This window comes from Oceanicella sp. SM1341 (assembly GCF_003448965.1).
Classification (GTDB): domain Bacteria; phylum Pseudomonadota; class Alphaproteobacteria; order Rhodobacterales; family Rhodobacteraceae; genus Paroceanicella.
Map to the genome: position 1 here is coordinate 55,859 of NZ_QRGC01000012.1, position 56,084 is coordinate 111,942.

The window sequence follows — 56,084 nt, forward strand, 5'->3', positions numbered from 1 at the left end:
CACGGCAGCGGGCGCGGCGGCGCCGAAGCGCACCGTGAGGTCGCGGACGGAAAGCAGCGTCATTTCAGGGTCTTCCGCGGGTCGAACGCGTCACGCACGCCCTCGAAGACGAACACGAGCAGCGAGAGCATGATGGCGAAGGTGAAGAAGGCGGTGAAGCCCAGCCAGGGCGCCTGCAGGTTGTTCTTGCCCTGCAGGGTCAGCTCGCCCAGCGAGGGATAGGCCGCCGAGAGGCCGAGCCCGAGGTAATCGAGCGTGGCGAGGCCCGAGATCGCGCCGGTGATGATGAAGGGCAGCATGGTGAGCGTCGCCACCATGGCGTTGGGCAGCAGGTGGCGGAACATGATCGTCCAGTCCCGCACGCCGAGCGCGCGGGCGGCGCGCACGTATTCGAAGTTGCGCGCGCGCAGGAACTCGGCGCGCACCACGCCCACCAGCGCGGTCCAGCTGAACACGGCGATGAGGATGGTGAGCAGCCAGAATGTCATGGTGAACATCGCCGAGAGGATGATCAGGATGTAGAGGCTCGGCGTGTTGCCCCAGATCTCGACGATGCGCTGGAACACGAGGTCGACCCAGCCGCCGAAATAGCCCTGCGCCGCCCCGGCGATGATGCCGATCACCGAGGAGACGATGCCCACCACGAGGGCGAAGAGGATGGAGATGCGGAAGCCGTAGATCACCCGGGCCACCACGTCGCGCGCCTGGTCGTCGGTGCCGAGCCAGTGGTTCGCGTCGGGCGCCGAGGGCGCGCGGGCGACATCGTAGTTCACCGTGTCGAAACTGTAGGGGATGAGCGGCCAGAGGATCCAGCCGGCCTCCACCGCCTCGCCGTCGACACTGCCGGAGCGGGCCTGCTCACTGACCCCCTCGGGGTCGTCGAGGCAGGCGTCGAGCCCGCCGGAGACGATGAGGCATTGCACCACGGGGTCGGAATACTCCGCCTCGGTGGCGAAATCGCCGCCGAAATCGGTCTCCGGGTGGAAGGAGACCACGGGGGTCATCCACTCGCCGCGGTAGGAGACGAGCAGCGGCTTGTCGTTGGCGATGAACTCGGCGAAGAGCGAGACCACGAAGAGCAGCGAGAAGATGATCAGCGAGAAGAAGGCCCGGCGGTTGGAGCGGAAGGCCGCCAGCCGCCGGCGCTGCAGGGGGTTGAGGCGCGCCATCTCAGGTCTCCCGGCTCTCGAAGTCGATGCGCGGGTCGATCAGCACATAGGTGAGGTCGGTGAGCAGCTGCACGAAAAGCCCCATCAGGCCGAAGACATAGAGCGTGGCGAAGACCACCGGGTAGTCGCGGTCCATCGCCGCCTCGAAGCCCAGCCGCCCCAGCCCGTCGAGCGAGAAGATGTACTCGATGATCAGCGAGCCGCCGAAGAACACCGAGATGAACAGGCCGGGGAAGCCGGAGATCACGATCAGCATCGCGTTGCGGAACACGTGGCCGTAGAGCACCCGGCGCTCGGAGAGGCCCTTGGCGCGCGCGGTCATCACGTATTGCATGCGGATCTGGTCGAGGAAGGAGTTCTTGGTGAGCAGGGTAAGCTGGGCGAAGGCCGCGATGGTGAGCGCCGCCACCGGCAGGGTGATGTGCCAGAAATAGTCGACGATCCGGTCCCACCAGCCGAGCTGCTGCCAGTTGTCCGAGACGATGCCGCGCAGCGGGAACCACTGCCAGTAGGAGCCGCCCGCGAAGAGCACCATCAGCAGGATGGCGAAGAGGAAGGCCGGGATGGCATAGCCCACCACGATCACCGTGGAGGTCCAGGTGTCGAAGGCCGTGCCGTCGCGCACCGCCTTGGAGATGCCCAGCGGGATGGAGATCAGGTAGGCGATGAGCGTGGACCACAGCCCGAGCGTGATCGACACCGGCATCTTCTCCAGCACCAGGTCGACCACGGAGATGGAGCGGAAGTAGCTCTCGCCGAAATCGAAGGTGAGGTAGCTCTTCATCATGATGAGGAAGCGCTCGAGGGGCGGCTTGTCGAGGCCGAACTGCTTCTGCAGGTCCTCCACGAAGCCCGGCGGCAGGCCGCGCCCGGCCTGGTATTCGCCGCCCGCGCCACCGCCGCCACCGCCGGTCACCTCCTGGCCGCCGCCGGAGAGCCGCTCCATGCCGCCGCCCGGGCCCTCGTTGAGCTGGGCGAGCACGCGCTCCACCGGGCCGCCGGGCACGAACTGCACCAGCGCGAAGTTGATCACCATGATGCCCAGCAGCGTCGGGATCATCAGCAGCAGGCGCCGCAGGACGTAGGCTCCCATTCAGCGAACTCCCGGGCCGGTCAACGCAGCGCGCCGGCGGCGCGCAGCTGCTCGGCCTTCGCCTCGTCCCACCACCACAGGCTGATCTCGCCCATGGAGTAGGGGGGCAGGGGGTCGGGCCGGCCGAAGAGGTCGAGATAGGCGATGGTGTGGGAGCCCTTGTACCAGTTCGGCACCCAGATGTGCATGGCGCGCAGCACCCGGTCGAGCGCGTGGACGGCGGTGTTGAGCTCCTCGCGGCTCTGCGCCTTCACGATGTCGGTGATCAGCGTGTCGACGGCCGGGTTGGCGATGCCGGTGAGGTTGGCCGAGCCCTGGGTGTCGGCGCCCTGCGAGCCGAAGATCTGGCGCAGCTCGTCGCCCGGGGTCATCGACATCACGTAGCGCTGCGAGGTGATGTCATAGTCGAAGGCCTTGCGGCGCTCCTCCTCCTGCGTCGCGTCGATGGAGCGGATGCTGGCGTCCACGCCGAGGCGGCGCATGTTGTCGATCCAGGGCGTGATGATGCGCTCCATCGACGGGCTGTCGTTAAGGAAGACGAGGCTGAGCACCTGGCCGTCGGCATTGGTGCGCTTGCCGTTCTGCACCGTCCAGCCGGCCTCGTCGAGCAGGCGGCCGGCCTGGCGCAGCACGCGCCGGTCGAGCTGCTCGGTGGAGGAGACCGGGGGCACGTAGGCGGGCTCGGTGAACACCGTCTCGGGCAGGTTCTCGCGCAGGGGCTCGAGCAGGGCGAGCTCGGCCTCCGAGGGCATGCCCTCCGCCTTCAGCTCCGAATTCTCCCAGAAGGAGGTGGTGCGCTTGTACTGGTCGTAGAACAGCGCCTTGTTGGACCACTCGAAATTGAACACCAGCGCCAGCGCCTCGCGCACCCGGGGGTCCTTGAACTTGTCGCGGCGCATGTTGAACCAGAAGCCTTGCGTGCCCGAGGGGGTGGCGTCCTCGATCACCTCGGTCTTCACCCAGCCCTTGTCGAGGGCGGGGAAGTGGTAGGATTCGGCCCAGAGCTTGGAGAGATACTCCTCGCGGAAGTTGTAGCCGCCGCCCTTGAAGGCCTCGAAGGCGGCGGTGTAGTCGCCGTAATACTCGAAGCGGATTTCGTCGAAATTGTTCTGGCCGACGTTCACGGGCAGGTCCTTTGCCCAGTAATCGTCGCGGCGCTTGTAGGTGATCTGGCGGCCGGGGTCGGCGCGCTCGACCTCGTAGGGGCCGGAGCCGAGAGGGGCGGTGAGGCCGGAGGCGGCGAAATCGTGGCTGTCGAAGAAGGCCTTCGAGAGGATGGGCATCTGGCCGGCGGTGAGCGGCAGGTCGCGGGTGTTCGCGCCCTCGCGGAAGGTGAATTTCACCTTGTGCGGGCCCAGTGCCTCCACCCCCTCGAAATCGGCGAACTGGATGCCGTAGGAGGGCGTGCCCTTCTCGCGCAGGGTGGTGTAGGTGAAGACGACGTCCTCGGCGGTGATGGGCGAGCCGTCGGCGAAGGTCGCCTCGGGGCGCATGTCGAAGATCACCCAGGAGCGGTCGGCGGGGTATTCGACCCGGGAGGCGACGAGGCCGTACTGGCTGTCGGGCTCATCGGCCGAGCCGGTCATCAGGCTGTCGAAGAGCAGGCCGAGGCCCTGGGCCGAGTTGCCCTTCAGGATGAAGGGGTTGAGGCTGTCGAACGTGCCGAAGGCCCAGGTGGAATGGATGCCGCCCTTCGGCGCCTCGGGGTTCACGTAGTCGAAATGCGCGAAGCCCTCGGGGTATTTCAGGTCTCCGAAGACCGAGAGCCCGTGGGATATGGTGATGTCGTCTGAGGCATCTGCCCCGGTTTCGGCCCCGAGCGGCAGGGGATGGGCTGCGAGCAGCGCGAGCGCGGCGAACGCGGCGCGCCAGTGGGCGGAACGGGGCATGGACACCATCGGCAACTCCCTGTTGCGGAATTCCCGGCCAAGGGTATTTGCGCGCGCAGTGCGTTGCAAGCCGCTACCCTGCCTCGCGGTCCGCAACAGGGGCGATCACGCGAGATTGTGACCGGGCGTGCAGCCCCGGACGGCGCGCGCGGGCCGAACGGCGCGGGGCGGCGCGGGGAAACGCCCGCCTTGCCGAGGGGGCCTCGCGGCCCCCGCAGCGCGGCGGGCGTGGCGAAGGCCCGGGCCGGGCCTCCGCCCCCGGCAGCCCCGGGGCCAGGGCAGGGGGCCGGCTTTCCGGCCGCAGGCGGGAAGGACCGGCGCGGCGCCGGCAGGCCGGGCGGGACGCCGGAGGCCTCAAGCGGCGAGCGGACAAGAAAAAGCGCGCGCCGCGGGACGCGGCGCGCGCTCTGAGGCTGCGTCTGCCGGAGGCAGGGCCCGGTCCGGCCGGGGCAGGTGTCAGTTCTGGGCGGCGAGGTAGGCCGCGACGTCGGCCCCGTCCTGGTAGTCGCGGAAGCCGGCGAAGCTCATCTTGGTGCCGGGCACGAATTCCTTCGGCTTGTGCAGGAAGTGGGCGATCTTCTCGGCGGTCCACTCACCCTCGGCCTCGGCCATGGCGGAGGAGTAATTGTAGCCCTCGACACCGCCCATGTCGCGGCCGACCACGTGGAACAGGGTGGGGCCCACGCCGTTCGCGCCGTCCTCGAGCTTGTGGCAGGCCTTGCACTTGCCGAATTCCTTTTCGCCGTTGGCGACATCGGCCTGGGCGATGAGGGCGGCGTAGTCGACCTCCTCCTCCTCCTCGGCGGGGGCGTCGGAATCGGCCACCTCGAGAACATAGGCCGCCTCGCCCTCGCCATGGCCGCCGCCGAAATACAGCGGGTCGGCGACGAAGAAGCGCACGCCCAGAAAGACCAGCAGGCTGGCGCAGAGGCCGGCGACGATCTTGGTGATCTCCATCGTGTTCATCAGGTTTCTTACCTTTGCTCCCGCCCGGCTTTGCCCGGGCCAATTGCTGTTGCCCGCCGGCGCGGGCCGTTGCTGTTGCCCGCTCCGGGCGGGGCCGTCTCCGCGTGCGCCGGGGCGCCGCGCTTCTCCCTCTCCCCCTGCCGCCGGAGCTGGCCGAGGGGGCCGCGCCCCGCCGGAACGGGGCCGCAAACCCGCGCGCACGGCTCGCCCGAGGGCCTCCGCACACGCCTTGCCCGATTTTTAGCCGCTTCCCCACGTGCCCCGCAAGGTGTAGAAGGCGCGACCATTCGCCGTGCCGAGCATACGTCCGAGGAAATGAATCAATGAATACCACGCAGGGCCGCATCGCCTTCCAGGGCGAGCTGGGAGCATATTCGCATCAGGCCTGCGTGGAGGCGTTTCCCCAGATGGAACCCTTGCCGTGCAACACCTTCGAGGGCGCGATTGCCGCGGTGCGCGAAGGCCGGGCCGAGCTCGCGATGCTGCCGGTGGAGAACTCCACCTATGGCCGGGTGGCGGACATCCATTCGCTGCTGCCGGGCTCGGGCCTCTACATCGTGGGCGAGCATTTCGTGCGCGTGCACATCTGCCTGCTCGGGGTGCCGGGCGCCAAGCTCGCCGACGTGCGCGAGGCGGTGAGCCACACGGTGCTGCTCGGCCAGTGCCGCGGCTTCCTCGAGAGCCACGGCATCGCGCGCGTGACGGATTCCGACACGGCGGGCGCCGCGAAACACGTGGCGGCCGAGGGCAAGCCCGCGCGCGCCGCCCTCGCCTCCGAGCTCGCCGGCTCGATCTACGGCCTCGAGGTGCTGGCGAAGAACATCGAGGACAACAGCCACAACACCACCCGTTTCCTGGTGATGTCGCCGCGCAAGATCGAGGCCGCCCCGCAGGAGCCGGAGGTGATCACCACCTTCGTCTTCCAGGTGCGCAACATCCCCGCCGCGCTCTACAAGGCGATGGGCGGTTTCGCCACCAACGGCGTGAACATGACCAAGCTGGAGAGCTACATGGTGGGCGGCAACTTTACCGCCACCCAGTTCTACGCCGACATCACCGGCCACCCGGAAGACCCCGCCGTGCGCCGCGCGCTCGACGAGCTGCGCTACTTCACCACGAACGTGGCGATCCTCGGTGTCTACCCCGCGTCGGAACTCCGCCGGGAGCAGGCCGAGGCCTGACGCCGGGAGCAGGCCGAGGCCTGACGCCGGGCGCCGACCCCCGACTGCGCGTCAGGGGAGGAGCCGTCGGACGGAGACTCGTCGCAGCCTCAGCCAGCGGAGGCCTCACGGGCCCGGCCGGCCCCCGCGCGGGCGGCGCCCCCGGCCTCCGGCGCGCGGGATGTGCGGCGATGGTGCTGGCGGGCCAACCTTCCGGCCCCCTCCGCCAGACGTGCGACGCGGCTGCCCCGCCCGCCTGGTGCCGGTGGCTCGCGGCCCCCGCTCTCACACCTTTCCGGCGGCCCAGGCCTCGAGCAGGGTGCGGGCGATGGCGCCCTTGCGCGCGGCGCGCAGCCAGGGCGAGAGGCCGGCGAAGCTTTCCATCACCTCCTGGCGGGTCACCCAGCGGGCGTCCTCGATCTCGGCGGGGTCGATGGTGATGTCGGTGCCCAGCGCCTCCGCGCCGCAGCCCATCATCAGCGAGGCGGGGAAGGGCCAGGGCTGGCTGGCGAGGATGCGCACCGCGCCGAGGCGGATGCCCGATTCCTCGAACACCTCGCGCCGGCAGGCGGCCTCCACCGTCTCGCCCGGTTCCACGAAGCCCGCGAGCAGCGAGTACATGCCCTCCGGCCAGCCCGGCGAGCGGCCCAGCAGCACCTTGTCGCCGTAGGTGGCGAGCACGATCACCACCGGGTCGGTGCGCGGGAAGTGATGTGCGCCGCAGGAGGGGCAGTCGCGCTGCCAGCCGCCCTGGGCGGGCTCGCTGCGGGTGCCGCAGCGGGCGCAGAACGGGTGGATCTCGTGCCAGCCGAGCACGGCCTTGGCGGTGGCGGCGTCGCCCGCGTCGTCGGGGGTGAGCTCGGCCATCACGGCGCGCAGGTCGGTGAAGGCGTGGTTCTCGGGCAGGCCGGGCATCACGTTCGAGGTGCGGTCGATGAACTCGGCCATGCCGGCGGCGTCGGCCTCCGGATCCTCCCAGGCGGAGACGTCATGGGCGAAGCGCGGCGCGCCGTCCTCGAGGCCGAGGAACACCGGCGCGTCGCGCGCGGGCGCGAGCACCGCGGCATCGGTGGGCAGCCAGGCGAGCGCCGGCGCGGGGCTCAGGTGCATGAGCGGCTTGCCGCGCCAGATCGCCAGCGAGCGGGCGTCGGGATGGGTGAGCAGGCCGGAGGCACCGGCGCGCAGGTGGGCGGCGCGGTCGATGCGCTCGGCCCCGAAGGTGATGTCGGTCTCGAGTGTGGTCATGTCAGGGCTGCTGCCCGCCTCGTGCTTGATGGCCCGGCGCTGCGGGCTCTGGCTGGTGTGCGGCCGGGCGCGGGCCGCCTGGGTGTGTCCGGGAAAACCGCGCGCGGGCGGCGGCTCGTGGGTCGGCGCAGCTTGCATCATCCGCCGCGCCGCCGCAATGTCGCGACGAAATACCATCAAGCAGGAGTGATATATGGGTTCCGCGTCGCGTCGTGCACTTGTGGTCGGAGCGGGAGTGAACGGGCTGAGCACCGCGCGTGCGCTCCTGCACCGCGGCTGGGATGTGGAGGTGCTGGAAGCCGGCCCGCTGCCCAACCCGCATGCCGCCTCCTACGACTATCACCGCCTCATCCGCCCGCATTACGCCGACCACCCCGGCTATGCCCGCCGCTTCGGCGAGGCACTGGCCGCCTGGGAGGGGGTGTGGCGCGACCTCGGCGCCACCCATTACGTGCCGCGCGGCATGGTGGCGCTCAGCCGCAGCCCGGGAGACTGGTCGGAGCGCGCGGGCGAGAGCCTCGCCGCCCATGGCATCGCCCATGCGGTGCTGCCGGCGGAGGAGCTTGCCGCCCGGTTCCCGCATCTCGAGACCGGGGGCGTGCGCTCGGCGCTCTGGACCGAGCAGGGCGGGGCGCTGCTGGCAGACCGCATCCTGCACGGGCTGGCGGAGTGGCTCGCCGCCCGCGGCGTGCGGCTGCATGCGAACACGGCCGTCACCGGGGTGGATGCCGCCTCCGGCCGGGTGGAGACCGCGCGCGGCTCCTTCTCGGCCGACGTGGTGGTGCTGGCCGCCGGCATCGGCCTGCCGGGCCTCTCGCCCGTGCCGGTGCCGGGCGCCGAGCCGCGGCGCTGCACCGTGGTCTATGCCGACATCCCCGACGACCTCGCGCCGCTGTGGGAGAACGCGCCCTGCTGGATCGACCTCGGCGGCGGCGACGACCTCTGGGGCATGCCGCCGATGCTGGGCCTGCCGGCGAAATTCGGCTGCGGCCTCGACACCCGCGCCGGCGACCCCGCGCGCGAGCGCGAGACCTCCGACGCCGACACCGACCGCATCCTCGCCCATTACGTCGGCCGCATGAAGGGCGCCGAGCGCTTCATCCCGCGCTCCACGGTGGCGAATTTCTACCTGATGGCCGAGGAGGAGCGCTTCGTGCTGCGCCGCGAGGGCAGGGTGCTGAGCCTCACCGCCGATTCGGGCCACGGCTTCAAGTTCGGCGCCCTCACCGGCGAGGACGTGGCCCGCGCCATCGACGAGGACCGGCTGGAGGAGACCGCGACCCTGCTCGCCGCCCTCTGACCCGGGCCGGGCGGCCGACCCGCCGCTCCGGGCCGGCCCTGCGCGGATCCGGGACCTGGCCGGGAATTCCCGTTGTGCGGGAGGGTCCGCCCCGGCCCGGATCGGGGCGCTGAAACCGGCCACTCGCGCGGGGCGTCCGGCGGGGTTGATCCTCCCGGCGCTCTGGCCTATATCGTGCCTCGAGAGGTTGGCGCGGGCGGACGCCTCGCCAACCTGGTCAGGTCCGGAAGGAAGCAGCCACAACGAGCCCCGTTCGGGTCGTGTTCAGCCTCTCACCCAGAAACCCCGCCACCGGCGGGGTTTCGTGTTTCCGGGGGGCGGGCGCTTGCTAGAGGCAGGTGCGGCCGTAGCGGCCGCTGATCGCGCGCACCTCTCCCGCCTCGGCCTCCCAGCGGATGATCCACTCTCTCTGGCAGGGGAATTCCCCGCGGCCGAAGAACGCGTGGTTTCCGGCCACCGTGAACCCCTGTTCATCGAGGGACGCGGCCAGCGCATCGGCCCGGATCGGCAGGGGAAACGCCTCCGCCACGCGCCGGGCGAACTCGGCATCGGCCTCCGGGACGCTCTCCGGCAGGTTCTGCCCGATCACGGGTGGCGGCGCCTCGGGCCAGAGCAGCACGCCCGCCGCGACCGCTCCGAGCACCAGCAGGAGGCCCAGCAGTGCCAGGGCAAGGTTGCGCAGGTATCTCAGGCCGCGGTGCATCGCAGGGCTCCTTGTCGGGGGGAGGAACGAGGCGCGGACACTTGCCGATCCCGCCCGGGCATGCAAGTGCCCGAAACTCCGCCTCCCGGGCCGGGCGGTGCTTGTGACCCGGCCGCGCAGGGCTTAGGCTGCGCCCGATGCCGGCCCTCCCGCGGAGGGCGGCGCTGATGAACGTCCCGGAACAGAGTTCCCGAAGAAAGTCCCCGAACGCGCGATGAGCACCACCGAGCAAGCCGCCTATCACGTCCTCGCCCGGAAATACCGGCCCTCGACCTTCGCCGATCTCATCGGGCAGGAGGCGATGGTGCGCACCCTGCGCAACGCCTTCGAGAATGACCGCATCGCCCATGCCTTCGTGATGACCGGCGTGCGCGGTGTGGGCAAGACCACCACCGCCCGCATCATCGCTCGCGGGCTGAACTGCGTGGGCCCCGACGGCACCGGCGGGGTGACCATCGAGCCCTGCGGCGTCTGCGGCCCCTGCCGCGCCATCGCCGAGGGCCGGCATGTCGACGTGCTGGAGATGGACGCCGCCACCCACACCCAGGTGGAGCGCATGCGCGAGCTGCTCGCCTCCGTGCCCTACCGGCCCACCGAGACGCGCTACAAGGTCTACATCATCGACGAGGTGCACATGCTCAGCACCTCGGCCTTCAACGCCCTCCTCAAGACGCTCGAGGAGCCGCCCGAGCACGTGAAGTTCATCTTCGCCACCACCGAGATCCGCAAGGTGCCGGTGACCGTGCTGTCGCGCTGCCAGCGCTTCGACCTGCGCCGCATCGAGCCCGAGGAGATGGTGCGCTTCCTCGCCGGGATTTCGGCGAAGGAGGGCGCGGAGGTGGCGCATGACGCGCTGGCGCTGATCGCGCGCGCCGCCGAGGGCTCGGCCCGCGACGCGCTCTCGCTGCTCGACCAGGCCATCGCCCATGGCGCGGGAGAGACCACGATGGAGCAGGTGCGCGCCATGCTCGGCCTCGCCGACCGGGGCCGGGTGCTCGACCTCTTCGACCTGGTGATGGAGGGCGATGCCGCGGGCGCGCTGGCCGAGCTCGGCGAGCAGTATTCCGCCGGCGCCGACCCTGTCTCGGTGCTGCGCGACCTCGCCGAGATCACCCATTGGGTCTCGGTGGTGAAGATCTCGCCCGAGGCGGCGGACGACCCCACCATCGGCCCCGACGAGCGGGTGCGCGGCCGCGACATGGCGGCGCGGCTGCCGATGCGCGCCCTCACCCGCATGTGGCAGATGCTGCTCAAGGCGCTGGAGGAGGTCTCCACCGCGCCGAACGCGATGATGGCCGCCGAGATGGCGATCATCCGCCTCACCCACGTGGCCGAGCTGCCGAGCCCGGAGGAGCTGGTGCGCCGGCTCTCCTCCCAGCCCGTGCCGCCGCCCGCGCCCGGCGGAGGCGGGGCACCGGCCGGTGCGCCCTCGGGCGGCGTCACCGCCCGCGGCGGCCCCGGCGGCACCATGCACGCGCCGCTGCGCGGGCCCACGGCGGTGATCACCGGCGGCGCGGCGCTGGCGCGCGCCCCGCAGGCGGAGGACCCGCTCGCCCGCTACACCACCTTCGAGGAGGTGGTGGCACTGATCGCGGCGAAGCGCGACGTGAAGCTGCTGGTGGACGTGGAAAACCACCTGCGGCTGGTGAGCTACGCGCCCGGGCGCATCGAGTTCGAGCCCGCGGGCGACGCCCCGCCGCAGCTCGCCGCCGCCCTGTCGCAGAAGCTGCAGAACTGGACCGGGGCGCGCTGGGGCGTGTCGATCACCGGCAAGGGCGGCGGCGCCACCATCGCCGAGAAGAAGGCCGAGGCCCGGCAGGACCTGCAGGGCCGCGCCCTGCAGCACCCGCTGGTGCAGGCCGCACTCGCGGCCTTCCCCGGCGCCGAGATCCGCGAGGTGCGCGATGTCGCGGCACTGGCGGAACCGGACGTGGAGGCTTATGTCCCGATCGACCCGGATGACGTGCCGGATGACTGGGATCCGCTGGATCCGTTTGGCGAGGAGATGTGAGCGATGTTCAAGGGTCTCGGCGACATGTCGAAGCTGATGAAGCAGGCGCAGGAGATGCAGGAGAAGATGACCCAGGCGCAGGCCCGGCTCGACGAGATCGAGGCCGAGGGCAGCGCCGGGGCGGGCATGGTGAAGGCCGTGGTCAGCGCCAAGGGGCTGCTGAAGCGCGTCTCCATCGACCCCTCGATCTTCTCCGCCGAAGACCGCGAGGTGGTGGAGGACCTGATCGTCGCCGCCGTGCAGGACGCGCAGGAAAAGGGCCAGGAAGCCGCCCAGGCCGAGATGGCCCGGGTCACCGAAGGCATGCCGCTGCCCCCCGGCATGAAGCTGCCCTTCTGAGCCCCCGGGGCCGAGGGGCGGGAGCGCGCGCATGAGCGACGGGGCAGGCAAGGAGATCGAACGGCTGATCGAGCTGATGTCCCGGCTGCCGGGGCTGGGGCCGCGCTCGGCCCGCCGCGCCGTGCTGGCGATGATCCAGCGGCGCAGCATGATGCTCGAGCCGCTGGCCCAGGCGCTGGCCGATGTCTCGGCCACCGCGCGCGAATGCGTGGAATGCGGCAATATCGGCACCTCGGACGTCTGCGCCATCTGCGCCGACCCGCGGCGCGACGCGAGCCTGGTCTGCGTGGTGGAGGATGTCTCCGACCTCTGGGCGATGGAGCGCACCGCGCAGTTCCGCGGCCGCTACCACGTGCTCGGCGGGGTGCTCTCGGCGCTCGACGGCACCGGCCCGGAGGAGCTGCGCCTGCCGCGGCTGGTCGCGCTGGCAGGGGCGCCGGAGGTGCGCGAGGTCATCCTAGCGCTCGGCACCACGGTCGACGGCCAGACCACGGCGCATTACATCGCCGAGGCGCTGGCGGGATGCAGCGTGGAGGTGAGCTCCCTCGCCCAGGGCGTGCCGGTGGGCGGCGAGCTCGACTATCTCGACGACGGCACCATCTCCGCAGCCCTCCGCGCCCGGCGGGTGATGGGCTGAGGGCTCACCCCGCCGCGCGGCGCTGGCGGTGCAGCTGCGCCTCGCGCCGGGCGATGTAGAGCGTGGAGCCGATGATGATGACCGAGCCCGCCACGGTGGCGGCGTCGAGGGTCTCGGAGTAGATCAGGTAGCCCGCACCCCCCAGCAGCACCAGCCGCAGGTAGGTGAGCGGGGCGAGCAGCCCGGCCTCGCCGTAGCGGTAGGCCTGGATGTCGGAGAGGCCGCGCATCGCGCCCGCCGCGATCATCCCCAGCGCCACCAGCCACAGCCACAGCGAGTCGGGCAGCGCCAGCACCGACCAGGCCGCCGGCACCGAGAGCACCGTGGTCACCACCGCGGAGGAGAGCAGGGTGGCGAAGGAGCCGTCCGCCTCCGCCAGCTTGCGCGACATCGACAGCGCGAGGGCCAGCAGCAGCGAGGAGGCGAGTGCGGCCAGCATCGCGATGTCGAACCCCTCCGCCGTGGGGCGCAGGATCACCACCGCGCCGAGAAAGCCGAGGGCGGAGGCGGTCCAGCGCCGCGGGCCCACCCGCTCGCCGTGGAAGATGCCGGCCATCAGCGTGGCGAAGATCGGGGCGGTGAAGAACAGGATGGTGGCGGTGGCCAGCGGCAGGTGGGCGATGGTGTAGAAGCCCAGGTGCATCGACACGCCGGTGAGCACGCCGCGCAGCAGGTGCTGCCAGGGCAGCGAGAAGCGCATGCCGCGCCGCAGCCGCGCCGAGAAGCCCAGCATGGCGAGCAGTGCCACCACCGTGACCACCGAGCGCAGCAGCACCAGCATCCGCGGGTCGAGAGTGGCGGTGAGCTCGCGCACGCCCAGGGTCATCGCGCTCGCCACCACCACCGAGACCATCATCCAGGCGCTGCCGCGCAGGTTGTCCGGACCCGGGCGGGGAGCGGCCTCGGCCCCGGGCAGGGGGCTGGCGGTGTCTTGCGCGAGGGGCATCGGACCTCCGGGTGCGGGTGGCGCCGCGTCCGCGCCCCTGCCGGCAGGGGCAGGGCCGAATCGAAGCGGAGCCGGGTTTCGGGCGAAGGCCGCGGCATGCAGCGACACCCAGCCGAGGCATCCGCCGGCGCCCCGGTCCTCCCGTAGTCCCGTATACGCCCAAGGCGCCCTGATATGGAAGGCCCCCTGACATAGATGTGCCCGCCGGGCGTTGCAGGGTTCCATTCCGCGCCGCGCACCCTAGATTGGCGGTACACGCCCTCAGGTACAGGCCTTCAGGTACAGGACGGACACGCCGATGCGCCCTCTTTCGACAGGACTTCTCATCCTGGCCACGCTCGGCCTGCCGCTGACCGCCCGGGCCAGCGACATCGACATGTGCGCCGATGCCTCGCTGCGCCCGCAGACCTCGGCGCAGGCCTGTGCGCGGGCGCTGGAGAGCGGCAATCTCGACACCGCCGAGCAGGCGCGCGCCCTGGTGAACCAGGCCATGGCCTTTGCCGCCTACGACAATCTCGGCCGGGCGCTCCAGGCGCTCGACGAGGCGGCGCGCCGCGACCCGCGCCTCTTCGCCATCTACCCCAACCGGGCCTGGGTGCATCAGCGCATGGGCGATCACGACGCGGCGCTGGCCGACTATGACCGGGCGCTGGCGATGAAGCCGGCGGACCGCGACGCGCTCTTCGGCCGGGGCGGCCTCTACCTGCGCCGCGGCGAGGCGGAGAAGGCGGTCGCCGATTTCGACGCGGTGCTCCGCCATGACGGGCGCGACACCGACGCGCTCTACAATCGCGGTCTGGCGCTGGCGGCCGCGGGCCGCACGGCGGACGCGGTGCAGGATTTCACCGCCGTGTTGCGCGCCCACCCCGAGGATGCCCATGCCTGGCTCGAGCGTGGCCGGGCCCGGGCCCGCACCGAGCCGCAGCAGGCGCTCGACGATGTGGGCCAGGCGATCCGCCGCGCGCCGGAAAGCCCGGAGGGCTACGTGCTGCGCGGCCAGATCCTCGATGCGAACGGCCAGGCGGACGCGGCGAACCGCGACTTCCTTCGCGCGTTCGAACTGGGCTACCAGGCCGGCTGGCTCACCGAGCGCGTGACCCGTCTGCGCGGCGGCTGAGGCCTCCGCCCACCCGCTCCCTGCGCCGAAGCCCGGCCCGAGGGCGCCGTTCCTCCGCAACCCGTGGCATGAAAGACGGCCCGTGCGGGCGCGCGCAGCCGGACGGCATCGCGGCGCTCCGAAGGCGCCTTCCCCGCCGCGCGGTGCACCCCCCGGCTGCTCTGCCGGCATGCGCGGGGCGGGGCGGAAGGGCGGCGGCAGGCCGTCGCGTGCCGCTCCCGCGGCTCCCGGGCCCGGAAGGGGGGAGGCGCGACGACGTTTCGCCGCGCGCGGACGCGGGGCCGTCCCGGGGGGCTCGTGCGTGTGCGGGGGGCCTCAGCCGGCGAGGCGGGCGAGGAAGCGGCTGCGCAGCTGGTCCTCGTCGAAGATGTCCCGGCCGCAGCGCGGGGCGTAGAGCGGCAGCGGGCGGTCGTGGTCGGTGAGGTTCGCCGGGCCGATCGGCAGCCACAGATCCGGCTCGACGGAGGCGATGGCCTCGGTGGCGAGCACGGAGCGGCCCACCGTCTTGGACAAATCGTCGATGCGCGCCACGGTGTTCACCACCTCGCCGATGGCCGAGAAGGACAGCCGCGTGGGCACGCCGATATTGCCGAACATCACGTCGCCCAGCGCGAGGGAGATGGAGAACTGCATCTCCGGGTTCTCCGGGTTGCGCCGGTAGGTCTCCAGGCAATCCAGCGCGCCCTCCATCGCCCGCGTGGCGGCGCGCACCGCCTCCGGGCCGCCGAGGTCGCCCTTCACCGGGAAGATGGCCAGCACCCCGTCGCCGATGAAGTCGAGGATCTCGCCGCCCTGGGCCAGCACCGGCTCGGCGGTGCAGGCGTAGTAGTTGCGCAGGTAGTCGAGGTAGTCGGCCGGGCTCATGTGGCCGGAGAGCCAGGTGGAGCCGCGCAGGTCGGAGTACCAGACCACGGCGCGGATCTCCGCGCCGTCGCCCAGGCGGGCCTCGCCGGCGAAGATCCGGTCCGCGGCGATGCGGCCGAGATAGGCCTCGCCCAGCGCCTGCATCACCCGCATCTGGATGGCGGCGTGACAGGCCACGGCAAACACCTTCTGGATGCGCGAGAGCGCCACGATGTCATCGTCGGAGAAGCCGTCCTCGCGCCGGGTCGACCAGCTCGCGAGGATGCCGGTGGCGGTGTGGCGCGTGCGCTCCACCCGGGCGATGCGGAAGGTGGTGGAGGTGAGCAGGTAGTCCGTGTAGCCCTGCTCCTGCAACTCGTCGAGCACCGAGAAGTCGCGCAGCGCCTCCGGCCCGGAGAGCTTGCGCCGCAGCCGCGAGATCTGGTTCGAGATCACGTGGTAGAAGGGCGAGGCGAGGAAGGCCTCGGACATGCCCGCGTCGTGCCGGTACTGGTGGAACTGGGTGCCGCTGTCGCGCCGCCAGTAGATCTGCTCGGCCTGGAACAGCGGGTGCAGGGTGGGCCAGGTGAGGGCGGCGCGGTCGAGCGGGATGCCCGCGGCGCGCAGCCGGGCGCAGAGCGACGCGAACAGCGATACGATGTCCGGGTCGCGGAGGGTTTCGTCCAGGAGCCATCCCTGGATTTCCTGAATCAGAACATCGTGCTGCATGGGCTCACAGATAGGAAGTCGGGTGACCGAGGGGAAGGTCACCCGAATGTTAAACGCCGCGAGCCGCGTCAATGCAACCCGTGGTAGAGAGATTTCCCTGCGTCACATCCGGGGGTCGTTGCCCCCGGTTCCTGTCAGTCCCGCCCGCCGAAGCGCTCCTCGAGCTCGACGCGCCGGGCGTCGTCGATCTTGGCGAAGAGGTTGTCGGGGACGGTGAAGCCGTGCCCGGCGGGCAGGGCGGAGAGGGCTGCGCCGGTGTCTTCCGGCCAGCTGTCATCGGCCTTCATCGCGTCGAGCATGGCGGCCGCCGCGTCCGGGATGAACGGGCGGGAGAGCACGGCGTAGAGCCGGATGAGGTTGAGCGCGAAGCGCACGCAGGCGGCGGCCGCCTCCGGGTCGGTCTTGTAGAGCGCCCAGGGGGCGGCGGCCTGCAGGTACTCGTTGCCGATCACCCAGATGGCGCGCAGCTCGGCCGCGGCCTTGCGGATCTCGATCGCCTCCATGTGGCGCTCGTAGGCCGCGAGCCGCGGGGCGATGGCCTCGATCACCGCCTGCTCGGCCGGGCCGTAGGCGCCGCCTTCGGGCACCGTCTCGCCGAACTTGGAGCGGCAGAACTTGGTGACCCGCGAGACGAAATTGCCCAGCACGTCGGCGAGGTCCTTGTTCACGCCGGTCTGGAAGCTCTCCCAGGTGAAATCGCTGTCCGCGCTCTCGGGGGCGTTGGAGAGCAGCCACCAGCGCCAGTAGTCCGAGGGCAGGATCTCCAGCGCCTGGTCCATGAACACGCCGCGGCCCTGCGAGGTGGAGAACTTGCCGCCCTCGTAGAGCAGCCAGTTGAAGCCCTTGATGTAGTCGACGAGCTTCCACGGCTCGCCCGAGCCCATGATGGTGGAGGGGAAGGTGAGCGTGTGGAAGGGGATGTTGTCCTTGGCCATGAACTCGACGTAGCGCACGTCCTCCGCGCCCATGTCCTCGCGCCACCAGCGCTGCCAGGCGCTGTCGGGCAGGCCCTGCGCGTCGGCCCATTCGGCGGTGGCGGCGATGTACTCGATCGGCGCGTCGAACCAGACGTAGAAGACCTTGCCCTCCATGCCCGGCCAGTCCTGCGCGCCGCGCTTCACCGGCACGCCCCAGTCGAGGTCGCGGGTGATGCCGCGGTCCTGCAACCCGTCGCCGTCGTTGAGCCATTTCTTCGCGATGGAGGTGGTGAGCACCGGCCAGTCGGTCTTGCTCTCGATCCACGCGGTGAGCTTCGCGCGCATCTGCGACTGGCGAAGGTAGAGATGCTTGGTCTCGCGCACCTCGAGGTCGGTCGAGCCGGAGATGGCGGAATGCGGGTTGATGAGGTCCGTGGGGTCGAGCTGCTTGGTGCAGTTCTCGCACTGGTCGCCGCGGGCCTTGTCGTAGCCGCAGTTGGGGCAGGTGCCCTCGATGTAGCGGTCGGGCAGGAAGCGGCCGTCGGCCCGGGAATAGACCTGCTTCTCGGAGACCTCCTCGATCAGCCCCGCATCGGCCAGCCGGCCGGCGAAATGCTGGGTGAGCGCGTGGTTGCGCGCCGAGGAGGAGCGGCCGAAATGGTCGAAGCTCAGGCGGAAGCCGTCGGCGATGTCCTTCTGCACCTGCCACATCTCGCGGCAGAACTCCTCCACCGGCTTGCCGGCCTTGGCGGCGGCAAGCTCGGCCGGGGTGCCGTGCTCGTCGGTGGCGCAGATCAGCATCACCTCGTGGCCGCGCGCGCGCATGAAGCGGGCATAGGCATCCGAGGGCAGCTGCGAGCCCACGAGATTGCCCAGGTGCTTGATCCCGTTGATGTAGGGAAGCGCGGAGGTGATGAGGATGCGTGCCATGCGTTCCGTGTCCTGCGAGAGTCCTTTGCGGGGGAATAGCGCAGGATGCGGGCGAGGGCCAGACGAATGCGCATCGCGCCAGGCTTTGGCCCCCGCGCCGCCGTGCCCCGGGCCCGGCCCCGGGGCCTCCCGCCCTCCGCCCCCCGGGTCGCGCGGGGTGGGGCGAGGCCCCGGGTCGGGCCCGGGGCGCGGGACGCTCAGCCCCGGCGGCGGCGCAGCAGCCGGCTCAGCATGTAGCTGGTGCGGGGCGTGTAGCGGTAGGTGGTGCGCTCCTCCACCGTGGGGCGGCGGGTCATGCGGTAGAGGCCGAACAGGATCAGCCCCGCATGCGCGAGCGAGATATAGGCGAAGAGGGCAGGCGGGCCGAAGGCGCTCATCAGCGCCGAGGCCGCGAGGGGCGAGGCGATGGCCCCGAGCCCGTAGAGGAACATCAGCGAGGCATTGAGCTCGGTCATGAACTCGGGCTCGGCGAAGTCGTTCGCATGGGCGGCGGAGATCGAGTAGACGCAGAAGGCGGTGAAGCCGAAGGCGAAGGAGCCGGCGAGCACCGCCGCGGGCGAGCTGCCCGCCCCCGCCAGCCAGGCCGAAACCGCGACCGCGCCGGCCGAGAGCGCGATGAGCACGTAGCGCCGGTCGAACCTGTCGGCCAGCATCCCCACCGGCACCTGCGCCGCTGCCCCGCCCAGCACCGCGGCCCCGAGGAACCAGCCCACCGCGCCGGGGCCCAGCCCGATGCCGTTGCCGTAGATCGGGCCCACCATGCGGAAGGCCGGCGTGGTGATGCCGGCCACGATCACCCCCGCCGCCCCGAGCGGCGAGAGCGCGATGGTGCGCAGTGGGCGCAGGCGCGGGGCCTTGGGCGTGGCAGGCTGGGTGCTCGCGGTGAGGGTGAGCGGCACCAGGCACAGGCAGCACAGGATGGCGAGCAGGTTGTAGGAGATGTAGGAGGCGGGCTCGAGCACCGCGATCATCATCTGCGCCACCAGCGAGGCCCCGAGGTCGACCAGCCGGTAGACGCTCATCACCTTGCCGCGCATGTCGTTGGTGATCTTGGCCTGCAGCCAGGCCTCGGTGACCGTGTAGGCCCCGGCCACGGCAAAGCCGGTCATCACCCGCATCGCCGCCCAGGCCAGCGGCGAGATCAGCATCGGGTGGGCCAGCGCACCGATGGCGCCGGCCGCGGCGAAGGCGGCGAAGGCGCGGATGTGCCCCACCGAGCCCATCATCCGCGGCGCCAGCCAGCAGCCCACGAAGAAGCCGACGAAATGCGCCGTGCCCAGCAGGCCGATCTCGACATCGGAAAACCCCTGCTGGATGCCGCTCAGCACGTCGAGCGGCGCCAGCGCCCCCGAGCCCAGCTGTACCAGCGAAATGGACAGGAACAGGGCGGCGAAGGAAACCAGGAGGCGCATGGGCAGGGGTCCGGCAAGGGCAGCTTCCCCGAGAGGCGCGCATCACGCGCCCGGGCGCAAGGAAAATCGGCCCCGGAGCGCGCACAACTTGTGTCGGATTTGTACAGGTTGCTCCTGGTTTCGTGAACCGCGACCCCGCGTACCTTGTCCCGCCCGGCCTGCATTGCTATTGCGTGGCCCCGATATCCAGACAGTACCAGCGAACGGAGCGAGGCATGGCACGCGACAGCAAGGCGGACGACCGGGAGAAATCCCGCACCATCGGGCCGCTGCGCGGGCTGGCGCCCTTCATCCGGCCCTACCGCATGCAGGCGGTGGCAGCACTCGCGGCGCTCACCGTCACGGCCGGCCTGTCGCTCATGCTGCCCATCGCGGTGCGGCGGGTGATCGACGGGTTTTCCGAGGCGGACGTGACGCGGATGGACGCCTATTTCGGCGCGGCCATCGCCATCGCGGCGCTGCTGGCCATCGGCACCGCGCTGCGCTTCTGGCTGGTGACCCGGCTGGGGGAGCGCATCGTCGCCGACATCCGCCGCGCGGTCTACGACCGGATGATCGGCATGAGCCCGACCTTCTACGAGAAGCTGATGACCGGCGAGATCCTGTCGCGGCTCACCACCGACACCACGCTGATCCAGAGCGTGATCGGATCCTCCGTGTCAATTGCGCTGCGCAACATCCTGATTTTCCTCGGGGGCCTCGGCTTCATGCTGTTCACCAGCGCCAAGCTCACCGGGCTGGTGCTGCTGATCGTGCCGCTGGTGGTGGTGCCGATCCTGGTGATGGGGCGCAAGCTGCGCCGCCTCTCGCGCGAGAACCAGGACCGTATCGCCGAGAGCTCGGGCATGGCCTCCGAAACCCTGCAGGCCGCGCAGACCGTGCAGGCCAACACCCATGAGGGCGCGAGCCGTGCTGCCTTCGGGGCGCTCACCGAGAAGGCCTTCGACGCCGCGCGCCGGCGCATCGCCACCCGGGCGGCGATGACCGCGGTGGTGATCTTCCTGATCTTCACCGGCGTGGTGGGCGTGCTGTGGATCGGCGCGCGCGACGTGCGGGCCGGGGACATGAGCGCGGGCGAGCTGGTGCAGTTCCTCATCTACGCCATCATGATGGCGGGCGGCGTGGCGGCGCTCTCGGAGATCTGGGGCGAGCTGCAGCGCGCCGCCGGCGCCACCGAGCGGCTGGTCGAACTGCTCCACACCCCCGACGCGCTTTCCGACCCCGAGACCCCCGCGGCGCTGCCCGAGGGGCGCGGCGCGGTGTCCTTCGAGAACGTGACCTTCCATTACCCCGGCCGGCCCGGTGTCTCGGCGCTCGCGGGCTTCTCGCTCGACATCCGGCCGGGCGAGACGGTGGCGCTGGTCGGGCCCTCGGGCGCGGGCAAGACCACGGTCTTCCAGCTGCTGCAGCGCTTTTACAGCCCCGAGAGCGGGGCGGTGACCCTCGACGGTGCCGATCTCTCCACCCTCGCGGTGGAAGACCTGCGCCGGCGCTTTGCCCTCGTGCCGCAGGAGCCGGTGATCTTCGCCGCCTCGGCGCGCGAGAACATCCGCTTCGGCCGGCCCGATGCGAGTGACGCCGAGGTGGAGGCCGCCGCCCGCGCCGCCGCCGCGCATGATTTCCTGATGCGCCTGCCCGAGGGCTACGACACCTATGTGGGCGAGCGCGGGGTGATGCTCTCCGGCGGGCAGAAGCAGCGCATCGCCATCGCCCGCGCGGTGCTGCGCGACGCGCCGGTGCTGCTGCTCGACGAGGCGACCTCGGCGCTCGACGCCGAGAGCGAGCGGGCGGTGCAGCTGGCGGTGGAAGAGCTGTCGCAGGGGCGCACCACGCTGGTGATCGCCCACCGGCTCGCCACGGTGAAGAAGGCCGACCGGATCGTGGTGCTCGCCGAGGGCCGGATCGTGGCGCAGGGCACGCATGCCGAGCTGGTGGCGCAGGACGGGCTCTATGCCCGGCTCGCGCGGCTGCAGTTCACCGACGGGGCCGCTGCCTGAGGGCGGAACGCCCGCCTCGCCGAGGGGGCGTTGCCCCCGCAGCTCGGCGGGCGTGGCGAAGGCCCCGAGGGGCCTCCGCCGGCGCGGGGTGACGGGCGCGCGCGCATCCGGCCAGGCTCAACCCTTTCGCCCGGGCGACCAGCCCGGGCCGCGCCCGACCCTCCCCCCGGGAGGGCGCGATGGCGATGTCGGGTGCCGCACAATCCTCGCTCGGGGCTTTCGGGATAAAGCGCTGACCGCAAGCGGAGCCGCGCCCACCCAGGGTCGGGCGCGGCCCTTTGCGCGGGGCGACAGCCGGGCTTGCGTGGCGGGAAGGCTGCACGCGGATTGTCCGCCATGGCAATTGCTGTAGCGCGCCCTCAGCCCGCCGACGCGTTGCAGGCGTCCACCAGCCAGTCGCGGAAGATGCGGGCCGGGGCGTAGGTGCTGCGGGCGCGGGGGGTGACGTAGTAATACGCGTCGCGGTTGCGAAAGCCCTCGGGGGTCATGCGCTCCAGCGCGCCGGTGCGCAGCTCCTGGCCGATGAGGAACTCCGGCAGCAGCGCGATGCCGAGCCCGGCCATGCAGGCCTGGGTCACCATGGCGAACTGCTCGAACTGCATGCCGCCCTCGGCGGGGGGCTGCAGCCCGCGGTCGCGGAACCAGCGCTCCCAGGCGGTGGGGCGCGAGGCCATGTGCAGCAGGGTGGCGCGGGCGAAATCCTCCGGGCCGGAGAGGCCATGCGCCTCGCGGTGGCCGGGGGCGCAGACCGGCACCATGTCCTCGGTCATAAGAAAGGTGCTGTCGGCCCCCGGCCAGTCCGGCTGGCCGATCTGGATCGCGGCGTCGAGCCCGGTGCCGGCGAAGTCGAACCGCCCGATGCGGGTGGCGAAATTCACCGTGATGCCGGGGTTCGCCTCGAGGAATTCGGGCAGGCGGGGCATCAGCCAGCGGGTGCCGAAGGTGGGCAGGATGGCGAGGTTGAGGATGCCGCCGCGCACGTTCGCCACCAGCCCCAGCGAGGCGGAGCGGATCTGGCGCAGGGCGGCGCGGATCTCCTCGGCGTATTCGGCGCCCTCGGGGGTGAGGGCCACGCGCCTCCCGTCGCGCAGGAAGAGCGGCCGGCCGAGCTGGGCCTCGAGCGCCAGCACCTGCCGGCTGATGGCGCCCTGCGTGAGGTCGAGCTCGGCCGCCGCCCGGGTGAAGGAGCCGAGCCGGGCCACGGCCTCGAAGGCCGCGAGCGCGGAGGTGGAGGGGAGGAGTCGTCGCGAGCTGCTCATTCCATTACAATAGGTAATATGGCGATGAGAGAGAATAGCTTGTCTTGCCCGCCTCGCGGCGCGATGGTGCGCGCGAATTTGGCCGAGGAACAGGATCGATGACCAAAAAGAATGCCTTCGTCTGGGACGACCCGCTGCTGATCGAGGACCTGCTCACCGAAGACGAGCGCATGATCCGCGACACCGCCCGCGACTTCGCGCAGGAAGCGCTGCAGCCCCGCGTGATCGAGGCCTACCGCGATGAAGTGACCGACCCGGGCATCTTCCGCGAGATGGGCGCCCTCGGCCTGCTCGGCCCCACGGTGCCGGAACAGTACGGCGGCGCGGGCGTGAACTACGTCTCCTACGGGCTCATCGCCCGCGAGGTGGAGCGCGTCGATTCGGGCTATCGCTCGATGATGTCGGTGCAGTCCTCCCTCGTGATGCACCCGATCAACGCCTACGGCTCGGAAGAGCAGAAGCAGAAGTACCTGCCGAAACTGGCCTCGGGCGAGTGGATCGGCTGCTTCGGCCTCACCGAGCCCGATGCCGGCTCCGACCCCGCCGGGATGAAGACCGTCGCCACCCCCACCCAGGGCGGCTACATCCTCAAGGGCGCGAAGATGTGGATCTCCAACAGCCCGATCGCCGATGTCTTCGTGGTCTGGGCCAAGTCGAAGGCGCATGACAACAAGATCCGCGGCTTCGTGCTGGAGAAGGGCATGAAGGGCCTCTCCGCGCCGAAGATCGGCGGCAAGCTGTCGCTGCGCGCCTCGATCACCGGCGAGATCGTGATGGATGACGTGTTCGTGCCGGAAGAGAACATGTTCCCGGAGATCCAGGGCCTCGCCGGCCCCTTCGGCTGCCTCAACCGTGCGCGCTACGGCATCTCCTGGGGGGCGATCGGCGCCGCCGAGTTCTGCTGGCACGCCGCGCGCCAGTACGGGCTCGACCGCAAGCAGTTCGACAAGCCGCTGGCCCAGACCCAGCTCTTCCAGAAGAAGCTCGCCGACATGCTCACCGAGATCACGCTGGGCCTGCACGCCTCGCTGCGCGTCGGCCGGCTGTTCGACGAGGGCAAGATGGCGCCGGAGATGATCTCCATCGTGAAGCGCAACAACTGCGGCAAGGCGCTCGACATCGCCCGGCAAGCGCGCGACATGCACGGCGGCAACGGCATCTCGGAAGAGTTCCAGGTGATGCGCCACATGGTCAACCTCGAGACGGTGAATACCTACGAGGGCACCCATGACGTGCACGCGCTGATCCTCGGCCGCGCCCAGACCGGCCTGCAGGCGTTCTTCTGATGGCGACCCCGCTCGAAGGCCTGAAGGTCGTCGAGCTCGCCCGCATCCTGGCCGGTCCCTGGATCGGCCAGACGCTGGCGGACCTCGGCGCCGACGTCATCAAGGTGGAAAGCCCGGCGGGCGACGACACCCGCAAATGGGGCCCGCCCTTCGTCGGCGACAGCGCCGCCTATTTCCACGCCTGCAACCGCGGAAAGACCTCCGTCACCCTCGACTTCCGCACCCCCGAGGGCCAGGCGGAAGTGCGCCGGCTGGTGGCGGACGCCGACGTGGTGATCGAGAACTTCAAGGTGGGGGGCCTGAAGAAATACGGGCTCGACTACGAGAGCCTCGCGGCGGTGAACCCCCGCCTCGTCTACTGCTCGATCACCGGTTTCGGCCAGGACGGGCCCTATGCCCACCGCGCCGGCTACGATTTCATCATCCAGGGCATGTCGGGCATGATGTCGCTCACCGGCGAGCCGGGCGGCCAGCCGCAGAAGATCGGCGTGGCGATGGCCGACATCCTCACCGGCACCTACGGCGTGATCGGCATCCTCTCGGCGCTGCGCATGCGTGAGCGCACGGGGCGGGGCCAGCAGGTGGACATGGCGCTGTTCGACACCATGACCGGCGTGCTCGCCAACCAGGCGCTGAACTACCTCACCACCGGCATCGCCCCCACCCGCATGGGCAACGCCCACCCCAACATCTCGCCCTACGAGGTGATGGAGACCTCCGACGGCCACCTGATCGTGGCGGTGGGCAATGACGGCCAGTTCGCGCGCTTCGCTTCCATCCTCGGCCTGCCGGCGCTGGCGGGCGACGAGCGCTTCGCCACCAATGCCGCGCGCGTGGCGCACCGGGTGGAGCTGACGGCGCTGCTCGTGGCCCAGACGAAAACCTGGACCCGCGACGACCTCCTCGCCGCCATGGAGCGCGAGGGTGTGCCGGCCGGGCCGATCAACACGCTTCAGGACGTGTTCAACGACCCCCAGATCATCCACCGCGGCATGAAGATCGACACGCCGACAGGGCCGGGGGTGCGCACGCCCATCCGGTTTTCGGAGGCGGAGCTGGCGCTGGAGAAGGGGGTGCCGGGGCTCAACCCGGAGAAGGTATAACTGCTAACGGTTGGGAGAGCTTTCGGGAATGTCCGCTAGGCTCTTCCCAAGTTCCTCAAAGAAAATCTTCATGTATCTTTGTAAGTCGATCCAGAAAGGTTTTTGGATCGCAATGAAGGTAATATTAATAGATTTCCTGTTGCTTCTTCGAAATGCATCAAAATAGCCTTTGTGGAAATCATTGTCTATGCTGCGAGCGTTCTGAAACGTTTTCTCTATCTCGTCGGATGGGAGATTGAGGGAATTGTGCAGGATTGAATTCCGGTATTTTTTGAGGAAGGTGATATAAAGATTTACCGTCTCCCAATCTTGATTTTCAGAGAGTGCCAATGCACTGATATAATTATTGATCTTATCGCCTTTAATGCGGTCGACTTTTATGCCCTTTGCCGAGGCGAATTTCTTCAGGGTCCCCTCGATGGTTGAGATATGCAGCGCCGTCAGCATCAAGGATTGGGAAGCGCTGGAGGATATCAGCTCATGAAAAATGTCTTCGTATTCGTCGTTTGATTTGGATGTGCGATGTTTTTCCAGAAGCTTCTCGAGCTCGAGGCCGGCGATCTCTACTCTCTGACGTAAAAGCTTGAGAAGTTCGTGGGTGTCGAACAAGTTTAGATCGAACGGGGATGTCGCGTTCTCAGGGTATATGAATGCGTCAAGATCTGCCAGATAGTCTCGGAAGTCATCGCTAAATCCTGCGCCGGCAAACTCTTCAAACGGATCTCTATCGTCTTCCAAGTTTGCCTCCGCGAATAATTCACTACCCGTCCATCTTCAGCGCATTAATAAACGCTTCCTGCGGGATATCCACCTTGCCGAACTGGCGCATCTTCTTCTTGCCGGCCTTCTGCTTGTCGAGCAGCTTGCGCTTGCGGGTGGCGTCGCCGCCGTAGCACTTGGCGGTCACGTCCTTGCGCAGGGCGGAGATGGTCTCGCGGGCGATCACGCGGCCGCCGATGGCCGCCTGGATCGGCACCTTGAACATGTGCTGCGGGATCAGCTCTTTCAGCTTCTCGCACATGGAGCGGCCGCGCATCTCGGCCTTGGAGCGGTGCACGATGATCGAGAGCGCGTCGACCGGCTCGTCGTTCACAAGGATCGACATCTTGACCAGCTGCTCCTGCTTGTAGCCGGAGATGGCGTAGTCGAAGCTCGCGTAGCCCTTGGTGACCGATTTCAGCCGGTCGTAGAAGTCGAACACCACCTCGTTGAGCGGCAGCTCGTAGACCACCATGGCGCGGGAGCCGGCGTAGGTGAGGTCGAGCTGCACACCGCGGCGCTCCTGGCAGAGCTTCAGCACGTCGCCGAGGAACTCGTCGGGCACCATGATGGTCGCCTTGATCCAGGGCTCCTCGATGCGGTCGATCTGCATCACGTCGGGCATGTCGGCCGGGTTGTGCAGCTCGGAATGCGTGCCGTCGGTGAGGTGGAGGTGATAGACCACCGAGGGCGCGGTGGTGATCAGGTCGATGTCGTACTCGCGCTCCAGCCGGTCGCGGATCACCTCGAGGTGCAGCAGGCCGAGGAAGCCGCAGCGGAAGCCGAAGCCGAGGGCCGCCGAGGTTTCCATCTCGTAGGTGAAGGAGGCGTCGTTGAGCGCGAGCTTCTCGATCGCGTCGCGCATGTCGTCGAAATCGTTGGTGTCGACCGGGAACAGGCCGCAGAACACCACCGGCTGCGCGGGCTTGAAGCCGGGCAGGGCCTTGTCGGTCTGGCGGCGCTCGTGGGTGACCGTGTCGCCCACGCGGGTGTCGCGCACCTGCTTGATCGAGGCGGTGAGGAAGCCGAGCTCGCCGGGGCCGAGCTCCTCGACCGTGAGCATGGCCGGGCAGAAGACGCCGATCCGGTCGACCTGGTAGGTCGCCTTGGTCTGCATCATCCGCACCTTGTCGTTCTTCTTCAGCACGCCGTCGATGATGCGCACGAGCACGACGACGCCGAGATAGGCGTCGTACCAGCTGTCGACCAGCATGGCCTTGAGCGGCGCGTCACGGTCGCCCTTCGGCGCGGGCAGGCGGGTGACGATGGCCTCCAGAACGTCGGGGATGCCGAGGCCGGTCTTGGCCGAGATCAGCACCGCCTGGGAGGCGTCGATGCCGATCACGTCTTCGATCTGCTCGCGCACCCGGTCGGGCTCGGCGGCCGGCAGGTCGACCTTGTTGAGAACGGGGACGATCTCGTGGTCGGCGTCGATGGCCTGGTAGACGTTGGCGAGCGTCTGCGCCTCGACCCCCTGGGAAGCGTCGACCACGAGGAGCGAGCCCTCCACCGCCTGCATCGAGCGCGAGACCTCGTAGGCGAAGTCCACGTGGCCCGGCGTGTCGATGAGGTTGAGCACGTAGTGCTCGCCGTCCTTCGCCGTGTACTCGAGGCGCACGGTCTGCGCCTTGATGGTGATGCCACGCTCCCGCTCCAGGTCCATGGAGTCGAGCACCTGCGCCTTCATCTCACGGTCGGTGAGCGCGCCGGTGGACTGGATCAGACGGTCGGCGAGCGTCGATTTCCCATGGTCGATATGGGCGACGATCGAGAAGTTGCGGATTTTCGAGAGCTCGGTCATGGGATCGGCTTATGGGGCTGTTTCGGCAAGCCGTCAAGCGGGGTTCGCGGGCGCGGGGGCGGGCTTTCGGCGCGGCATCGCGGCGCGGCGGGCGAGGCGCCGGCGCAGGCTCTCGCGGGCCGCCGGCGGGCCGATGTCGATGGCGCAGACGCCGATGTCATGGTCGCGCCCGCGCACCGGCTGGGGGCCGAGCGCGCGCAGGGCGATGCCATGGGGCAGGGTGAGCCGGGCGGCGAGATCGGCCGAGATCAGCCGCGGCTCGTCCATCGCCCGGCACAGCTCCTCGATGCGGGCGGTGATGTTCACCGTGTCGCCGAAATAGGTGATCTTGTGGTGCTCCACCCCCACCTCGGCCACGATCACCGGCCCGCCGTGCAGGGCGGCGCGCAGGGCCGGCACCATGCCGAAGCGCGCCTGCCACCACTCGGCCCGGGCCTCCACCGCGGCGATGACATCGCGCAGGCAGGTGAGGCAGCGCGCGCCGTGCAGGCCCTCCTCCATCGGCCAGCTGATGATGACGGCATCGCCCACCAGGTCCTCCACCGAGCCGCGGTTGGCGCGCACCGGCTCCTCCATGGCCGAGAACAGCGCCGAGAGCAGCTCCATCACCTTCAGGTCGCCATGCGCCTCGGCATAGGCGGAGGAGCCGGCAAGGTCGATGAACAGGAAGATGCGCTCCTCGCGCACCGGGCGGCGGTAGCGGCCGATGAGCAGGCTCTTGAAGCGGTGGTGGCCGATCAGGTCGCGCACCCGCAGGATGGCGATGATCAGCGTGCAGGTGACGAGGCCGTAGGCCACGCCGGTGATGCCGGGCAGGGCGGCGCCGCGCCAGTCGCTCAGCGACCAGCCGGCCGCCCAGATCACCGTGCCCACCGCCATGAAGCCGAGCGCGAGCATCAGGCCGTAGACCAGCGTCTCGACCAGCAGGTAGGCGAGGGTAGGCAGCTCGAGGATGCGCCGGCGCAGGCGGCGCAGGAAGAGGCCGCGCTCGAAGGCGATGATCGGCAGGCAGATGGCGGTGGCATAGACCGCCCCGCGCAGGGCGGTGTCGTAGACGACCCAGGAATAGAGCAGCCCGCTGCAGGCCACCGCCAGGGTGATGCCGATCCAGGGGTTGAGGGGCGGGCGAATCTTCATTCAGGGGCCTGGGTCTGCGGCGGGGTCCGGAAATGGTGTAAACGCGGGCGCGGCCGCTTTCCAGCGCTCACCCCGCCGGCCGGGCGCGCCAGAGCTGCGGCGTAAGCGCCAGCGCGGGCTCCAGCGGCGGTGCGAGCTCCCAGGCGCCGGGGCGCCGCGCGGCGTCATGCAGGCGGAAGAGGCGCCAGTGCGCGGTGCGCTCGCGGGCCACCTCCAGCTCGTTGGCGGTGAGGAAGAACGGGCTCGCCGGGCCGCCTGCGGTGGTCTTGACCTCCAGCAGCCGCTCGGCGCCGGCGGGGGTGAAGGAGAGGATGTCATAGCCCGCGCCGTCGCCCAGCTCCTCGGACACCCAGAGCACCTTGCGCGCGAGGTCGGGCCGCCCGGCGCGGGTGAGGCCGTCGATCTCGTGGCGCAGCACCCGCTCCTCGCCCCAGCGGCCGAGGGCGCGGTTGCGGGCGTCCCGCGCGGCGGGGTCGACCTTGCGCACCAGCCGTTCCAGGTGCTCGGGGCGCGGCGCGGCAGGGCCCGGCGCGGGGGGCGGGCCGATCCACAGCCCGGGCGCCTCGGCGAGGCCGATGCCCGCCGTGGGTGCCGCCGGGGCCCAGGGCGCGAGCAGCCCGGGCCGGCTTGCCACTTCCGCCACAAGGGCGCGCTGGTAATTGGCTCGCGGCGCGTAGCCGCGCAGCCAGGGCAGGCTCAGCTCGGCCAGCACCGCGCTTACGTTGCACAGCTTGAACTCGATCGAGGTGCGCGTGCGCCCGGTGTGCGCCTGCAGTGCGCGGTTCCGCTCTGCCTTGTTGAAGCGGCGGCCGGCGAGATCATCGCTCAGCATCTGCTCGTAACTGTCGAGCAGCGCTGCGATTTGGTCTGCGCTCCATTCGTCTCTCGCCATCCCGGGATGCTGCCCTGCCGGGGGCGTTCCGTCCAGCCTCTTCGCAGCTGCGCGCGGCGTGCATAGCCGATATTGCAGCGCGGCAATTGACGGCGGCGCGGCGCGCGGGCATGCGGGAGGTTCGGGATCTTGCCAGGAGCGCGCCGATGACCATGACCATCCAGGACGGCGCGCCGGCGCCCGATCTCCGCCGCGGCCTCGCGCTGGCGGTGCTGGTGCTGGCGGCCTTCGCCATCGGCACGGCGGAATTCGTGGTGATGGGCCTTCTGCCGGAAGTGGCGGCGGATCTCTCGGTCTCCATCCCCGCGGCGGGCATGCTGGTGACGGGCTACGCCCTCGGCGTGGTGCTCGGCGGGCCGCCGCTCGCCATCCTCACCGGGCGCATGGCCGACAAGCGCACGCTCACCCTGCTGGTGGCGGTGTTCGTGGCCGGCAACATCGCCTGCGCGCTGGCGCCGGACTACTGGTCTCTGCTGGTGGCGCGCTGCGTCACCGCCACGGTGCACGGCGCCTTCTTCGGCGCGGCGCTCACCGTCGCGGGCGGCCTCGCCCGGCCGGGGCGCGAGGGGCGGGCCATCGCGCTGGTGTTCTCCGGCGTCACCCTCGCCAACGTGGCGGGCGTGCCGCTGGGCACCATGCTGGGCCAATGGGCAGACTGGCGGGCGGTCTTCGGCGTGGTGGCGCTGATCGGCACCGTGGCGCTGGTGGGCATCCGCCTCGCGGTGCCGCGGGGCGTGGCCCGGCCGGGGGTGCGCATGCTGGGCGAGCTCACCGTGCTGCGTGACCGCGAGGTGCTGCGGGCGCTGGCCATCACCGTGTTCGGCTTCGGCGGCGTGTTCACGCTGTTCACCTATATCGCGCCCATTCTCACCGAGCGCTCGGGCCTCGCGCCCGAATGGGTGGGGCCCGTGCTCACGCTCATGGGGGTGGGGGCGACCTGCGGCCTCGCCCTCGCCGGCTGGATGGCGGACCGCTCGGCGCGCGGGGCGCTGCTGCTGCTTCTGGGCGCGCTGGTGGTGGCCTTCCTCGGCTTCGCGCTGTTCATGGACAATGCCGTGGCCGCGGTGGCCGGCGTGTTCCTCATCGCGGTCTTCGGCTTCGGCGCCACGGCCCCTCTGCAGAGCTTTGCCATGCAGGCGGCGGCCGCGGCCCCGCGGCTGGGCGGCACCTTCAACCAGAGCGCCTTCAACCTCGGCAATGCCGGGGGGGCGGCGCTCGGCGGCGGGCTGATCGGGCTCGGCGCCGGCTACGGCATGGTGGCAGTGGCCGCCGCACTGGTGGCCGCGGTGGCGATCCTGCTGCTGCTGGGCGCCCCCCGCCGGCGCTGAGCCGGCACAATATCACGAGCGCCGGCGCTGAACCGGCTCGGCACCGGGCGCACCGGCGCTCAGCGCGCCACCAGTGCCGCCGCGGCGCCGGCCATCGCGAGGCTGCTGCCCCGGCTCACCGCCCGCGCCGCGCGCGGCGTGGTGAACAGCCGGCGCGCCCGGGCGGCGAGAATCGCGTAGCCCCCCATCACCGTGGTGAGCGTGACGATGACCGTGAGCGCGAGCTCGGCGTAGCCCGCCGGGGTGATCGCCTCCACGTCCACCACCGTGGGCAGCAGGGCGAGGAAGAACACCATCGCCTTGGGGTTGCCCAGGTTGATCGACAGGCCGGTGAGGTAGAGCCGCCAGCCGCGCTCGGCCGGGGCGGGGCCCCCGGCGCGCAGGCCGGGGGCGGCGCGCCACAGCTTCCAGGCCATCCGGAGCAGGTAGGCGGCACCGGCCCAGCGGATCACGGTGAAGACCGGCCCCAGCGTGGCCGCCAGCGCCGCGAGGCCGGTGACCGCGAGGGTGAGCCAGCACAGCGCGCCGGTGAGGAAACCGGCGATGAAGGCCGGCGTGCCGCGCGGGCCGCGCACCAGCACGCGCGAGATCACCGCCGTCACCCCCGGGCCGGGCACGATCAGCACTGCGAGATAGGCGAGCGCGAAGACGAGAAGCGAGGAGAGCGGCATGGCAGGGCACCTGTGCTGGGCGCGCGGGCTGCCGGCCATCGCGGGTGGCTGCGTGCGGGGAGGCGCGCGCAGGGAGTTGCGCGCCCGGTCACTGCAGCAGAAACGACAGCGCCGCGCAAGGCCATTGGCCCGCGCGGCGCCGGAGGCAGGCCTCGGCCCCCTCGTGTCAGATGCACATCACCTCGAGCGGGGGGAAGCCGTTGAACCCCACCGAGGAGTAGCTGGAAGTGTAGGCGCCGCAGTTGCGGATGATCACCTTGTCGCCGGCGCGCAGGTTCACCGGCAGCTGCACCGGGCGCTTCTCGTAGAGCACGTCGGCGCTGTCGCAGGACGGGCCGGCGAGAATGCAGGCCGAGGTCGCCTCGCCGTCATGGGGCGTGACGAACTGGTAGCGGATCGCCTCGTCCATGGTCTCGGCGAGACCGGAGAACTTGCCGATGTCGAGGTAGACCCAGCGCACCAGGTCGTCCTCGCGCTTCTTCGAGGTGAGCAGCACCTCGCAGGCGATGGCGCCGGCCTCGGCCACCAGGCCGCGGCCCGGCTCGGCCATCACCCGCTCCACGGCGCCGAAACGGGCGCGCACGTGGCGCATCACCTCGGCCGCGTAGCTGGCCGGGGCGGGGATGTCCTCGCCGTAGAAGGCGGGGAAGCCGCCGCCGATGTTGAGCAGGTTCAGCGCGAAGCCGGCCTCGCGCGCCGCGGTCCAGGTGCGGGCCACGGCGTCGAGCGGGGTGCACCACATCGCCGGGTCACGGGTCTGCGAGCCGACATGGAAGCTGATGCCCACCGGGGAGAGGCCGAGGTCGCGGGCGACGCCCATCAGGCGGATCGCCTCGTCGCCGCCGCAGCCGAACTTGCGCGACAGCGGCCAGTCGGCCTCGGATTCCTCGATCAGCAGGCGGATGTAGACCTCGGCGCCCGGCGCGTGCTCGGCGATCTTCTCCAGCTCTTCCTCGGCGTCGGCCGCGAAGAGGGTGATGCCGGCGGCATGGGCGAAGGTGATGTCGGAGACCTTCTTCACCGTGTTGCCGAAGGAGATGTGCTCGGGCCGGGCGCCGAGGCCCAGACAGAGCTCGATCTCGCCCCGGGAGGCGGCGTCGAAATGCGAGCCGGAGGCCACCAGGCGCTCGACGATCTCGCGGGTCGGGTTCGCCTTCACGGCGTAGTGGATCGCGGCCTCGCCGAGGCCGGCCTTCAGGGCGTGGTACTGGGTTTCGACGGCGTCGATGTCGAGCACCAGCGTCGGGCGGTCAAAGCTCGAAACGGCAATGAACTCTTCCACGCGTCGGGGTGCAGAAAGGCGCACGGGGGCCGAAGCCGCCCAGGCTACGTTCGCGTTCATGGTCATCTCCATCAGACCTGGCCCGATCACGGACCACACGTTCCAAAAGAGACGTTACCGTCGCTACGTAAACACTGGTGTTTGCCAGGCCAGAGGCGCGTGCGTTGGCGTCGTAGGCGGGGATATGGGGCAATTCGCCGACTCGCGCAAGAAGTTTTCGGGGCGGGTCCGAAAAAACTTGTGCGAGCTTGGTTAACCTTCTGGTGTCAAATGCCTTTTACCGGATTCCCGCCCCCGTCTGCCGCCCGTCCCGGCGCAGGGCGAGCCCGTGTTCCTCCGCCACGGCACGACAGCCGGCGGTCACCAGGTCGAGCACGGTCTCGAAGCCGGAGGGGCCGCCGTAATAGGGGTCGGGCACGTCGCGGCGCGGCTGGTCGGGCAGGTAGTCGAGCAGCCGGCAGACGCGGGCGCGGCTGTTTGCCGGGCGCTGCGCCTCGAGGTCGGAGAGATTGTCGGAATCCATGGCGAGGATCAGGTCGAAGCGCTCGAAATCGCCGGGTCGCAGCTTTCGGGCGCGCTGGGTGTCGAGGTCGATCCCGCGGGCCCGGGCGGCGGCGCGCATGCGCGGGTCCGGCAGGTCGCCCTGGTGCCAGCCGCCGATGCCCGCGCTGTCGATCTCGGCCGCACCCGGGGCGAGCAGGGCCTCCATCACCCCCTGTGCCGCGGGCGAGCGGCAGATGTTTCCCAGGCAGACGAAGAGGATGCGGGTGGTCATGCGGATCTCCGGCAGTTAGCGTCGGGCCCGAGGTTAGAGCGAAACCGGCCCGGACGGAAACAGCCCGATCGGTTCCGGTCTGACATGTTGCAACGGGGCAGGGCGCTCGCGGGCGGCCCCGCCCCGGCGGGAGGCTGCGGGATGGTCGGGAGCATCGTGATACTCACCGGGGCGGGCGTGTCGGCGGAATCGGGGCTCGGCACGTTCCGCGACGCGGGCGGGCTCTGGACCCGCTATCCGCTGGAGGACGTGGCGACCCCCGAGGGCTATGCGCGCGACCCCGGGCTGGTGCTGGAGTTCTACTCCGCCCGCCGCGAGAACTGCCGCACCGCCGCACCCAACGCCGCCCATCGCGCGCTGGCGGAGCTGGAGGCGGGCTGGGGCGGCGAGCTGCTGCTCGTCACCCAGAACATCGACGACCTGCACGAGCGCGCGGGCTCGCGCCGGCTGCTGCACATGCATGGCGAGCTGATGAGATGCCTCTGCGCCGCCTGCGGCCACCGCTGGCCCTCCGACGCGCCGATGCAGGAGCAGGACCGCTGCCCGGCCTGCGGCGCGGCCCGGGTGCGGCCGGACGTGGTGTGGTTCGGCGAGTACCCCTATCACATGGAGGAGATCTGGGCGTCGCTGGCGCGGGCCGATCTCTTCGTCTCCATCGGCACCTCGGGCAATGTCTACCCCGCCGCCGGCTTCGTGCAGGACGCGGCCCGGCGCGGGGCGCGCACGCTGGAGCTGAACCTCGAGCCCTCCGAGGGCGTGAGCGATTTCGACGAGGCCCGCGCCGGCCCGGCCAGCAGGCTCGTGCCGGAGTGGGTGGCGGAGATGCTGGGGCGCTGAGCGACGGGGTGTCGCCGCCTGGGCCCGCCCGGGGTCCCGAGGGCCGGACGCCGGCGCGCAGGGGCCCGGTGCCGGGCGGGATGTCGGCCCGCCGGGGCCGGAACGGATCGCCGGGACGGCCGGGTTCCGCTGGCTGCGTGCGGCCGGATCGGCCTACGGGTTCTGCGGAGCGGGCGGCGGGATCTCGCCCGCGTGCTGCGGGGTGACGCGCAGCTCCAGCGCGATCCGTGCGCCGCTCTCGAACTGCAGGGTGACGGGGATGGTCTCGCCGTCCTGCAGCGGGGCGGCGAGGCCCATGAACATCAGGTGCAGCCCGCCGCGCTCGAGCACCGCGCTGCCGCCGGGCGGCAGGGGCAGGCCCTCGTCGATGGCGCGCATGCGGGCGATGCCGTCGGACATCTCGTGGCCGTGCAGCTCGGTGCGCTTCGCCACCGGGCTCTCGGCGCCGGTGAGCCGGTCGGGCGTGCTGCCCTCGTTGCGGATCACCATGTAAGCCGCACCCGACATCGGGTTCGCCACCACCGCGTAGGCGCCCTCCACGCGGATGTCCTGCGCCGCGGCAGGCCCGGCGAGGGGCAGGGCGGCAAGCGCCGCGAGGGCGCCGGCCAGCAGGATGTTTTTCATCTTCGGTCTCCTCCCCCCGGGGCTCCGGCGCGATGCGCAGGCCCGGGCCCCGCACTATCGGGGAGGTGCGGGGATCTCGCAAGCCCGGGGTGCCTCGCCCCGAAGGAGAGGAAAGGACAGCCCCGGACCGGCGGATACAAGCGGCCCGGAGGGGCGGGTTGAAAGGCGCCGGGAGGCCGAGTGGACACCGGGACCGGCCGGAGATGTTCCGAAGGCCCCCGGCCAGACGCGAAAACGCCCCGGTCGTCTCCGACGGGGCGTTCAGCGGATCAGGCGCTCCCCCGCGGGGGAGGGAAGGGTCAGGCCGCGGCCTGGGCCTTCGCGATGTCCTTCTTGACCTTCAGCGCGCGCGGCGACAGGGCAGCGTCGTCGGCCTTGGCGAGGAAGGCGTCGAGCCCGCCGCGGTGGTCGACCGAACGCAGCGCGGAGGCGGCGATGCGGAAGCGGAAGGAACGGCCCAGCGCGTCGCTCTGCAGGGAAACCTCGTTGAGGTTCGGCAGGTAGCGGCGGCGGGTCTTGATGTTGGAGTGGCTGACGTTGTTGCCGGTCAGCACTGCCTTGCCGGTCAGTTCGCAGCGACGAGACATAGGTTTGTCCTCGGTTTCTGGTCCCGGCCGGGGCTGCCGGAATGTCCGGGCCAGGCGGGAAAGTGTAAAACGGTCCGGCCCCTCCCCGGCGGGGCGGCCTGAATTTCGAGCCGCTTCCATACTGGCCCGCTGCCGGAGCGTCAAGGCCGGGAGAGGGGTTTTTCCGCCGGCACGAACAGATCGAGCGCCTGTTCGGCGGCATCCTCGGGGGTAAGATGCCCGTTGCGCACGCCCTCGGCAAGGGCGGGCAGGCGCGCGGTGACCGCGGGCGCGGCGCGGAATCGGGTGAGCAGACCCTCGCGAATCTCCTGGTCGAGCGCCGCCATGGCCTGGGCGCGGCGCCGCGCGGTGAGGTGGCCGCCCTCGCGCCGCCAGGTGTCGAGCCGGCACATCGCCTCCCAGGCCTGCTCCAGCCCCGCGCCGGTGACCGCCGAGCAGGTCATCGCGGCGGGGAAGCCCTCGGGGTCCTGCGGGCGGCGGCGCAGCAGGCGCAGGGCGCCGGCGTAATCGGCGCAGGTGCGGGTGGCGGTGGCGGCGAGGTCGCCGTCGGCCTTGTTCACCAGGATGAGGTCGGCGATCTCCATGATGCCGCGCTTCACGCCCTGCAGCTCGTCGCCCCCCGCGGGCGCGAGCAGCAGCAGGAAGAGGTCGGTCATGTCCGCCACCATGGTCTCGGACTGGCCCACCCCCACGGTTTCCACCAGGATCACGTCGAAGCCCGCCGCCTCGCAGATCAGGATCGCGTCGCGCGTGCGCCGTGCCACGCCGCCGAGCGAGCTGCGCGCCGGCGAGGGGCGGATGAAGGCCTGTGGCGCCCGCGAGAGCCGCTCCATGCGGGTCTTGTCGCCCAGGATCGAGCCGCCGGAGCGCGCCGAGGAGGGGTCGACCGCCAGCACCGCCACGCGCTTGCCCGCCTCCACCAGCTGCATGCCGAAGGCCTCGGTGAAGGTGCTCTTGCCCACGCCCGGCGTGCCGGAGAGGCCGATGCGCATCGCGTCGCGGTCGGTCTCGGCCAGGCGGCGCAGCAGGGCGCGCGCGGCGGCGCGGTGATCGGGCCGGGTCGATTCGGCCAGGGTGATCGCGCGGGACAGCGCACGGCGGTCTCCGCCGGTCACGGCGCGGGCGAGGGTCTCGGTATCCTGTGGCGTGCTGAGGGTCATGCGGGGCCTTCGGGCGCTGGAAGAGGGGCGGCGAAGCCCCTGTTTCGCCTCGCGCGGGGGCGGCTGTCCAGCCCGGATGCGCGGGCGGGATGCCGCCCCCGCGCGGGAAAACTTCGCGAAAAAGCGACTCGCAGTCCGAACAAAAAGTGAACATAATGGGGAATGACAGCGGAACGACGATCAGGGAGCAGACCGGAGCCGGCAATGGATGTGGATGCGTTGAGACAGGTGATCGCCCGGATGGAGGGGCGCGGGGCGAAGCTGGAGCCGGGGGGCGAGCGCGGGCTGCCGCGCTGGAGCCTCGGGGTGGAGGGGCCGGATGCCGCCCTCGGGCCGGAGGGGCTGGCGGGGGGGGCGTTGCATGATTTCACCCCGCGGCAGGCCAGCCATGCGCCGGGGCTGGCGGCCTTCGTGCTGCGGCTGCTGGTGCGGCTGCCGCGGGCCGGGCCGGTGCTCTGGTGCCAGACCGATTTCGCCCTGCGCGAATACGGCGCCCCGGGGATCGCGGCCTTCCGCGGCGCCGGGCTCGCGCCCGAGCGGGTGGTGTTCGTGAGCCTGCGGCGCGCGGAGGAGATGTCCTTCGTGCTGGAGGAGGCGCTCGGCGTGCCGGCGCTGGCCGCGGTGCTGGGCGAGGGGCCGCCGCTGTCCTTCACCGCCACGCGGCGCCTGGCGCTGCGCGCGGGCGAGAGCGGTGTGCCCTGCCTGTTCCTCGGGCTGGGCGCGCAGGCCCAGCCCTCGGTGGCGGCCACGCGCTGGCGGGTGGGGCCGGCGCCCGGCCTGCCGCATCCCGATGACCCCGCCGCCCCGGGCCAGCCCGGCTGGGCGGTGGAACTTGAGCGCGCACGGGCCGGCCGGCCCGGCGCCTGGAAGGTGACCTGGAATGAAGAGACGCATTCTTTCGCTCCGCTTCCCGTTCCTGCCGGTGGAGCGGGTGCTGCGGGCCGAGGCGGCCCGGAGGCGGACCCGGCAGGACTGGCCGGAGCCACCGGAGGAGGCGGGGAGGGCTGAGCCCGCCGGCCCGCTGGTGCTGGTGGAGCGCGGCGCCGGCGGCACGCGCATCACCGCCGCCAGCCGCGAGGCGCTGCGTGCCGGTGCGCGGCCGGGCCAGGCCCTCACCGATGCGCGTGCCGCGTGCCCCGGCCTGCGCGTGCTGCAGGCCGAGCCGGAGGCGGATCGCGCCCTGCTCGAGCACCTGGCGCGCGCGGCGCAGCGCCATGCCCCCATCGTGGCGATGGACGGGCCGGACGGGCTGTTGCTCGACACCACGGGCTGCGCGCATCTCTTCGGCGGCGAGGCCGGGCTGATGGCCGATTGCACCGGCCGGCTGGAGCGGGCGGGCTTCACCCTGCGCGCGGGCCTCGCGCCCACGCCGGGCCTCGCCCGGGCGCTGGCGCTCTGCGGCACCGGCCGCGAGATCGTGACGGCGGAGCAGGCGGCGGCGCGGGCGGATGCCCTGCCGGTCGCAGCCCTGCGCCTTGCGCCCGAGCGGGTGGTGCTGCTGCGCCGGCTGGGCCTTGCCAGCGTCGGTGCGCTGCGCGCCCTGCCGCGCGCCACGCTGGAGCGGCGGTTCCGCAACCGCGACGCGGCGCTCTCGGTGCGGCTGCGCCTCGACCAGCTCACCGGCGCGGTGGACGAGCCGCTCGCCCCCCTGCAGCCGCCGCCGCTCTACCGGGTGCAGCAGGTGCTGCCCGAGCCGGTGATCGACGTCTCTGCCGCCGGCATGGTGCTCGGCGACCTGCTCCTGCGCCTCGTCGGGCTGCTGGAGCGCGACGGGCGCGGCGCCCGGGCCCTCACCCTCACCGCCTTTCGCGCCGATGGCGGCACGAGCGCGGTGCGCCTGCGCCTCGCCCGGCCCTCGCGCGATGCGGCGCGGATCGGGCGGCTCTTCGCCGACCGGCTGGAGGAGATCGACAGCGGCTTCGGCATCGACGCCTTCCTGCTCGAGGCGCCGGTGGCCGAGGCGCTCTCCGCCCGGCAGGACAGCCTGGTGGAGGACCTCGCCCCCGCTCCCGACGCCCGCCAGGCCCGGCGGAATGCCGGGGCGGGGCGCGCCCCGGAGCCCCCGGCCGACAGCCGGCCCCCCTCCCGCGCCGGTGCGGAGCGCCACCCCCCGGAGCAGGCAGGCGACCTGTTCGCCGCGCGCACGGGCGGGGTGGAGGAGGCCGACCCCCTCGCGCCGCGCGCAGCCGTGCGGGCAGGAGGCGGCATGCCCCGGGGCGCAGGACACCCCCGGCGCCTGTCACATGCCCTCGGTGCAGGGCGCGGCGCCCACCTGTCGACAGCAGAAGCCGGCCCCTGTCACATGCTGGCGGTCGACGGAGCAGAGGACATCGTGGGCTTTGCGCAGAGCGGCGGAGAGGCGGGCAGGCGCCCCGCGCAGGGGAGAGACACGGAGCCGGGCGCTGGCCTTGCCACGGCAGGGGGCGGAGAGCGCGGCTTTGGTTTCGGGCAGGCGGGCGGAGAAGTGCGGGGCGTGCACCTCGCGCGGAGCGGCGGCGTGGAGGGTCGGCGCCCCGCGCAGGGGAGAGACACGGAGCCGGGCGCTGGCCTTGCCGCGGCAGGGGGCGGAGAGCGCGGCTTTGGTTCCGGGCAGGCCGGGGGAACAGAGCGGGGCATGCCCCCCGTGCGGGGCGGTGGCGTGGAGGGTTGGCGCCCCGCGCAGGGGAGAGACACGGAGCCGGGCGCTGGCCTTGCCCCGGCAGGGGGCGGAGAGGGCGGCATACGCCCCGGGCAGGCGGGCGGAGCAGAGGAGGGCGGGCGCCTCGCACGGCGTGGCGGAGCGGATGGCCGGCGTCTCGCGCAGGTGAGGGGTGCCGGTCCGGACCCGGCAGGGAAAGCGGAGGGCGGCATCCGTTCCGGGCGCATGACCGGGGTGGAGGACAGCGGGCCCCTCGTTCGGACCGGCGGAGGCCCGGCCCCGGCAGAGGGCGCAGGGCATGACCTGCGGTCCGGGCAGGAGAGCGGAGCGGAGGAGGCTGCATGCCCTGCCGCGCGGAGCGGCGAAGAAGGCGGCCGGTCGCTGGTGTGGAGCGTCGGAGCCGGGCGAAGCTGCGCGCTGGTCGGCGAGGACGGTGATGCGCACCCCGGGCCGGCGGGAGCAAAGCCCGCGGCCGGTTCTGCCCGGCGCCCCGGGCGCGGGAGCGCGCCGGGGCAGGGCGGAGCCGCGCTGCCGGGGGCGATGTTTCCCCTGGTCGACACGCTGGCCAACCGGCTGGGGGGGCGGCGGGTCTACCAGCTCGCCCCGGTGGCGAGCCACCTGCCGGAGCGCGCGATGCGCCGGGTGGCGGTGGGCGGCGCGCAGCCCCGGCTCGCCACGGCTGCCCGGGCCACCCCCGATACCGCCCCCGATACCGCTGCCTGGCCCGAGGCGGCCCCGCCGCGCCCGCTGCGCCTGCTGCCGCGCCCCGAGCCGCTGGAGGTGACCGCGGCGCTGCCCGACGGCCCGCCGCTGCAATTCGTCTGGCGCCGGGTGCGCCGGGTGGTGGTCCGCGCCGCCGGCCCCGAGCGCATCGCCCCCGAATGGTGGCACCCCGACGCCCGTGGCACCGCCGTGCGCGACTATTACCATGTCGAGGACCGTGAGGGCTGCCAGTACTGGATCTGCCGCGCCCTCGCCCCCGGCGGCCCCGCCGCGGGCCGCGGCGCCTGGTACATGCACGGGCTTTTCGCATGAGCCGCCCGCCGGAGACCCCATCTGATACCTCGCCCCTTCGCCCCTGCGTGGCGAAGTCCGGGGATGCGCCCGGCGCGCCATCCCCGCCTGACGCTTCCCTCGGGCCCGGGGCACGGGATTTCCCGGCAGACCCGGCAGACCCGTTTGGCGGTGCCATTGAGGCTGAGGCTGAGGCTGAGGCTGAGGCTGAGGCTGAGGCTGAGGCTGAGGCTGAGGCTGAGGCTGAGGCTGAGGCTGCCCCCTTCGCGGCCTCCCGCCCGGCCCCGGGGGGGACGTCCGCCGCGCGGATCCTGCACCTGTCGCGCCATACGCCCGCAGACATGCCCCCGGAAACAGCCACTGCCCGGGCCCCGGAGGAGCGCGCCGCGGGATCGGGGGACAGAGCCCCCGGCAGCCCGCGCGAGAGCTCCCCGCAAACCGCCGCCCTGCTGCCCTTCGCGCCGCGCGGGCAGGCGCCCCGGGGCGCTGCCCCACCGCCTGCCTATGCCGAGCTCGCCTGCACCACGAATTTCTCCTTCCTGCGCGGCGCCTCGCACCCGGAGGAGCTGGTGGCCCGGGCGGTGGAGCTGGGCCATGCCGCGATCGGCGTGGCGGACAGGAACACCCTCGCCGGGGTGGTGCGCGCCCATGTGGCGGCGAAGAAGGCCGGGCTGCGGCTGCTGGTCGGCGCCCGGCTGGTGAGCCGCGAGGGGCTGGAGGCGCTGTGTTTCCCCACAGACCGCGCCGCCTACGGCCGGCTCAGCCGCCTGCTCACCGCCGGCAAGCGCGCCGCGCCCAAGGGGGAATGCGACTTCGGGCTGGAGGACATGCTCGCGCAGGCGGAAGGGCAGGTGCTCGTCGCCCTGCCGCCCGTGGCGCAGGTGGCGGAGGAGGGGTTTGCGGCCGCCCTCGCGCGGCTGGCGGCGGCGGCGCCGGGGCGGGTGTGGCTCGGCCTCGCCCACCGGCATGGCGGGGATGATCGCGCCCGGCTCGCCCGGCTGGCGCGGCTGGCGGGGCAGGCGGGCGTGCCGCTCCTCGCCCATAACGACGTGCATTACCACACCCCCGACCGCCGCCCGCTGCAGGACGTGCTCACCTGCATCCGCGAGGGGGTGACGGTGGCGCAGGCAGGCTTCCGCCTCGCGGCCAATGCCGAGCGCCACCTCAAGCCCGCCGCCGAGATGGCCCGGCTCTTCGCCGCCTGGCCCGGAGCGCTCGCGGCCATCGGCGAGGTGCTCTCCCTGTGCCGCTTCTCGCTCGACGAGCTGGCCTACAACTACCCTTCCGAGCCGGTGCCCAAGGGCAGCACCCCGCAGGCGCATCTCGAGGCGCTCACCCGCAAGGGCGCCGAAGCCCGCTACCCGAAGGGCGTGCCGGAGGAGGTGACACGGCTGCTGGAGAAGGAACTCGCCCTCATCGGCGAGCTCGGCTACGCGCCCTATTTCCTCACCGTGCACGACATGGTGGCCTTCGCGCGCAGCCGGGGCATCCTGTGTCAGGGGCGGGGCTCGGCGGCGAACTCGGCCGTGTGCTTCTGCCTCGGCATCACCGCGGTGGACCCGGCGAAGAGCCAGCTGCTGTTCGAGCGTTTCATCTCCCGCGCGCGAAAGGAGCCCCCCGACATCGACGTGGATTTCGAGCACGAGCGCCGCGAGGAGGTGATCCAGCACGTCTATGCCCGCTACGGCCGCCACCGCGCGGCACTGGCCGCCACGGTGATCTCCTACCGCCCGCGCAGTGCGGTGCGCGACGTGGGCCGGGCCATGGGGCTCACCGAGGACGTGACGGCGGCGCTGGCCTCCACGGTCTGGGGCTCCTGGGGGGAGGAACTGCCGGCCGAGGAGATCCGCGCCGCCGGGCTCGACCTCTCGGACCCGCTGCTGGCGCGCACCGTGGCGCTCACCACCGAGCTGCTGGGCTTCCCGCGCCACCTCTCCCAGCACGTGGGCGGCTTCGTGCTCACCGAGGACCCGCTGGAGGAGATCGTGCCCATCGGCAATGCCGCCATGCCCGACCGCACCTTCATCGAGTGGGACAAGGACGACATCGAGGCGCTGGGCATCCTGAAGGTCGACGTGCTGGCGCTGGGCATGCTGAGCTGCCTCGCCCGCGCCTTCGGCATGCTGCGCGCCTGGGAGGGGATCGACCACGACCTCGCCTCCATCCCCCAGGCGGATGACAGCGTCTACGCCATGCTCTCGGCGGCGGATGCGATCGGCGTGTTCCAGGTGGAGAGCCGGGCCCAGCTCAACATGCTGCCGCGCCTGCGCCCGAAGGTGTTCTACGACCTGGTCATCGAGGTGGCCATCGTGCGGCCCGGGCCGATCCAGGGCGACATGGTCCACCCCTACCTGCGCCGGCGCGACGGGCTGGAGCGGGTGGAATACCCCGCGCCCGACCCCCGGCACGGCGACCCCGACGAGCTGCGCCGCGTGCTCGACCGCACCATGGGCGTGCCGCTCTTCCAGGAACAGGCGATGCAGATCGCCATCGCCGCGGCCGAGTTCACCGGCGACGAGGCCAACGAGCTGCGCCGCGCCATGGCCACCTTCCGCAACCCCGGCACCATCCACGCGCTGGAGGAGCGCATGGTGGGGCGGATGATCGCCCGCGGCTACACGGCCGATTTCGCCTCCCGCTGCTTCGAGCAGATCAAGGGCTTCGGCCAGTACGGCTTCCCGGAGAGCCACGCGGCGAGCTTCGCCATCCTCGTCTACGCCTCGGCCTGGGTGAAGCGCCACCACCCGGCGATCTTCTGCGCGGCGCTGCTGAACTCCCAGCCCATGGGGTTCTACGCCCCCGCCCAGCTGGTGCGCGACGCGCGCGGCCACGGGGTGGAGGTGCGCCCGGTCGACGTCCTCGCCTCGGACTGGGACTGCACGCTGGAGCCGGGCGAGGCCGGCCCCGCCCTGCGCCTGGGCTTCCGCCAGGTCGACGGGCTGCCCGAGGCGGCAATGCGCGCCTTCGTGAGCCGCCGCGCGGCGCTGATGGCGGCAGGGCTTCCGGGGGCGGGCCCGTCTCCCGGACCTGTGACGGGTGCTCAATGGCCCCCGGCGGCAGAGGAGGAACGCAAGGTGCCCCGCGGCGGCCCGGCCTCAGGGCGCGCGCAGATGACGGCGCCGGAGGCGGAAGGGGCCGGCTTCGCGCGCCCGCCTGGCCCTGCCGGTGCCGCTGCGCCCGCTCCCGGCTGGCTCTCCGGGCTCGATGCCTTCCGGGCGGCGACCGGGCTGTCGCGCGCGCTGCTGGAGCGGCTGGCGGCGGCGGATGCGCTGGGCGGGCTGGGGCTCGACCGGCGCCAGGGGCTCTGGGCGGTGCGCGGGCTCGGGGCCGACGGCGGGTTGCCGCTGTTCGAGGCCGCGGGCGAGACCGGCAGCGCCGCCGAGCCGGAGGTGCGCCTGCCGGCCATGCGCCTCTCCGAGCAGGTGGTGGCGGATTACCAGACCCACCGGCTGTCGCTGAAGGCGCACCCGATGTCCTTCCTGCGCGCGCGCCACGCCGCGCGCGGCACCCGCAGCGCCACGGCGCTGGGCGGGACGGTGCAGAACCAGCGCGTGCGCGTCTCGGGCGTGGTGCTGGTGCGCCAGCGGCCGGGCACCGCGCAGGGCGTCGTGTTCATGACCATCGAGGACGAGACCGGCACGGTGAACATCGTGATCTGGCGCAAGGTGCTGGCCCGCTTCCGCCGCGCGGTGATGACGGCGCGGCTGGTGCAGGTCTCGGGCGTGGTGCAGCGCACGGGCGACATCATCCACGTGATCGCGGGGCGGATCGACGACCTGAGCGACGAGCTCTCGCTGCTCTCGGAGACCGACGACATGCCCGAGGCGCTCGCCCGCGCCGACGAGGTGAAACGCCCCGAGCCCGGCAGCCGCCGCCCCTCGCGCGCCCAGCATCCGCGCAACGTGCGCATCCTGCCGAAGAGCCGGGATTTTCACTGAGGCCGGGCGAGGGAGGGGCCCCCAGGCCTGCGCAGGGGCGGACGCCGGTGGATGCCGCGCCCGGGCGGCCCGGGACGCGATCCGATGCGCGGCCCCCCGGACCCTGTCACTCGTGGTGCGGCAGGGCTGGCCCGTGGCGGCACCCCGGCAGGAAAGCGCGACGGGGTGCAACGGAGCGGGCACGCCGGCCTTCGCCGGTGCCCGCGCGCGGGGCGGGAGAGGGCCGGTGTGCCCCGGCTCAGTCGATGGCGATCTCGCCCTTCACCGTGGTCACCGCCTGGCCGCCGACATAGACCTCGCCGCCGCTCACCTGCAGGCTGATGTGCCCCGCGCGGCCGAGGCAGCGGCCCTGGGTGGCGGCGTATTCCGCCTCCGCGGCGATGAGCCCGCGCGCGCGGCGGAAGATCGCGACCGAGCCGTTGCCGCTGCCGCAGACCGGGTCTTCCGCCATGCCCGAGGAAGGCGCGAAGGAGCGCACCTCGATGTCCTCGCCCGCGCCGTGGCGGCCGAAGAGGGTCACGCCGTCTGCCCCGAGATCGCGCTCGAAGGCGGCGCAGGCGGCCATGTCGGGGCGCAGGGCGATGAGCGCCTCGGCGGAGGCGAGCTCGGCCACCACCCAGCGCACCCCGACATCGACCAGCGCCGGCCGGCAGCCCCCGGCGAGCGGCGCGCCGAGGACGCCCGCCAGCCGTGCGGTCTCCGCTTCCGTGAGGTCGCGCAGCCGGGGCTGCGGCATGCGCAGGCACAGGGTGCCGGCGGCGCGGTCGATGCGCACCGGCACCAGGCCCGCGCCGCATTCCTGCACCGCGACACCCGGATCACGCGGGGCGAGGCCCGCCTCCAGCAGCGCGTGCAGGCTGCCCAGCGTGGGATGGCCGGCGAAGGGCAGCTCGCTCACCGGGGTGAAGATGCGCAACCGGTAGTCGGCCTCCGGCGTGGTGGGCGGCAGGCAGAAGGTGGTCTCGGAGAGATTGGTCCAGCCGGCGACGCGCTGCATCTCCTCGCCGCTCATGCCATCCGCATCGAGCACCACGGCCACCGGGTTTCCCCGGAACGGCGTGGCGGTGAACACGTCGACGACCCTGAATTCGCGCATGGCGCTGCCCTCCCGGTGACTGCTGCGCCCAAGCTATGGCAAGCGCGCCGGTGCCGGTCAATCGTGGCGGAGGGCGATGAAAAAGGGGCGCGGCCCGCGGCCACGCCCCCTGTCGTTCCGGCTGCGCCCGCTCAGCGGGCTTCGGTTCGCAGCCCCTTGTAGATGCACCAGCACATGGCCAGCAGCACGAAGGTGAAGGGGAAGCCGGTGGAGACGGCCATCGCCTGCAGCGCTCCCAGCCCGCCGCCCACGAGCAGTGCGATCGCCACCAGCCCCTCGAACACGCACCAGAACACGCGCTGCGGCACCGGGCCCTCGGTCTTGCCGCCGGCGGTGACCGTGTCGATCACCAGCGAGCCGCTGTCCGAGGAGGTGACGAAGAACACGATCACCAGCACGATGCCGATGAAGGAGGTGATGGAGGCGAGCGGCAGCAGCTCGAGCATGCGGAACAGCTTCAGCTCCAGCGCGGCATCGGCCACCGAGGTGACGCCGTCGTCGATCATCTGGTGGATGGCGGTGCCGCCGAAGACGGTCATCCACAGCACGCAGACGAGGCTGGGGATGAGCAGCACGCAGACGATGAACTCGCGCACCGTCCGCCCGCGCGAGACCCGGGCGATGAACATGCCCACGAAGGGCGACCAGGAGATCCACCAGGCCCAGTAGAAGGCGGTCCAGCCGTGGCGGAAGTTGTCGTCCTCGCGGCCGAAGGGGTTGGCGAGCTCGGGCAGGTAGCCCAGGTAGGCCATCAGGCTGGAGAAGAACCCGGAGATGATCTCGCCCGTCGGCCCCACGAAGAGCACGAAGAGCAGCAGCAGCGCGGCGAGCACCATGTTGATCTCCGAGATGCGCTTCACCCCGGAATCGAGCCCCGCCAGCACCGACATGGTGGCCACGCCGGTGATGCACAGGATGAGCACGATCTTCACCGTCTCCGAGGCCGGCAGGCCGAACACCGCCTCGAGCCCGGCCGTGGCCTGCTCGGCGCCGAAGCCCAGCGAGGTGGCGAGGCCGAAGAGCGTGGCGAAGACCGCGAGGATGTCGATCACGTGGCCCCACCAGCCCCACACCCGCTCGCCCAGCAGCGGGTAGAAGCAGGAGCGGATGGTCAGCGGCAGGCCCTTGTTGTAGCTGAAGAGCGCGAGTGCGAGCGCCACCACCGCGTACATCGCCCAGGGGTGCAGGCCCCAGTGGAAGATGGTGGAGGCCATGCCGAGGGCCGCGGCGGTGGCCTGGTCGCCCGGTGCGCCGCCCAGGGGCGCCCAGCTCTCCGGGCTGCCCGCTTCCGCGGCGACCGAGGCCGAGTAATGGCTGATCGGCTCGGACACGCCGTAGAACATCAGCCCGATGCCCATGCCCGCGGCAAAGAGCATCGCGAACCAGCCGGAATAGGAATAGTCGGGCTCCGCGTCCGGCCCGCCCAGGCGGATGGCTCCGAACGGGGTGAAGATCAGCACCACGCAGAAGATTACGAAAATGTTGCCAGCGGTCAGGAACACCCAGTCGAAGCGGGCCGTCAGCCAGTCGCGCATCGCGGGGAAGGTGTCCGCTGCAAGGTCCTTGAACAGCAACGTCCCAATAACGAAGGCAAAGATCGTGAGGCCGGAGATCAGGAAGACGGGATTGTGAATATCGAGCCCGAACGGCCCGATCTTGGTCACGATGTTGTCCTGGCCGATTTCATAGTCGGTCTGGATCAGGTTCGGATCCGTATCTGGGTCTGTCATATGGCCATCTGTCCCTTCGTTCATAACTGCGTGAAAACACTAGCACGGAAAGTCACAGTGTCACACCCGGGACACGGAATGCGGCCTGCGCTGCTCGCAGTTGCGGAATCTTCATGAAAAAGCTGTTGATATGAATCGCGCGGTTCCCTAGATAGCGGGCTCGTTCAGGGTCACCGATCCCAACCCCGTCCTCGGGGGGGCGCTAAGGGACCGCTGGGATTTCATCTGCTGGTAGGGGAGGCGCGTCATGGAGAACGCAAACCTCTTCCGACTGGGGATGGACCTGGAGACAGGCGCCACCCATGAGGAAGCGATTCATCGCGGCCATCTGGCCGTTGTCGGTGACACCGAGACCATCGAGGCACCCGCTGAACGGGACGTGATGGACGAATCTCGCGACGACCATTTCATCCGCCGTGACGGCAAGGTCTTTGCCGGTACCCACCTCATCATCGAGGTGATCGAGGGCACGGGGCTCGACGAGGAGGCCCGGATCCAGAAGGCGTTCCGCGACTGCGTGGAGGAATGCGGCGCCACGCTGCTGCACATCCACACCCACAAGTTCTCGCCGCAGGGCGTCTCGGGCGTGGCGGTGCTGGCGGAGAGCCACATCTCCGTGCACACCTGGCCGGAGATCGGCTACGGCGCCTTCGACGTGTTCATGTGCGGCGATGCCCGGCCGTGGAAGTCGGTCGAGGTGCTGCGCGCGGCCTTCGATGCCGGCGAGGTGCGGGTGCGCGAGCTGCTGCGCGGCGACGGTATCTGCACCGGCGCCTGAGCGGGCGCGATCTTCCGGCGGCGCGGGCCGGGCAGGGGAGCATCCCGGCCCGTAACCCGCGCCGCCTGCGTTTCAGGGGCCCGCTGCGGGCCGACCGAAGGCCCTGGCCCGCAACGGGCCCCACAATGACAAGGACATGGATCCATGACCGACATGCCGCCCTCCGCCTGGTCCGTCGAGGAACTGCACGCCGACCACCGCCAGGCGCTGCGCATCGGCACGCTGATCTATGACAGCGAGACCGCCCACCAGCGCATCAAGGTGTTCGAGAACCCGCGCTTCGGCCGCATCATGACGCTCGACGGCGTGGTTCAGGTGACCGAGGGCGACGAGTTCATCTACCACGAGATGATGGCCCATGTGCCGATCTTCGCCCATGGCGCGGCGCGCCGGGTGCTGATCATCGGCGGCGGCGACGGCGGCATGGCCCGCGAGGCGCTGCGCCACACCGAGGTTGAGAAGGTCACCATGGTCGAGATCGACGCCGGGGTGGTGGAGTTCTCGAAGAAATACCTGCCCGGCATCTCCGCCGGCGCCTTCGAGGACCCGCGCCTCGAGCTGGTGATCGCCGACGGTGCGGCCTTCGTGGCCGAGACCACCGAGGAATTCGACGTGATCATCGTCGACAGCACCGACCCGATCGGCCCCGGCGAAGTGCTCTTCACCGAGACGTTCTACGGCCGGGCGAAGCGCTGCCTCTCCCCCGGCGGCATCCTGGTGACGCAGAACGGCGTGCCCTTCATGCAGGGCGAGGAGCTCACCAACACCATGCGGGCCTTCCGCGCGCTGTTCCGCGACGCGACCTGCTACCTCGCCACCATCCCCACCTACGCGGGCGGGCCGATGGCGATGGGCTGGGGCTCGGACGGCACCTCCCGCGGCGCCTCCATCGAGGAGCTCGACGAGCGCTTCCGCGCCGCCGGCTTCGAGACGCGCTACTACTCCCCCGAAGTGCACCACGCCGCCTTCGCCCTGCCGGGCTACGTGCGCAAGCTCGTCCACTGAGCCGCTCCCGGCCCGCTCCGGCGGGCCGCTTCCGCCGGGTGGCGGACCGGGCGTCGTGCCGGCCTCGCCCGTACCGGGGCAGGGCCATCTCCTTGCGCAGCGCGCGGCAGGATCTGCGAGACGTTACCTCCGGGACTTTATCTCCGAGACCTTCAGTGCCGGCCGCCCGACTTCCCTCCGCCGCGAGAGGGGCGTGGCGCTGCCCGGGCCGCTGGTTTTCCGCCGTTGCGGGGCCGAAGCCCGGGGGTCAGCGCGCGTGGTCGGCGTAGAGGCTGAAATCGGCCGCGAGCGCCTGTTCCAGCCGGGCGCGCAGCTCCGGGGGCAGGTAGCGGTCCTCGACCTTGGGCGAGACGTTGCGCATCGGGAACTCGATCTGCGTTCCCAGCCGCTCCGACAGCCAGCGGCCGAAGCCGGGGAAATTGTCGTAGCGGAACATGTGGTCGATGCCTGGGCGGCCCTGCTCGTCGGTCACTATGGCGCTCTGCGGCGGCACGTCGGCATGCGGCGGCGGCACGGGCGCGATGTAATCCTCGACGAAGCGCGCGAAGCTCATGCCCGCGGTGGAGCGGTTGGTGTTGCGCAGCACGTCGCGGCTGCGGAAGGCAAACCAGCTCCCCAGCCAGTCGACCGGCTCGCGCACCAGGCAGACGGTTTCCATCTCCGGCTGGCCGCAGTCGCGCAGCAGGCTGGCCACGTGCCGGCGATACTGGATCACCGTCATGTGCTTGACCTGCGGCGGCGCGGAAAACTGGATCGGCGCATGCGGCTTCAGCGCCGCCAGCACCGAGGAACTGCCGGTCTTGGGAACCGAGAAGAAGGCGAAACGCGCCTGGGGGCAGATCATCATGCCGCTGGGGTCTCCTGTCGAGGGGGGCCGGCGGTCACCGGGCGATGTCGTGGTAGATCGCGAGATCCTCGCTCAGCGCGTCTTCCAGCCGGGCGCGCATCGGCGCCGAGAGCTCGGCCGGCGCGCGGGGCGAGGAGTTGAGCCGCGGGAATTCGAGTGCCTGGCCGAAGCGGCCGCGCAGGAACGACTCGAAGGCCGGGAAATTGTCGTAGCGGAAGATGTGGTTCACCCCCACCTTGCCGTTGGCACCGCGCACGAAGGCGGCCTGGCTGCCGACATTCGCCATCTTCACCACGCCGTCCACGATGATGCCGTCGATGAAATCCTCGAAGCTCATGCCCTTGGTGCCGCGGCCGGTGCCGGCCAGCGCATCGCGCGAGCGATAGCGGTACCAGCTCATCAGCCAGTCGATCGGCTCGCGGAAAAGGCAGACAGTCTCGACATCGGAAATCTGATAGCTCTCAAGCATCTGCGCGAAGAACTTCTCGTAGCGGGCGAAGTTCATGTGCTTGAATTTCGGCTGCCCGCCGATGCGGAACTCGCACTGGTTGCGCAGTGTCGCCTCCACGGAGGTCGAGCCCGTCTTGGGCATCGCGAGATAGGCGGTCCGGTGGCGGACGGAAATGAGCATGCGGGCAGGTCTCCGAGGTTCACCTTTCCTAAACCATTGCCGCTAAAATGAGTCAATAAACACCTAACATGGGGGGTTGTTCTCCATGTGTTCCCGCCTTATGGTATCGAACATCAGGCGAACAAACCGGATTTGCCGCGCTCGGCAAATCGTGAAATAAGGGGTACGCTCAAATGGCACAGACACTCCTGGACTTGAACGAGAGGCGGGGCATGGACAAGCAGAAAGCGCTGGAATCGGCCATGGCGCAGATCGAGCGCAGCTTCGGCAAGGGCTCGATCATGAAGCTCGGCCAGCGCAATGCGGTGATGGACGTGAAGGCCATCTCCACCGGGTCGATCGGCCTCGACATCGCGCTCGGCATCGGCGGCCTGCCCAAGGGCCGCATCATCGAGATCTACGGGCCCGAGAGCTCGGGCAAGACCACGCTCGCGCTGCACGTGATCGCGGAGGAGCAGAAGAACGGCGGCGTGTGCGCCTTCGTGGACGCGGAGCACGCGCTCGACCCCTCCTATGCGCGCAAGCTCGGCGTCGACCTCGACGAGCTCCTCATCTCCCAGCCCGACGCGGGCGAGCAGGCGCTCGAGATCACCGACACGCTGATCCGCTCCGGCGCGGTCTCGGTGGTGGTGGTCGACTCGGTCGCGGCCCTCACGCCGAAATCCGAGCTCGAGGGCGACATGGGCGACCACCAGGTCGGCGCCCAGGCCCGCCTGATGAGCCAGGCGATGCGCAAGCTCACCGGCTCGATCTCGCGCTCGAACTGCATGGTGATCTTCATCAACCAGATCCGCATGAAGATCGGCGTGATGTTCGGCAGCCCCGAGACCACCTCCGGCGGCAACGCGCTGAAGTTCTACGCCTCCGTGCGCCTCGACATCCGCCGCATCGGCTCGGTGAAGGACCGCGACGAGACGGTGGGCAACTCCACCCGCGTGAAGGTGGTGAAGAACAAGGTCGCGCCGCCGTTCAAGCAGGTCGAGTTCGACATCATGTACGGCGAGGGCATCTCCAAGCTCGGCGAGCTGATCGACCTCGGCGTGCGCGCCGGCGTGGTGGCCAAGTCCGGCTCCTGGTACTCCTACGGTGACCAGCGCATCGGGCAGGGCCGCGAGAACGCCAAGACCTTCCTGCGCGAGACGCCTGCGGTCGCGATGGAGATCGAGGACAAGATCCGCGCCGCCCACGGGCTCGATTTCGCCATGACCGGCGACGATGACGGCGACGGCGGCGACGTGCTCGAAGCCTGAGCGCCGGGCCCGGCCGCCGTGGCCGGGCCAGCCGCCTGCCGGGGGGCGAAATACCCGGCCCGGGCCGGCCCCGCTCCCGCGCGGGACTGTGGACAGCCGGGCGGGGCCAAGATAAGACCATGTGCCGATTTCCGGGCGCCGCCCGGAGAACAGACCCGAGGACACGCACATGGCCAGCCTGAACGACATTCGCAGCACCTTCCTTGAATACTTCGCCAAGGCCGGGCACGAGGTCGTGGCCAGCTCCCCCCTCGTGCCGCGCAACGACCCGACGCTGATGTTCACCAACGCGGGCATGGTGCAGTTCAAGAACGTCTTCACCGGGGTGGAGAAGCGCGACTATTCCCGCGCCGTCACCAGCCAGAAATGCGTGCGCGCCGGCGGCAAGCACAACGATCTCGACAATGTGGGCTACACCGCCCGCCACCACACCTTCTTCGAGATGCTGGGCAACTTCTCCTTCGGCGACTACTTCAAGGAACAGGCGATCCCGCTCGCCTGGGACCTGGTCACCAAGGAATTCGGCCTGCCGAAGGAAAAGCTCCTCGTCACCGTCTACCACGACGACGAGGAGGCGGTGTCGATCTGGAAGAAGTACGCCGGGCTGCCGGACGACCGGATCATCCGCATCGCCACCTCCGACAATTTCTGGACCATGGGCGCCACCGGCCCCTGCGGCCCGTGCTCGGAGATCTTCTACGACCACGGCGACCACATCCCCGGCGGCCCTCCGGGCAGCCCGGACGAGGACGGTGACCGGTTCATCGAGATCTGGAACCTCGTGTTCATGCAGTTCGAGCAGTACGAGGACGGCACGCGCTCGGCCCTGCCGCGCCCGTCGATCGACACCGGCATGGGGCTCGAGCGCATCGGCGCCATCCTGCAGGGCAAGCATGACAACTACGACACCGACCTGCTGCGCGCGCTGATCCTCGCCTCCGCCCAGCTCACCGGGGTCGACCCCGACGGGCCGCAGAAGGTGCATCACCGGGTGATCGCCGACCACCTGCGCTCCACCTCCTTCCTGATCGCCGACGGCGTGCTGCCTTCCAACGAGGGCCGCGGCTACGTGCTGCGCCGCATCATGCGCCGCGCCATGCGCCACGCCCACCTGCTGGGCGCGCAGGACCCGATCATGCACCGCCTCGTGCCCTCGCTGGTGCGCGAGATGGGCCAGGCCTTCCCCGAGCTCTCCCGCGGCCAGGCGATGATCGAGGAGACGCTGAAGCTCGAGGAAACCCGCTTCCGCAAGACCCTCGACCGCGGCCTGCGCATTCTCGACGAGGAGCTCGACGGCCTGCCCGAGGGCGCCGCCCTCGGCGGCGAGACCGCCTTCAAGCTCTACGACACCTACGGTTTCCCGCTCGACCTCACCCAGGACGCGCTGCGCGAGAAGGGCCGCAAGGTCGACACCGAGGGGTTCGAGGCCGCGATGAAGGCGCAGAAGGCCATGGCGCGCGCCGCCTGGTCGGGCTCGGGCGAGGCGGCCTCCGAGGAGATCTGGTTCGACCTCGCCGACCGGCTCGGCTCCACCGAGTTCCTCGGCTATGACGCCGAGCAGGCCGAGGGCCAGATCACCGCCATCCTGAAGGACGGCGCCGAGGTGCCCTCCACCGCCGCCGGCGACACGGTGATCCTGGTGCTGAACCAGACGCCCTTCTACGGCGAGAGCGGCGGCCAGGTGGGCGACCGCGGCACCGTGCGCACCGAGAGCGGGCTGGTGAAGATCACCGACGTGAAGCGCTTCCAGGGCGTGTTCGCGCATTTCGGCGAAGTGCTCGAGGGCAGCGTGGCCCGCGGCGAGGGCGCCGAGCTGAGCGTGGCGTCCGAGCGGCGCCGCGCGATCCGGGCCAACCACTCCGCCACCCACCTGCTCAACGAGGCGCTGCGCGGCGCGCTCGGCGCGCATGTGGCGCAGCGCGGCAGCCTCGTCTCCGACGAGCGGCTGCGCTTCGACTTCTCGCACAACCACGCCATGACCCCGGCCGAGATCGCCGCGGTGGAGGCGAAGGTGAACGCCTACGTGCGCCAGAACGGCGCCGTGGAGACCCGGCTGATGACCCCCGACGAGGCGCGCGAAATGGGCGCCCAGGCGCTCTTCGGCGAGAAATACGGCGACGAGGTGCGCGTGGTCTCGATGGGCGAGCGCGCCCCGGGCGAGACCGGGGCTGCCGGCAAGATCTACTCGCTCGAGCTCTGCGGCGGCACGCATGTGACCCGGCTGGGCGAGATCGGCCTGTTCAAGATCGTGGGCGAGAGCGCCTCGGCCCAGGGCGTGCGCCGGGTGGAAGCGCTCACCGGGGCGGCCGCGCTCGACTGGGTGGAGGCCCGCGAGCAGGCGCTGTCGCGCACGGCCGCCGTGCTGAAGGCCCCGGCCGAGGAGATCCCCGAGCGCGTGCGCGCGCTGATGGACGAGCGCCGCGCCCTGCAGGGCGAGGTGGCCGACCTGCGCAAGCAGCTCGCCCTCGCCGGCGGCCCGCGCGAGGAGGCGGCTGCCCGCGAGATCGGCGGGGTGAAGTTCATCGGCCGGGTGCTGCAGGGCGTCACCGGCAAGGACCTGCGCGGCCTGATCGACGAGCACAAGTCGCAGATCGGCTCCGGCGCCGTGCTGCTGATCGCGGATACCGGCGCGAAGCCCGCCGTGGCCGCGGGCGTGACCGCCGATCTCACCGACCGGGTCTCGGCAGTGGACCTGGTGCGCGCCGCGGCCACGGTGATGGGCGGCAAGGGCGGCGGCGGCCGGCCCGACATGGCACAGGCCGGCGGCGAGGATGTCTCGCGCGCCGAGGAGGCGATCGCCGCCGCGGAGGCGGTGCTCGCCGGCTGAGAAGAGCAAACGGGGGAGGAGAGGCGCATGCCCGCAGGATACTGGATCGCGCATGTCGCGGTGACCGACGAGGAGGCCTACGGCCGCTACGCAGCCCTCGCCGGCCCGGCCATCGCCAAGCACGGCGGCGAGTTCCTCGCCCGCGGTGGCCGCTATGTCTCGCTCGAGGGCCAGGCGCGGGCCCGCAACGTGCTGGCCCGCTTCCCCTCGGTGGAGGCGGCCGAGGCCTGCTACCGCTCGCCCGAATACCAGGAGGCGCTGTCGCACGCGCGCGGCGCCTCGGAGCGCGACCTCCTCATCATCGAAGGTGTCTGAGCGCCGCTCAGGCCACGCAGATGCCCGGCACCGCGAGCTTGCGGAACAGGTGCGGCGCGATCACCGTCTCCTGCGGGTAGGCGGCGAGCGAGCTGCGGAACTCCGGCTGCGCGAAGGCGGCACGGAACTGCGCCACGCTTTCCCATTGCGCGATGTTGAGGAACACGCCGCTGCCGGCGATGCCCCGGTGCAGCTGGGTGGAGATGAACCCCGGCTGGCGGCGGAAGAAGGCGGCATCCGCCTCCCATGCCGCCAGCATCTGCGCGACATCCCCGGGCGCGACATCGAACTTGTTGATCAGCAGCACCGGGCCGCCGTCCTGCTCGGCAAGCTGGTCGGCAAGGGTGACGTGGCGGTCCATTTCGGCGAAGACGGGCATGGCTGGCTCCTGGCGGATAAATTGACAATGCGCTGTCAAAACGACAACATGGTGTCATTATGAGCGATGCGCAAGAGGCGCTGACGGCGCTTGTCCTCGAAACCTTCCGACTGAACGGCAGGCTGCTGGCGGCGGGAGACGCCCTCGTGGCCGGCACCGGGCTCACCTCGGCACGCTGGCAGGTGCTGGGGGCGATCCTGTTTGCCGGCCGGCCGCTGCCGGTGCCGCGCATCGCCGAGGCGATGGGCCTCACCCGGCAGGCGGTGCAGCGGCAGGTGAACGAGATGGCGGCCGCGGGCCTGCTCGATTTCGCGCCGAACCCGCATCACAAGCGCGCCCGGCTGGTGGTGGTCACCGACGCGGGCCGGGCCGCCTACGCCGCGGCCGATGCCCTGCAGCGCCCCTGGGCGGCGCGGCTGGCGGAGGCTCTCGGCCCCGGAGAGGCGGAGGCCGCCGCCGAGGTGCTGCGCCGCCTGCGCGCCGCGCTGGAGGCGCAGGAGTGAGCACGGGCCGTTGACGCCGGCGCCGGCGCCTGATTTCCCTTGGCTCTCAACACTCTGGAGCAGGGAGGCCCGACATGCACAGGCGTGCGCTCGGCAACACGGGGTTCGACATCGCACCGCTGGTCTTCGGCGGCAATGTCCTTGGGTGGACGGCGGACGAGGCGCGGAGCTTCGCCGTTCTGGACGCGTTCATCGACCACGGTTTCAATGCCATCGACACCGCGGATGT

Annotated in this window: 47 protein-coding genes, 1 other RNA gene and 1 pseudogene (2 of these 49 running past the window's edge); 22 read left to right on the forward strand and 27 right to left on the reverse strand. The window is 71.1% G+C overall.

Annotated elements, in window-relative coordinates:
- From D3P35_RS12615 to D3P35_RS12635, 5 genes are all read right to left on the reverse strand, one after another.
- On the reverse strand, nt 1–63 hold the start of the coding sequence (locus tag D3P35_RS12615; protein ID WP_118135093.1) for an ABC transporter ATP-binding protein. The gene continues 1,515 nt to the left of window position 1, outside the view; the window shows 63 of its 1,578 coding nt (coding positions 1–63); its start codon is at nt 61–63; its stop codon lies beyond the left edge, outside the window.
- Entirely contained in the window at nt 60–1,169 is a 1,110-nt protein-coding gene (locus D3P35_RS12620; protein WP_118135094.1) for an ABC transporter permease, read from the reverse strand. The genes D3P35_RS12615 and D3P35_RS12620 overlap by 4 nt, the downstream gene beginning before the upstream one ends.
- A gap of 1 nt (nt 1,170) precedes the next feature.
- Entirely contained in the window at nt 1,171–2,262 is a 1,092-nt protein-coding gene (locus D3P35_RS12625) for a microcin C ABC transporter permease YejB (RefSeq protein ID WP_118135095.1), read from the reverse strand.
- 20 nt (nt 2,263–2,282) lie between these two features.
- Nucleotides 2,283–4,151 (reverse strand): extracellular solute-binding protein, encoded by a 1,869-nt coding sequence (locus D3P35_RS12630; protein ID WP_232830489.1) that lies wholly within the window; start codon nt 4,149–4,151, stop codon nt 2,283–2,285.
- Between the two features lie 456 nt (nt 4,152–4,607).
- Entirely contained in the window at nt 4,608–5,117 is a 510-nt protein-coding gene (locus D3P35_RS12635; protein ID WP_370031175.1) for a cytochrome c family protein, read from the reverse strand.
- A 323-nt stretch (nt 5,118–5,440) separates the two neighbouring features.
- On the opposite strand from D3P35_RS12635, the gene D3P35_RS12640 reads away from it, so the two are divergent.
- Complete coding sequence (locus D3P35_RS12640; RefSeq protein ID WP_118135097.1) at nt 5,441–6,298, forward strand: prephenate dehydratase; 858 nt, start codon at nt 5,441–5,443, stop codon at nt 6,296–6,298.
- A gap of 264 nt (nt 6,299–6,562) precedes the next feature.
- Here the strand turns inward: D3P35_RS12640 and nudC are convergent, their stop codons facing one another.
- Nucleotides 6,563–7,522 (reverse strand): NAD(+) diphosphatase, encoded by a 960-nt coding sequence (gene nudC / locus D3P35_RS12645; RefSeq protein ID WP_118135098.1) that lies wholly within the window; start codon nt 7,520–7,522, stop codon nt 6,563–6,565.
- A 193-nt stretch (nt 7,523–7,715) separates the two neighbouring features.
- Between nudC and D3P35_RS12650 the strand changes: the two genes are divergently transcribed.
- Nucleotides 7,716–8,822, forward strand: a complete 1,107-nt coding sequence (locus D3P35_RS12650; protein WP_118135099.1) for an FAD-binding oxidoreductase — start codon at nt 7,716–7,718, stop codon at nt 8,820–8,822.
- Nucleotides 8,823–9,002: 180 nt separating this feature from the next.
- Nucleotides 9,003–9,100: signal recognition particle sRNA small type (gene ffs, locus D3P35_RS12655), an RNA gene on the forward strand.
- Nucleotides 9,101–9,150: 50 nt separating this feature from the next.
- Here the strand turns inward: ffs and D3P35_RS12660 are convergent.
- Nucleotides 9,151–9,525 (reverse strand): hypothetical protein, encoded by a 375-nt coding sequence (locus D3P35_RS12660; protein ID WP_118135100.1) that lies wholly within the window; start codon nt 9,523–9,525, stop codon nt 9,151–9,153.
- Between the two features lie 205 nt (nt 9,526–9,730).
- On the opposite strand from D3P35_RS12660, the pseudogene D3P35_RS12665 reads away from it, so the two are divergent.
- From D3P35_RS12665 to recR, 3 genes and pseudogenes are all read left to right on the forward strand, one after another.
- Nucleotides 9,731–11,536 (forward strand): annotated as a pseudogene (locus D3P35_RS12665) (DNA polymerase III subunit gamma/tau); the annotation flags it as partial.
- A 3-nt stretch (nt 11,537–11,539) separates the two neighbouring features.
- The gene (locus tag D3P35_RS12670) at nt 11,540–11,875 is read left to right on the forward strand and encodes a YbaB/EbfC family nucleoid-associated protein (RefSeq protein ID WP_118135102.1); all 336 of its coding nucleotides are present in this window, start codon (nt 11,540–11,542) and stop codon (nt 11,873–11,875) included.
- Nucleotides 11,876–11,906: 31 nt separating this feature from the next.
- Complete coding sequence (gene recR, locus D3P35_RS12675; protein ID WP_118135103.1) at nt 11,907–12,512, forward strand: recombination mediator RecR; 606 nt, start codon at nt 11,907–11,909, stop codon at nt 12,510–12,512.
- Nucleotides 12,513–12,516: 4 nt separating this feature from the next.
- Here recR and D3P35_RS12680 read toward each other — a convergent pair whose 3' ends face one another.
- A complete protein-coding gene (locus D3P35_RS12680; protein ID WP_157982130.1) occupies nt 12,517–13,458 on the reverse strand; it encodes a DMT family transporter in 942 nt (313 codons plus the stop codon).
- A gap of 298 nt (nt 13,459–13,756) precedes the next feature.
- Here D3P35_RS12680 and D3P35_RS12685 point away from each other — a divergent pair, with 298 nt between their 5' ends.
- Entirely contained in the window at nt 13,757–14,575 is an 819-nt protein-coding gene (locus D3P35_RS12685) for a tetratricopeptide repeat protein (protein WP_118135105.1), read from the forward strand.
- 315 nt (nt 14,576–14,890) lie between these two features.
- Here the strand turns inward: D3P35_RS12685 and D3P35_RS12690 are convergent, their stop codons facing one another.
- The 3 genes from D3P35_RS12690 to D3P35_RS12700 form a co-directional block, all read right to left on the reverse strand.
- Entirely contained in the window at nt 14,891–16,147 is a 1,257-nt protein-coding gene (locus D3P35_RS12690; RefSeq protein ID WP_118135106.1) for an adenylate/guanylate cyclase domain-containing protein, read from the reverse strand.
- Between the two features lie 134 nt (nt 16,148–16,281).
- Complete coding sequence (metG, locus tag D3P35_RS12695) at nt 16,282–17,994, reverse strand: methionine--tRNA ligase (protein WP_118135107.1); 1,713 nt, start codon at nt 17,992–17,994, stop codon at nt 16,282–16,284.
- A gap of 197 nt (nt 17,995–18,191) precedes the next feature.
- Nucleotides 18,192–19,406, reverse strand: coding sequence for an MFS transporter (locus D3P35_RS12700; RefSeq protein ID WP_118135108.1), 1,215 nt, complete (start codon nt 19,404–19,406; stop codon nt 18,192–18,194).
- Between the two features lie 215 nt (nt 19,407–19,621).
- Between D3P35_RS12700 and D3P35_RS12705 the strand changes: the two genes are divergently transcribed.
- On the forward strand, nt 19,622–21,403 hold the full coding sequence (locus D3P35_RS12705; protein ID WP_118135109.1) for an ABC transporter transmembrane domain-containing protein: 1,782 nt from the start codon (nt 19,622–19,624) through the stop codon (nt 21,401–21,403).
- A 359-nt stretch (nt 21,404–21,762) separates the two neighbouring features.
- On the opposite strand, the gene D3P35_RS12710 is transcribed toward D3P35_RS12705, so the two are convergent.
- Nucleotides 21,763–22,662, reverse strand: a complete 900-nt coding sequence (locus D3P35_RS12710; protein ID WP_118135110.1) for a LysR family transcriptional regulator — start codon at nt 22,660–22,662, stop codon at nt 21,763–21,765.
- A 98-nt stretch (nt 22,663–22,760) separates the two neighbouring features.
- Here D3P35_RS12710 and D3P35_RS12715 point away from each other — a divergent pair, with 98 nt between their 5' ends.
- Both D3P35_RS12715 and D3P35_RS12720 read left to right on the forward strand, forming a co-directional pair.
- Entirely contained in the window at nt 22,761–23,948 is a 1,188-nt protein-coding gene (locus D3P35_RS12715; RefSeq protein ID WP_118135111.1) for an acyl-CoA dehydrogenase, read from the forward strand.
- Nucleotides 23,948–25,051, forward strand: coding sequence for a CaiB/BaiF CoA-transferase family protein (locus tag D3P35_RS12720; protein ID WP_118135112.1), 1,104 nt, complete (start codon nt 23,948–23,950; stop codon nt 25,049–25,051). The genes D3P35_RS12715 and D3P35_RS12720 overlap by 1 nt, the downstream gene beginning before the upstream one ends.
- A 3-nt stretch (nt 25,052–25,054) precedes the next feature.
- Here the strand turns inward: D3P35_RS12720 and D3P35_RS26170 are convergent, their stop codons facing one another.
- The 4 genes from D3P35_RS26170 to D3P35_RS12735 all read right to left on the reverse strand — a co-directional run bounded on the left by D3P35_RS26170 (nt 25,055) and on the right by D3P35_RS12735 (nt 29,640).
- Complete coding sequence (locus D3P35_RS26170; protein ID WP_157982131.1) at nt 25,055–25,789, reverse strand: hypothetical protein; 735 nt, start codon at nt 25,787–25,789, stop codon at nt 25,055–25,057.
- 22 nt (nt 25,790–25,811) lie between these two features.
- Nucleotides 25,812–27,611, reverse strand: a complete 1,800-nt coding sequence (gene lepA / locus D3P35_RS12725; RefSeq protein WP_118135113.1) for a translation elongation factor 4 — start codon at nt 27,609–27,611, stop codon at nt 25,812–25,814.
- A 33-nt stretch (nt 27,612–27,644) separates the two neighbouring features.
- A complete protein-coding gene (locus tag D3P35_RS12730; RefSeq protein ID WP_118135114.1) occupies nt 27,645–28,748 on the reverse strand; it encodes an adenylate/guanylate cyclase domain-containing protein in 1,104 nt (367 codons plus the stop codon).
- Between the two features lie 67 nt (nt 28,749–28,815).
- A complete protein-coding gene (locus tag D3P35_RS12735) occupies nt 28,816–29,640 on the reverse strand; it encodes a DUF3883 domain-containing protein (RefSeq protein ID WP_118135115.1) in 825 nt (274 codons plus the stop codon).
- A gap of 146 nt (nt 29,641–29,786) precedes the next feature.
- On the opposite strand from D3P35_RS12735, the gene D3P35_RS12740 reads away from it, so the two are divergent.
- Nucleotides 29,787–30,968, forward strand: coding sequence for an MFS transporter (locus tag D3P35_RS12740; protein WP_198670606.1), 1,182 nt, complete (start codon nt 29,787–29,789; stop codon nt 30,966–30,968).
- 59 nt (nt 30,969–31,027) lie between these two features.
- Here the strand turns inward: D3P35_RS12740 and D3P35_RS12745 are convergent, their stop codons facing one another.
- The 3 genes from D3P35_RS12745 to D3P35_RS12755 all read right to left on the reverse strand — a co-directional run bounded on the left by D3P35_RS12745 (nt 31,028) and on the right by D3P35_RS12755 (nt 33,696).
- Complete coding sequence (locus D3P35_RS12745; protein ID WP_118135116.1) at nt 31,028–31,639, reverse strand: LysE family translocator; 612 nt, start codon at nt 31,637–31,639, stop codon at nt 31,028–31,030.
- A 166-nt stretch (nt 31,640–31,805) separates the two neighbouring features.
- Nucleotides 31,806–32,981 (reverse strand): type III PLP-dependent enzyme, encoded by a 1,176-nt coding sequence (locus D3P35_RS12750; RefSeq protein WP_118135185.1) that lies wholly within the window; start codon nt 32,979–32,981, stop codon nt 31,806–31,808.
- A 217-nt stretch (nt 32,982–33,198) separates the two neighbouring features.
- Nucleotides 33,199–33,696 (reverse strand): low molecular weight protein-tyrosine-phosphatase, encoded by a 498-nt coding sequence (locus D3P35_RS12755; RefSeq protein WP_118135117.1) that lies wholly within the window; start codon nt 33,694–33,696, stop codon nt 33,199–33,201.
- A 141-nt stretch (nt 33,697–33,837) separates the two neighbouring features.
- Between D3P35_RS12755 and D3P35_RS12760 the strand changes: the two genes are divergently transcribed.
- The gene (locus tag D3P35_RS12760; RefSeq protein WP_118135118.1) at nt 33,838–34,533 is read left to right on the forward strand and encodes an NAD-dependent deacylase; all 696 of its coding nucleotides are present in this window, start codon (nt 33,838–33,840) and stop codon (nt 34,531–34,533) included.
- 153 nt (nt 34,534–34,686) lie between these two features.
- Here D3P35_RS12760 and D3P35_RS12765 read toward each other — a convergent pair whose 3' ends face one another.
- From D3P35_RS12765 to meaB, 3 genes are all read right to left on the reverse strand, one after another.
- Nucleotides 34,687–35,157 (reverse strand): copper chaperone PCu(A)C, encoded by a 471-nt coding sequence (locus D3P35_RS12765; protein ID WP_118135119.1) that lies wholly within the window; start codon nt 35,155–35,157, stop codon nt 34,687–34,689.
- A 299-nt stretch (nt 35,158–35,456) separates the two neighbouring features.
- Nucleotides 35,457–35,744 carry a 50S ribosomal protein L28 gene (gene rpmB / locus D3P35_RS12770; protein WP_118135120.1) on the reverse strand — a complete coding sequence of 96 codons (288 nt, stop codon included), beginning with the start codon at nt 35,742–35,744 and terminating at the stop codon, nt 35,457–35,459.
- A gap of 140 nt (nt 35,745–35,884) precedes the next feature.
- Nucleotides 35,885–36,904: a methylmalonyl Co-A mutase-associated GTPase MeaB gene (gene meaB / locus D3P35_RS12775; protein WP_118135121.1), complete on the reverse strand. Its 1,020-nt coding sequence runs from the start codon at nt 36,902–36,904 to the stop codon at nt 35,885–35,887.
- Nucleotides 36,905–37,108: 204 nt separating this feature from the next.
- On the opposite strand from meaB, the gene D3P35_RS26765 reads away from it, so the two are divergent.
- From D3P35_RS26765 to D3P35_RS12790, 3 genes are all read left to right on the forward strand, one after another.
- A complete protein-coding gene (locus D3P35_RS26765; RefSeq protein ID WP_232830490.1) occupies nt 37,109–37,912 on the forward strand; it encodes an ImuA family protein in 804 nt (267 codons plus the stop codon).
- A gap of 22 nt (nt 37,913–37,934) precedes the next feature.
- A complete protein-coding gene (locus D3P35_RS12780; protein ID WP_232830497.1) occupies nt 37,935–40,577 on the forward strand; it encodes a DNA polymerase Y family protein in 2,643 nt (880 codons plus the stop codon).
- A gap of 320 nt (nt 40,578–40,897) precedes the next feature.
- Nucleotides 40,898–44,494 carry an error-prone DNA polymerase gene (locus D3P35_RS12790; protein WP_118135124.1) on the forward strand — a complete coding sequence of 1,199 codons (3,597 nt, stop codon included), beginning with the start codon at nt 40,898–40,900 and terminating at the stop codon, nt 44,492–44,494.
- A 238-nt stretch (nt 44,495–44,732) separates the two neighbouring features.
- On the opposite strand, the gene D3P35_RS12795 is transcribed toward D3P35_RS12790, so the two are convergent.
- The gene (locus D3P35_RS12795) at nt 44,733–45,590 is read right to left on the reverse strand and encodes a PhzF family phenazine biosynthesis protein (RefSeq protein WP_118135125.1); all 858 of its coding nucleotides are present in this window, start codon (nt 45,588–45,590) and stop codon (nt 44,733–44,735) included.
- A gap of 131 nt (nt 45,591–45,721) precedes the next feature.
- Entirely contained in the window at nt 45,722–47,320 is a 1,599-nt protein-coding gene (locus tag D3P35_RS12800) for a BCCT family transporter (RefSeq protein ID WP_118135126.1), read from the reverse strand.
- Between the two features lie 247 nt (nt 47,321–47,567).
- Here D3P35_RS12800 and speD point away from each other — a divergent pair, with 247 nt between their 5' ends.
- Both speD and speE read left to right on the forward strand, forming a co-directional pair.
- The gene (gene speD, locus D3P35_RS12805) at nt 47,568–48,098 is read left to right on the forward strand and encodes an adenosylmethionine decarboxylase (RefSeq protein WP_118135127.1); all 531 of its coding nucleotides are present in this window, start codon (nt 47,568–47,570) and stop codon (nt 48,096–48,098) included.
- A 153-nt stretch (nt 48,099–48,251) separates the two neighbouring features.
- Entirely contained in the window at nt 48,252–49,103 is an 852-nt protein-coding gene (gene speE / locus D3P35_RS12810; protein WP_370031230.1) for a polyamine aminopropyltransferase, read from the forward strand.
- Nucleotides 49,104–49,350: 247 nt separating this feature from the next.
- Here the strand turns inward: speE and D3P35_RS12815 are convergent, their stop codons facing one another.
- Together D3P35_RS12815 and D3P35_RS12820 are read right to left on the reverse strand one after the other, a co-directional pair.
- Nucleotides 49,351–49,950, reverse strand: a complete 600-nt coding sequence (locus D3P35_RS12815) for a gamma-glutamyl kinase (protein WP_118135129.1) — start codon at nt 49,948–49,950, stop codon at nt 49,351–49,353.
- Between the two features lie 34 nt (nt 49,951–49,984).
- Entirely contained in the window at nt 49,985–50,581 is a 597-nt protein-coding gene (locus D3P35_RS12820; protein WP_118135130.1) for a sulfotransferase family 2 domain-containing protein, read from the reverse strand.
- A 212-nt stretch (nt 50,582–50,793) separates the two neighbouring features.
- Here D3P35_RS12820 and recA point away from each other — a divergent pair, with 212 nt between their 5' ends.
- The 3 genes from recA to D3P35_RS12835 all read left to right on the forward strand — a co-directional run bounded on the left by recA (nt 50,794) and on the right by D3P35_RS12835 (nt 54,973).
- Nucleotides 50,794–51,831: a recombinase RecA gene (gene recA, locus D3P35_RS12825; RefSeq protein WP_232830491.1), complete on the forward strand. Its 1,038-nt coding sequence runs from the start codon at nt 50,794–50,796 to the stop codon at nt 51,829–51,831.
- A gap of 169 nt (nt 51,832–52,000) precedes the next feature.
- A complete protein-coding gene (alaS, locus tag D3P35_RS12830) occupies nt 52,001–54,658 on the forward strand; it encodes an alanine--tRNA ligase (protein ID WP_118135132.1) in 2,658 nt (885 codons plus the stop codon).
- Nucleotides 54,659–54,685: 27 nt separating this feature from the next.
- On the forward strand, nt 54,686–54,973 hold the full coding sequence (locus tag D3P35_RS12835; RefSeq protein ID WP_118135133.1) for a DUF1330 domain-containing protein: 288 nt from the start codon (nt 54,686–54,688) through the stop codon (nt 54,971–54,973).
- A gap of 7 nt (nt 54,974–54,980) precedes the next feature.
- Here D3P35_RS12835 and D3P35_RS12840 read toward each other — a convergent pair whose 3' ends face one another.
- Nucleotides 54,981–55,352, reverse strand: coding sequence for an antibiotic biosynthesis monooxygenase (locus D3P35_RS12840; protein WP_118135134.1), 372 nt, complete (start codon nt 55,350–55,352; stop codon nt 54,981–54,983).
- 59 nt (nt 55,353–55,411) lie between these two features.
- On the opposite strand from D3P35_RS12840, the gene D3P35_RS12845 reads away from it, so the two are divergent.
- Nucleotides 55,412–55,855 (forward strand): MarR family winged helix-turn-helix transcriptional regulator, encoded by a 444-nt coding sequence (locus D3P35_RS12845; protein ID WP_118135135.1) that lies wholly within the window; start codon nt 55,412–55,414, stop codon nt 55,853–55,855.
- Nucleotides 55,856–55,929: 74 nt separating this feature from the next.
- Nucleotides 55,930–56,084, forward strand: the start of a protein-coding gene (locus tag D3P35_RS12850; RefSeq protein WP_118135136.1) for an aldo/keto reductase. The gene runs 793 nt beyond the window's last position; 155 of the gene's 948 nt are visible here — the first part of the coding sequence; it begins with the start codon at nt 55,930–55,932; the stop codon falls past the right edge of the window.

Coding starts and splice junctions, on each gene's coding strand:
- D3P35_RS12625 (WP_118135095.1), bottom strand. CDS start 2,262: ATGGGAGCCTACGTCCTGCGGCGCCTGCTGCTGATGATCCCGACGCTG.
- D3P35_RS26765 (WP_232830490.1), top strand. CDS start 37,109: ATGGATGTGGATGCGTTGAGACAGGTGATCGCCCGGATGGAGGGGCGC.
- D3P35_RS12835 (WP_118135133.1), top strand. CDS start 54,686: ATGCCCGCAGGATACTGGATCGCGCATGTCGCGGTGACCGACGAGGAG.
- D3P35_RS12690 (WP_118135106.1), bottom strand. CDS start 16,147: ATGCAGCACGATGTTCTGATTCAGGAAATCCAGGGATGGCTCCTGGAC.
- D3P35_RS12750 (WP_118135185.1), bottom strand. CDS start 32,981: ATGAACGCGAACGTAGCCTGGGCGGCTTCGGCCCCCGTGCGCCTTTCT.
- D3P35_RS12620 (WP_118135094.1), bottom strand. CDS start 1,169: ATGGCGCGCCTCAACCCCCTGCAGCGCCGGCGGCTGGCGGCCTTCCGC.
- D3P35_RS12670 (WP_118135102.1), top strand. CDS start 11,540: ATGTTCAAGGGTCTCGGCGACATGTCGAAGCTGATGAAGCAGGCGCAG.
- D3P35_RS12720 (WP_118135112.1), top strand. CDS start 23,948: ATGGCGACCCCGCTCGAAGGCCTGAAGGTCGTCGAGCTCGCCCGCATC.
- D3P35_RS12820 (WP_118135130.1), bottom strand. CDS start 50,581: ATGCTCATTTCCGTCCGCCACCGGACCGCCTATCTCGCGATGCCCAAG.
- D3P35_RS12800 (WP_118135126.1), bottom strand. CDS start 47,320: ATGACAGACCCAGATACGGATCCGAACCTGATCCAGACCGACTATGAA.
- meaB (WP_118135121.1), bottom strand. CDS start 36,904: ATGACCCTCAGCACGCCACAGGATACCGAGACCCTCGCCCGCGCCGTG.
- lepA (WP_118135113.1), bottom strand. CDS start 27,611: ATGACCGAGCTCTCGAAAATCCGCAACTTCTCGATCGTCGCCCATATC.
- rpmB (WP_118135120.1), bottom strand. CDS start 35,744: ATGTCTCGTCGCTGCGAACTGACCGGCAAGGCAGTGCTGACCGGCAAC.
- D3P35_RS12840 (WP_118135134.1), bottom strand. CDS start 55,352: ATGCCCGTCTTCGCCGAAATGGACCGCCACGTCACCCTTGCCGACCAG.
- D3P35_RS12795 (WP_118135125.1), bottom strand. CDS start 45,590: ATGCGCGAATTCAGGGTCGTCGACGTGTTCACCGCCACGCCGTTCCGG.
- D3P35_RS12745 (WP_118135116.1), bottom strand. CDS start 31,639: ATGCCGCTCTCCTCGCTTCTCGTCTTCGCGCTCGCCTATCTCGCAGTG.
- D3P35_RS12685 (WP_118135105.1), top strand. CDS start 13,757: ATGCGCCCTCTTTCGACAGGACTTCTCATCCTGGCCACGCTCGGCCTG.
- D3P35_RS12765 (WP_118135119.1), bottom strand. CDS start 35,157: ATGAAAAACATCCTGCTGGCCGGCGCCCTCGCGGCGCTTGCCGCCCTG.
- D3P35_RS12715 (WP_118135111.1), top strand. CDS start 22,761: ATGACCAAAAAGAATGCCTTCGTCTGGGACGACCCGCTGCTGATCGAG.
- D3P35_RS12635 (WP_370031175.1), bottom strand. CDS start 5,117: ATGAACACGATGGAGATCACCAAGATCGTCGCCGGCCTCTGCGCCAGC.
- D3P35_RS12650 (WP_118135099.1), top strand. CDS start 7,716: ATGGGTTCCGCGTCGCGTCGTGCACTTGTGGTCGGAGCGGGAGTGAAC.
- D3P35_RS12845 (WP_118135135.1), top strand. CDS start 55,412: ATGAGCGATGCGCAAGAGGCGCTGACGGCGCTTGTCCTCGAAACCTTC.
- D3P35_RS12630 (WP_232830489.1), bottom strand. CDS start 4,151: ATGCCCCGTTCCGCCCACTGGCGCGCCGCGTTCGCCGCGCTCGCGCTG.
- D3P35_RS12660 (WP_118135100.1), bottom strand. CDS start 9,525: ATGCACCGCGGCCTGAGATACCTGCGCAACCTTGCCCTGGCACTGCTG.
- D3P35_RS12735 (WP_118135115.1), bottom strand. CDS start 29,640: ATGGCGAGAGACGAATGGAGCGCAGACCAAATCGCAGCGCTGCTCGAC.
- metG (WP_118135107.1), bottom strand. CDS start 17,994: ATGGCACGCATCCTCATCACCTCCGCGCTTCCCTACATCAACGGGATC.
- D3P35_RS12815 (WP_118135129.1), bottom strand. CDS start 49,950: ATGATGATCTGCCCCCAGGCGCGTTTCGCCTTCTTCTCGGTTCCCAAG.
- speD (WP_118135127.1), top strand. CDS start 47,568: ATGGAGAACGCAAACCTCTTCCGACTGGGGATGGACCTGGAGACAGGC.
- D3P35_RS12790 (WP_118135124.1), top strand. CDS start 40,898: ATGCCCCCGGAAACAGCCACTGCCCGGGCCCCGGAGGAGCGCGCCGCG.
- D3P35_RS12730 (WP_118135114.1), bottom strand. CDS start 28,748: ATGAAGATTCGCCCGCCCCTCAACCCCTGGATCGGCATCACCCTGGCG.
- alaS (WP_118135132.1), top strand. CDS start 52,001: ATGGCCAGCCTGAACGACATTCGCAGCACCTTCCTTGAATACTTCGCC.
- recA (WP_232830491.1), top strand. CDS start 50,794: ATGGACAAGCAGAAAGCGCTGGAATCGGCCATGGCGCAGATCGAGCGC.
- D3P35_RS12705 (WP_118135109.1), top strand. CDS start 19,622: ATGGCACGCGACAGCAAGGCGGACGACCGGGAGAAATCCCGCACCATC.
- nudC (WP_118135098.1), bottom strand. CDS start 7,522: ATGACCACACTCGAGACCGACATCACCTTCGGGGCCGAGCGCATCGAC.
- D3P35_RS12680 (WP_157982130.1), bottom strand. CDS start 13,458: ATGCCCCTCGCGCAAGACACCGCCAGCCCCCTGCCCGGGGCCGAGGCC.
- speE (WP_370031230.1), top strand. CDS start 48,252: ATGCCGCCCTCCGCCTGGTCCGTCGAGGAACTGCACGCCGACCACCGC.
- D3P35_RS12740 (WP_198670606.1), top strand. CDS start 29,787: ATGACCATGACCATCCAGGACGGCGCGCCGGCGCCCGATCTCCGCCGC.
- D3P35_RS12640 (WP_118135097.1), top strand. CDS start 5,441: ATGAATACCACGCAGGGCCGCATCGCCTTCCAGGGCGAGCTGGGAGCA.
- recR (WP_118135103.1), top strand. CDS start 11,907: ATGAGCGACGGGGCAGGCAAGGAGATCGAACGGCTGATCGAGCTGATG.
- D3P35_RS12755 (WP_118135117.1), bottom strand. CDS start 33,696: ATGACCACCCGCATCCTCTTCGTCTGCCTGGGAAACATCTGCCGCTCG.
- D3P35_RS12710 (WP_118135110.1), bottom strand. CDS start 22,662: ATGAGCAGCTCGCGACGACTCCTCCCCTCCACCTCCGCGCTCGCGGCC.
- D3P35_RS12700 (WP_118135108.1), bottom strand. CDS start 19,406: ATGCGCCTCCTGGTTTCCTTCGCCGCCCTGTTCCTGTCCATTTCGCTG.
- D3P35_RS12760 (WP_118135118.1), top strand. CDS start 33,838: ATGGTCGGGAGCATCGTGATACTCACCGGGGCGGGCGTGTCGGCGGAA.